This is a genomic window from Kitasatospora sp. CM 4170 (assembly GCF_032110285.1).
Lineage (GTDB): Bacteria > Actinomycetota > Actinomycetes > Streptomycetales > Streptomycetaceae > Kitasatospora > Kitasatospora aburaviensis.
In genome coordinates this window covers 115,344-169,735 of sequence record NZ_CP134877.1, presented here as the reverse complement: position 1 = coordinate 169,735, position 54,392 = coordinate 115,344, and the positions used below count along the sequence as shown (strand labels likewise).

At 73.7% G+C, this 54,392-nt stretch carries 56 protein-coding genes (1 of these 56 only partly in view); 30 read left to right on the top strand and 26 right to left on the bottom strand.

Annotated features, from left to right (window positions below; translation table 11 throughout):
• Nucleotides 1–135, top strand: the final stretch of a protein-coding gene (locus RMN57_RS00765; RefSeq protein WP_313761375.1) for a DUF1048 domain-containing protein. 237 nt of this gene lie to the left of the window's left edge; the window shows 135 of its 372 coding nt (coding positions 238–372); its start codon lies beyond the left edge, outside the window; the stop codon is at nt 133–135.
• 168 nt (nt 136–303) lie between these two features.
• Entirely contained in the window at nt 304–1,539 is a 1,236-nt protein-coding gene (locus tag RMN57_RS00760; protein ID WP_313761374.1) for a serine hydrolase domain-containing protein, read from the top strand.
• Nucleotides 1,540–1,757: 218 nt separating this feature from the next.
• Here RMN57_RS00760 and RMN57_RS00755 read toward each other — a convergent pair whose 3' ends face one another.
• Nucleotides 1,758–2,717, bottom strand: coding sequence for a pirin family protein (locus tag RMN57_RS00755; RefSeq protein ID WP_313761373.1), 960 nt, complete (start codon nt 2,715–2,717; stop codon nt 1,758–1,760).
• A 109-nt stretch (nt 2,718–2,826) separates the two neighbouring features.
• Here RMN57_RS00755 and RMN57_RS00750 point away from each other — a divergent pair, with 109 nt between their 5' ends.
• Nucleotides 2,827–3,303 carry a carboxymuconolactone decarboxylase family protein gene (locus tag RMN57_RS00750; protein WP_313761372.1) on the top strand — a complete coding sequence of 159 codons (477 nt, stop codon included), beginning with the start codon at nt 2,827–2,829 and terminating at the stop codon, nt 3,301–3,303.
• Nucleotides 3,304–3,459: 156 nt separating this feature from the next.
• Here the strand turns inward: RMN57_RS00750 and RMN57_RS00745 are convergent, their stop codons facing one another.
• The 3 genes from RMN57_RS00745 to RMN57_RS00735 form a co-directional block, all read right to left on the bottom strand.
• On the bottom strand, nt 3,460–3,654 hold the full coding sequence (locus tag RMN57_RS00745) for a hypothetical protein (RefSeq protein WP_313761371.1): 195 nt from the start codon (nt 3,652–3,654) through the stop codon (nt 3,460–3,462).
• A 97-nt stretch (nt 3,655–3,751) separates the two neighbouring features.
• Entirely contained in the window at nt 3,752–4,444 is a 693-nt protein-coding gene (locus tag RMN57_RS00740; RefSeq protein ID WP_313761370.1) for a restriction endonuclease, read from the bottom strand.
• 257 nt (nt 4,445–4,701) lie between these two features.
• Entirely contained in the window at nt 4,702–5,577 is an 876-nt protein-coding gene (locus RMN57_RS00735) for an aminoglycoside phosphotransferase family protein (RefSeq protein WP_313761369.1), read from the bottom strand.
• A gap of 314 nt (nt 5,578–5,891) precedes the next feature.
• Between RMN57_RS00735 and RMN57_RS00730 the strand changes: the two genes are divergently transcribed.
• Nucleotides 5,892–6,479, top strand: a complete 588-nt coding sequence (locus RMN57_RS00730) for a lytic polysaccharide monooxygenase (protein ID WP_313761368.1) — start codon at nt 5,892–5,894, stop codon at nt 6,477–6,479.
• Nucleotides 6,480–6,625: 146 nt separating this feature from the next.
• On the opposite strand, the gene fdhD is transcribed toward RMN57_RS00730, so the two are convergent.
• Nucleotides 6,626–7,465: a formate dehydrogenase accessory sulfurtransferase FdhD gene (gene fdhD, locus RMN57_RS00725; RefSeq protein WP_313761367.1), complete on the bottom strand. Its 840-nt coding sequence runs from the start codon at nt 7,463–7,465 to the stop codon at nt 6,626–6,628.
• A gap of 454 nt (nt 7,466–7,919) precedes the next feature.
• Between fdhD and RMN57_RS00720 the strand changes: the two genes are divergently transcribed.
• The 5 genes from RMN57_RS00720 to RMN57_RS00700 all read left to right on the top strand — a co-directional run bounded on the left by RMN57_RS00720 (nt 7,920) and on the right by RMN57_RS00700 (nt 12,138).
• Nucleotides 7,920–8,255 carry a DUF6457 domain-containing protein gene (locus tag RMN57_RS00720; protein WP_313761366.1) on the top strand — a complete coding sequence of 112 codons (336 nt, stop codon included), beginning with the start codon at nt 7,920–7,922 and terminating at the stop codon, nt 8,253–8,255.
• Nucleotides 8,252–9,529, top strand: coding sequence for a molybdopterin molybdotransferase MoeA (locus tag RMN57_RS00715; RefSeq protein ID WP_313761365.1), 1,278 nt, complete (start codon nt 8,252–8,254; stop codon nt 9,527–9,529). The genes RMN57_RS00720 and RMN57_RS00715 overlap by 4 nt, the downstream gene beginning before the upstream one ends.
• Nucleotides 9,530–9,574: 45 nt before the next feature.
• The gene (locus tag RMN57_RS00710) at nt 9,575–10,003 is read left to right on the top strand and encodes a contact-dependent growth inhibition system immunity protein (protein ID WP_313761364.1); all 429 of its coding nucleotides are present in this window, start codon (nt 9,575–9,577) and stop codon (nt 10,001–10,003) included.
• A 148-nt stretch (nt 10,004–10,151) separates the two neighbouring features.
• The gene (locus tag RMN57_RS00705; protein ID WP_313761363.1) at nt 10,152–11,183 is read left to right on the top strand and encodes a nitronate monooxygenase; all 1,032 of its coding nucleotides are present in this window, start codon (nt 10,152–10,154) and stop codon (nt 11,181–11,183) included.
• Between the two features lie 175 nt (nt 11,184–11,358).
• Nucleotides 11,359–12,138, top strand: coding sequence for an HAD-IIA family hydrolase (locus tag RMN57_RS00700; RefSeq protein ID WP_313761362.1), 780 nt, complete (start codon nt 11,359–11,361; stop codon nt 12,136–12,138).
• Nucleotides 12,139–12,210: 72 nt separating this feature from the next.
• On the opposite strand, the gene RMN57_RS00695 is transcribed toward RMN57_RS00700, so the two are convergent.
• From RMN57_RS00695 to RMN57_RS00685, 3 genes are all read right to left on the bottom strand, one after another.
• Entirely contained in the window at nt 12,211–13,371 is a 1,161-nt protein-coding gene (locus RMN57_RS00695) for a hypothetical protein (protein WP_313761361.1), read from the bottom strand.
• Between the two features lie 104 nt (nt 13,372–13,475).
• Nucleotides 13,476–13,859, bottom strand: a complete 384-nt coding sequence (locus RMN57_RS00690; protein ID WP_313767677.1) for a VOC family protein — start codon at nt 13,857–13,859, stop codon at nt 13,476–13,478.
• A 112-nt stretch (nt 13,860–13,971) separates the two neighbouring features.
• Complete coding sequence (locus RMN57_RS00685) at nt 13,972–14,793, bottom strand: class I SAM-dependent methyltransferase (protein ID WP_313761360.1); 822 nt, start codon at nt 14,791–14,793, stop codon at nt 13,972–13,974.
• 351 nt (nt 14,794–15,144) lie between these two features.
• Here RMN57_RS00685 and RMN57_RS00680 point away from each other — a divergent pair, with 351 nt between their 5' ends.
• Complete coding sequence (locus tag RMN57_RS00680) at nt 15,145–17,217, top strand: SpoIIE family protein phosphatase (protein ID WP_313761359.1); 2,073 nt, start codon at nt 15,145–15,147, stop codon at nt 17,215–17,217.
• Nucleotides 17,218–17,333: 116 nt separating this feature from the next.
• On the opposite strand, the gene RMN57_RS00675 is transcribed toward RMN57_RS00680, so the two are convergent.
• Nucleotides 17,334–17,729 (bottom strand): hypothetical protein, encoded by a 396-nt coding sequence (locus RMN57_RS00675; protein ID WP_313761358.1) that lies wholly within the window; start codon nt 17,727–17,729, stop codon nt 17,334–17,336.
• Between the two features lie 259 nt (nt 17,730–17,988).
• Entirely contained in the window at nt 17,989–19,134 is a 1,146-nt protein-coding gene (locus RMN57_RS00670) for a beta-propeller fold lactonase family protein (RefSeq protein WP_313761357.1), read from the bottom strand.
• A gap of 283 nt (nt 19,135–19,417) precedes the next feature.
• Here RMN57_RS00670 and RMN57_RS00665 point away from each other — a divergent pair, with 283 nt between their 5' ends.
• Nucleotides 19,418–20,002: a TetR/AcrR family transcriptional regulator gene (locus RMN57_RS00665; protein WP_313761356.1), complete on the top strand. Its 585-nt coding sequence runs from the start codon at nt 19,418–19,420 to the stop codon at nt 20,000–20,002.
• An 84-nt stretch (nt 20,003–20,086) separates the two neighbouring features.
• Nucleotides 20,087–21,067 carry a zinc-binding dehydrogenase gene (locus tag RMN57_RS00660; protein ID WP_313761355.1) on the top strand — a complete coding sequence of 327 codons (981 nt, stop codon included), beginning with the start codon at nt 20,087–20,089 and terminating at the stop codon, nt 21,065–21,067.
• Nucleotides 21,068–21,182: 115 nt separating this feature from the next.
• Here RMN57_RS00660 and RMN57_RS00655 read toward each other — a convergent pair whose 3' ends face one another.
• A complete protein-coding gene (locus tag RMN57_RS00655; protein ID WP_313761354.1) occupies nt 21,183–22,484 on the bottom strand; it encodes a cytochrome P450 in 1,302 nt (433 codons plus the stop codon).
• A 121-nt stretch (nt 22,485–22,605) separates the two neighbouring features.
• Here RMN57_RS00655 and RMN57_RS00650 point away from each other — a divergent pair, with 121 nt between their 5' ends.
• Entirely contained in the window at nt 22,606–23,736 is a 1,131-nt protein-coding gene (locus RMN57_RS00650) for a hypothetical protein (protein WP_313761353.1), read from the top strand.
• A 76-nt stretch (nt 23,737–23,812) separates the two neighbouring features.
• A complete protein-coding gene (locus RMN57_RS00645) occupies nt 23,813–25,582 on the top strand; it encodes a cation:proton antiporter (RefSeq protein WP_313761352.1) in 1,770 nt (589 codons plus the stop codon).
• Between the two features lie 43 nt (nt 25,583–25,625).
• Here the strand turns inward: RMN57_RS00645 and RMN57_RS00640 are convergent, their stop codons facing one another.
• From RMN57_RS00640 to RMN57_RS00630, 3 genes are all read right to left on the bottom strand, one after another.
• Nucleotides 25,626–27,449 (bottom strand): glycoside hydrolase family 15 protein, encoded by a 1,824-nt coding sequence (locus RMN57_RS00640; RefSeq protein WP_313761351.1) that lies wholly within the window; start codon nt 27,447–27,449, stop codon nt 25,626–25,628.
• A 148-nt stretch (nt 27,450–27,597) separates the two neighbouring features.
• Nucleotides 27,598–29,277, bottom strand: a complete 1,680-nt coding sequence (locus RMN57_RS00635) for a peptide-N4-asparagine amidase (protein ID WP_313761350.1) — start codon at nt 29,275–29,277, stop codon at nt 27,598–27,600.
• Between the two features lie 113 nt (nt 29,278–29,390).
• Nucleotides 29,391–29,825 (bottom strand): hypothetical protein, encoded by a 435-nt coding sequence (locus RMN57_RS00630; protein WP_313761349.1) that lies wholly within the window; start codon nt 29,823–29,825, stop codon nt 29,391–29,393.
• A 225-nt stretch (nt 29,826–30,050) separates the two neighbouring features.
• On the opposite strand from RMN57_RS00630, the gene RMN57_RS00625 reads away from it, so the two are divergent.
• Nucleotides 30,051–30,782, top strand: a complete 732-nt coding sequence (locus tag RMN57_RS00625; RefSeq protein ID WP_313761348.1) for a class I SAM-dependent methyltransferase — start codon at nt 30,051–30,053, stop codon at nt 30,780–30,782.
• On the opposite strand, the gene RMN57_RS00620 is transcribed toward RMN57_RS00625, so the two are convergent.
• Together RMN57_RS00620 and RMN57_RS00615 are read right to left on the bottom strand one after the other, a co-directional pair.
• Entirely contained in the window at nt 30,783–31,886 is a 1,104-nt protein-coding gene (locus tag RMN57_RS00620) for a substrate-binding domain-containing protein (protein WP_313761347.1), read from the bottom strand.
• A gap of 136 nt (nt 31,887–32,022) precedes the next feature.
• On the bottom strand, nt 32,023–32,238 hold the full coding sequence (locus RMN57_RS00615; RefSeq protein WP_313761346.1) for a heavy-metal-associated domain-containing protein: 216 nt from the start codon (nt 32,236–32,238) through the stop codon (nt 32,023–32,025).
• Nucleotides 32,239–32,637: 399 nt separating this feature from the next.
• Here RMN57_RS00615 and RMN57_RS00610 point away from each other — a divergent pair, with 399 nt between their 5' ends.
• Nucleotides 32,638–33,561: an NADP-dependent oxidoreductase gene (locus tag RMN57_RS00610; protein WP_313761345.1), complete on the top strand. Its 924-nt coding sequence runs from the start codon at nt 32,638–32,640 to the stop codon at nt 33,559–33,561.
• Nucleotides 33,562–33,603: 42 nt separating this feature from the next.
• Nucleotides 33,604–33,891 carry an antibiotic biosynthesis monooxygenase family protein gene (locus RMN57_RS00605; RefSeq protein ID WP_313761344.1) on the top strand — a complete coding sequence of 96 codons (288 nt, stop codon included), beginning with the start codon at nt 33,604–33,606 and terminating at the stop codon, nt 33,889–33,891.
• A gap of 110 nt (nt 33,892–34,001) precedes the next feature.
• Here RMN57_RS00605 and RMN57_RS00600 read toward each other — a convergent pair whose 3' ends face one another.
• Nucleotides 34,002–34,925, bottom strand: a complete 924-nt coding sequence (locus RMN57_RS00600; RefSeq protein WP_313761343.1) for a LysR family transcriptional regulator — start codon at nt 34,923–34,925, stop codon at nt 34,002–34,004.
• A gap of 72 nt (nt 34,926–34,997) precedes the next feature.
• Here RMN57_RS00600 and RMN57_RS00595 point away from each other — a divergent pair, with 72 nt between their 5' ends.
• From RMN57_RS00595 to RMN57_RS00585, 3 genes are all read left to right on the top strand, one after another.
• Entirely contained in the window at nt 34,998–35,387 is a 390-nt protein-coding gene (locus RMN57_RS00595; protein ID WP_313761342.1) for a RidA family protein, read from the top strand.
• 249 nt (nt 35,388–35,636) lie between these two features.
• Nucleotides 35,637–36,110 (top strand): hypothetical protein, encoded by a 474-nt coding sequence (locus tag RMN57_RS00590; protein WP_313761341.1) that lies wholly within the window; start codon nt 35,637–35,639, stop codon nt 36,108–36,110.
• A gap of 158 nt (nt 36,111–36,268) precedes the next feature.
• Entirely contained in the window at nt 36,269–36,835 is a 567-nt protein-coding gene (locus RMN57_RS00585; protein ID WP_313761340.1) for a Uma2 family endonuclease, read from the top strand.
• 85 nt (nt 36,836–36,920) lie between these two features.
• Here the strand turns inward: RMN57_RS00585 and RMN57_RS00580 are convergent, their stop codons facing one another.
• Nucleotides 36,921–38,174, bottom strand: a complete 1,254-nt coding sequence (locus tag RMN57_RS00580) for an MFS transporter (RefSeq protein WP_313761339.1) — start codon at nt 38,172–38,174, stop codon at nt 36,921–36,923.
• Nucleotides 38,175–38,229: 55 nt separating this feature from the next.
• On the opposite strand from RMN57_RS00580, the gene RMN57_RS00575 reads away from it, so the two are divergent.
• A complete protein-coding gene (locus RMN57_RS00575; RefSeq protein WP_313761338.1) occupies nt 38,230–39,210 on the top strand; it encodes a winged helix-turn-helix domain-containing protein in 981 nt (326 codons plus the stop codon).
• A 173-nt stretch (nt 39,211–39,383) separates the two neighbouring features.
• Here the strand turns inward: RMN57_RS00575 and RMN57_RS00570 are convergent, their stop codons facing one another.
• The gene (locus RMN57_RS00570; RefSeq protein WP_313761337.1) at nt 39,384–40,034 is read right to left on the bottom strand and encodes a LysE family translocator; all 651 of its coding nucleotides are present in this window, start codon (nt 40,032–40,034) and stop codon (nt 39,384–39,386) included.
• Nucleotides 40,035–40,341: 307 nt separating this feature from the next.
• On the opposite strand from RMN57_RS00570, the gene RMN57_RS00565 reads away from it, so the two are divergent.
• Complete coding sequence (locus RMN57_RS00565) at nt 40,342–40,767, top strand: hypothetical protein (RefSeq protein ID WP_313761336.1); 426 nt, start codon at nt 40,342–40,344, stop codon at nt 40,765–40,767.
• A gap of 39 nt (nt 40,768–40,806) precedes the next feature.
• Here RMN57_RS00565 and RMN57_RS00560 read toward each other — a convergent pair whose 3' ends face one another.
• Both RMN57_RS00560 and ddaH read right to left on the bottom strand, forming a co-directional pair.
• A complete protein-coding gene (locus RMN57_RS00560) occupies nt 40,807–41,370 on the bottom strand; it encodes a hypothetical protein (protein WP_313761335.1) in 564 nt (187 codons plus the stop codon).
• Between the two features lie 131 nt (nt 41,371–41,501).
• Complete coding sequence (gene ddaH / locus RMN57_RS00555; protein WP_313761334.1) at nt 41,502–42,329, bottom strand: dimethylargininase; 828 nt, start codon at nt 42,327–42,329, stop codon at nt 41,502–41,504.
• A gap of 330 nt (nt 42,330–42,659) precedes the next feature.
• Between ddaH and RMN57_RS00550 the strand changes: the two genes are divergently transcribed.
• The gene (locus tag RMN57_RS00550; protein WP_313761333.1) at nt 42,660–43,283 is read left to right on the top strand and encodes an NUDIX hydrolase; all 624 of its coding nucleotides are present in this window, start codon (nt 42,660–42,662) and stop codon (nt 43,281–43,283) included.
• A gap of 198 nt (nt 43,284–43,481) precedes the next feature.
• Nucleotides 43,482–44,033 (top strand): YceI family protein, encoded by a 552-nt coding sequence (locus tag RMN57_RS00545; RefSeq protein ID WP_313761332.1) that lies wholly within the window; start codon nt 43,482–43,484, stop codon nt 44,031–44,033.
• Between the two features lie 110 nt (nt 44,034–44,143).
• Here the strand turns inward: RMN57_RS00545 and RMN57_RS00540 are convergent, their stop codons facing one another.
• Nucleotides 44,144–45,043, bottom strand: a complete 900-nt coding sequence (locus tag RMN57_RS00540; RefSeq protein WP_313761331.1) for a hypothetical protein — start codon at nt 45,041–45,043, stop codon at nt 44,144–44,146.
• 186 nt (nt 45,044–45,229) lie between these two features.
• On the opposite strand from RMN57_RS00540, the gene RMN57_RS00535 reads away from it, so the two are divergent.
• The 3 genes from RMN57_RS00535 to RMN57_RS00525 all read left to right on the top strand — a co-directional run bounded on the left by RMN57_RS00535 (nt 45,230) and on the right by RMN57_RS00525 (nt 47,586).
• A complete protein-coding gene (locus tag RMN57_RS00535) occupies nt 45,230–45,397 on the top strand; it encodes a hypothetical protein (protein WP_313761330.1) in 168 nt (55 codons plus the stop codon).
• A gap of 144 nt (nt 45,398–45,541) precedes the next feature.
• The gene (locus RMN57_RS00530; protein ID WP_313761329.1) at nt 45,542–46,408 is read left to right on the top strand and encodes a glutathione S-transferase C-terminal domain-containing protein; all 867 of its coding nucleotides are present in this window, start codon (nt 45,542–45,544) and stop codon (nt 46,406–46,408) included.
• A gap of 158 nt (nt 46,409–46,566) precedes the next feature.
• Nucleotides 46,567–47,586, top strand: a complete 1,020-nt coding sequence (locus tag RMN57_RS00525) for an LLM class flavin-dependent oxidoreductase (RefSeq protein ID WP_313761328.1) — start codon at nt 46,567–46,569, stop codon at nt 47,584–47,586.
• Between the two features lie 86 nt (nt 47,587–47,672).
• Here RMN57_RS00525 and RMN57_RS00520 read toward each other — a convergent pair whose 3' ends face one another.
• Nucleotides 47,673–48,218: a nuclear transport factor 2 family protein gene (locus tag RMN57_RS00520; protein ID WP_313761327.1), complete on the bottom strand. Its 546-nt coding sequence runs from the start codon at nt 48,216–48,218 to the stop codon at nt 47,673–47,675.
• A gap of 134 nt (nt 48,219–48,352) precedes the next feature.
• Between RMN57_RS00520 and RMN57_RS00515 the strand changes: the two genes are divergently transcribed.
• The gene (locus tag RMN57_RS00515; protein ID WP_313761326.1) at nt 48,353–49,303 is read left to right on the top strand and encodes a LysR family transcriptional regulator; all 951 of its coding nucleotides are present in this window, start codon (nt 48,353–48,355) and stop codon (nt 49,301–49,303) included.
• Nucleotides 49,304–49,374: 71 nt separating this feature from the next.
• On the opposite strand, the gene RMN57_RS00510 is transcribed toward RMN57_RS00515, so the two are convergent.
• The 3 genes from RMN57_RS00510 to RMN57_RS00500 form a co-directional block, all read right to left on the bottom strand.
• On the bottom strand, nt 49,375–50,328 hold the full coding sequence (locus tag RMN57_RS00510; RefSeq protein ID WP_313761325.1) for a GNAT family N-acetyltransferase: 954 nt from the start codon (nt 50,326–50,328) through the stop codon (nt 49,375–49,377).
• Between the two features lie 214 nt (nt 50,329–50,542).
• Nucleotides 50,543–51,283 carry an SDR family oxidoreductase gene (locus tag RMN57_RS00505; RefSeq protein ID WP_313761324.1) on the bottom strand — a complete coding sequence of 247 codons (741 nt, stop codon included), beginning with the start codon at nt 51,281–51,283 and terminating at the stop codon, nt 50,543–50,545.
• A gap of 163 nt (nt 51,284–51,446) precedes the next feature.
• Nucleotides 51,447–51,974, bottom strand: a complete 528-nt coding sequence (locus tag RMN57_RS00500; protein ID WP_313761323.1) for a GNAT family N-acetyltransferase — start codon at nt 51,972–51,974, stop codon at nt 51,447–51,449.
• Between the two features lie 250 nt (nt 51,975–52,224).
• Here RMN57_RS00500 and RMN57_RS00495 point away from each other — a divergent pair, with 250 nt between their 5' ends.
• Nucleotides 52,225–53,484: an SLC13 family permease gene (locus RMN57_RS00495; protein ID WP_313761322.1), complete on the top strand. Its 1,260-nt coding sequence runs from the start codon at nt 52,225–52,227 to the stop codon at nt 53,482–53,484.
• 135 nt (nt 53,485–53,619) lie between these two features.
• Nucleotides 53,620–54,357, top strand: coding sequence for a phosphotransferase (locus RMN57_RS00490; RefSeq protein WP_313761321.1), 738 nt, complete (start codon nt 53,620–53,622; stop codon nt 54,355–54,357).
• Nucleotides 54,358–54,392: the final 35 nt, after the last annotated feature.

Here is a 54,392-nt window from a genome sequence, read left to right as displayed (position 1 = left end):
GTCGTCGGGCAGGACCCGGTGGAGTTCGCCGAGACGTTCGTCCAGAACTACACCGATGGTGGCTACGTCCCCGCCCGCGCACGGAAGCGGCTGGCCGACGACATCGAGCGCGCCGCCGGCGACGAGGCGGGGTAAGAGGGCCGGGCGGTCTGATCGCGCCTCGGCGCATCGCTCCCAGGAGCCGAGCACCACCTTCATTGCTTGTCTGCACCACGCGACCGCGGGGCCACACCCGGCCGGCCGCCTCTCGCCGCATGCCCGCGGCACCGTCGACACCGACCACTGCGTGCAAGGAGATTCATGATGGGAAACGGCAACAACGGCTTGTCCGAAGCGGGCTTACGCCGACTGCGCGAGGTACTGGAATCGCATGTCGAGTCCAAGAAGATCCCCGGACTCGTCGCCCTGGTCGGCTGGGGCGAGGAGACTCACGTCGAGGCGATCGGGACGATGCGCCACGACGGCGGCGCGCCGATGTGCCGGGACACCATCTTCCGGATGGCCTCGACGACCAAGCCCGTCGCGGCCGCCGCGACCATGGTCCTGTTGGACGAGTGCCGGCTGCGACTTGACGACCCGGTAGATCAGTGGCTGCCGGAGCTGGCCGAGCGGCGTGTGCTCAGGCGGCCCGACGGCCCGCTGGACGACACCGTGCCCGCGCGGCGTCCGATCACCGTGCGGGACCTCCTCACCTCCACCTGTGGCCTCGGGCTGGACACCACGGCGATGGGCTCCCCGATGATGAGCGCGTACTTCGAGCGGAAGGTCTACGGCGAGAACGGATGGATGCTTCCGGCTGTGGAGCCGGACGAGTGGATGCGCCGCCTGGGCGCGCTTCCGCTGATGCACCAGCCCGGAGAGCGGTGGATGTACAACGTCAGCGACGACGTGCTCGGGGTGCTGGTGGCCAGGGTGACCGGGCAGTCGTTCGAGGCGTTCCTGCGCGAGCGCATCTTCGACCCGCTGGGGATGAGGGACACCGGCTTCCACGTACCCGCCGACAGGATCGACCGGCTGCCGCCCCTGTACGCCCCCGATCCGCACACCGGAGAGTTCACCGTGGAGGACCCGGCCGAACGGGGACACCACAGCAAGCCTCCGGCGTTCCAGTCCGCCGGCGGCGGACTCGACTCCACCGCCGACGACTACCACGCCTACTTCCGGATGCTGCTCAACCGCGGGATGCACGGGACCGAGCGGATCCTGTCCCGGCCCGCCGTCGAGCTGATGACCACCAACCGCCTCACGCCCGAGCAGACGGCAGACCTCCAGGCCTGGGCACGCAGCATCGTCCACCTGTCGTACGGTCAGGGGCAGACCGGTGGCTGGGGCTTCGGAATGACGGTGCGCACCTACCGGGGCGACTACGCGCCCATCGGCCAGTTCGGCTGGGACGGCGGAGCCGGCACCACGGCCTACGCCGACCCGCACAACCAGCTCGTCGGCATCCTGCTCACCCAGACCGGGATGTCCACCCCGGACTCGGCGCGGGTCATGCAGGACTTCTGGACGACCCTCTACCAGGCAATCGACAGCTGACCTGATCGAAGAGGGTGATCTACCTGATGGTGCGTCAGGAAAGTCAGCATTGAGTCAGCATTGGTCCGACAAGACCCGCACAGAGACTGCCGTACCCGGGAATCGGCAGTTGGTCGAGCCGGGGCTTCTGGAGGTCTGAACCACTTCCTCGCGAGCGGCGGCTTCGAGCGGGGGTGACCCCGGTCGAAGCCGTTCCGCCCGTTACGTGAAGACCCAGGTCAGCGCACGCGTCCGCGCGGTTTCAACGGGGTGGCGGGGAGTTCGGGGGCGGGCAGGCGGTCGCCCGGGTAGCCCTTCACCTCGCCGAATCGGTCGCCGGTCATCCAGTCCTCGCGGGCTCGGGTAATGTCGTCCATCGACCGTCCGATGAAGTTCCACCACATCACGATCTGTTCCTCGAACGGCGTCCCGCCGAGCAGGATCAGGCGGGCGGGGGTGTCCGAGGTGTTGGTGATGGTGAGGGTCCCGGCGCCGGGAGCTAGGTAGCCGAGGTCGGCGGGGCGCAGCGGGGTGCCCTCCAGGAGGACGTCGCCGCGGTCGACGAGCAGGCCGTGCTCGAAGGCGGGGTCGACGGCGAGGGTGGTGGTGGCGCCGGGGGCGAGCGTCAGTTCGGCGCCGAGGAGCGGGGTGAAGGTGGGGACGGGCGAGGTGTCGCCGGCGAGGGAGCCGAGGAAGACCCTGGCCTCACCGCCGGGGACGGGCACCGGGCTCGGGGTGTGGTGGTGGAAGTCGCGGCCGGTGTTCCGGTGCTCCTCGGGCAGTGCCACCCAGAGCTGGACGCCGTGCAGTACGGTGGTCGCGGGGGTCGAGAGCTCGGAATGGCTGATGCCGTGCCCGCTGGTCATGAGGTTGAGCTCGCCCGGGCGCACGAACGCGTGGATGCCGAGGCTGTCCCGGTGCTCGATCTCGCCGGTGAACAGCCAGCTCACCGTCTGCAGGCCGGTGTGGGGGTGCGGTGCGACGTCCATGCCGCCGGTGTCGGCGACGTCGTCCGGCCCGTAGTGGTCGGCGAAGCACCAGGCGCCGATCAGGGAGCGGTTCCGCTGCGGCAGGGTGCGCCGCACCGTCATTGCCCGGGGTCCGCCGAGGGGTACGTCCCGCGGGGGGAGGACCTCCACGCGCGGTGCGGACGGTCGGGCGGCAGCCTCTGGCGCTTTTGTTTCGGATTCAACTACCATGGAGTCGATCATAGCCGCCGAGGTCGATCGGCGCACCCATGCCCGAGCAGCCGATCCCGGCCCGCTCGCCCGAAGGGCCGTCAGTGGCCCGCCCACCGAAGGAGTCCAGGTGACCACGGCAGCTCAGACCCGCGTCTTCGTCGACAAGCAGAGCCCGAAGGCCTTCCACGCGCTGGTCGCCACCTCGGAGGCCGTCCGTACCGTCGCCGCCGAGGCCGGACTGGACCGCAGGCTCGTGGAGCTGGTCAACCTGCGCGTCTCCCAGATCAACGGCTGCGCCTACTGCCTGGACGTCCACACCCGGGCCGCCCAGCGCGCGGGGGAGACCGCCCAGCGGCTCGGCGTGCTGCCGGCCTGGCGCGACACCGAGGTCTTCACCCCGCGCGAACGTGCTGCGCTCGCCCTTGCCGAGGCGACCACCAGCCCCGCCGACCGCGCCGCGCAGGACAGCGCCTACGCGCTCGCGCGCGAGGTGCTGACGGAGGACGAGATCTCGGCGGTGGTCTGGGTGTCGATCACCATCAACGCCTTCAACCGCGTCTCCATTCTGAGCAAGCACCCCGTGCACCCGTCCCCGGCGTCCTGAGGAGGGGCCGGCCGCCGGTCCACTCCTAGACCGGGAGCCCGACCCCGTCGCGCCGCCATCGGGAGCGATCCTGGGCGCCCTGGCGGGAGCCGGTTGCCTGCCAGTGCCGCGGTTCTGGCGCCGGAGAGCCCTGTGGCGCTCGCCCGGGGCCGGTTCTCACAAGGTCGCGCGGGTGACGACGCCGACGAGGCGGAGGATGGCCTGACCCCAGGGGGTCGCGGCGATGAGGACGCCGAAGACGGTGCAGAGGACGACGGTCAGCCGCTCGTCGGAGCGGCTGCGGGACTCCGTTCGGCGGGCCAGGCGGATGAAGATGATGACGGCGAGCGCCGCGGATGCGCTGATGGTCACTTCGGAGTCCTCGTCTCTCGGAGGGCGGCGACGGTGGCCGGAACGGCGGTCGGGAGGGCGGTCGGGGCGGCGGGGCCGGCTCGCCGGGCTCACCGGTTCAGTGGCCGCGGCCGCTGCGCGGTGCGGGGACCCGGGGGAGCAGCTCCCAGAGCGGCAGGCCGCTGGAGGCCCAGCGGCCGAGCAGCGCACGGTCGACCAGGGCGACGTTCTGGTCGAGGCCCCACCTCACCGCGGGGGCCGAGAACCTGCCGTTGGTGACGACGACGGGCACCTGGGCCCGGTGCACCCGCTCGTTGGTGCCGACCAGTGCGTACAGCACTCCGACGCCGACCGCCGCGCCGCCGACCGGGTCCTGCTTGTGCTTGCACTGCAGGACCCAGCGCCGCCCCATCGGGTCCGTGGCGAGGACGTCCGCGCTCTGGTCGCCGCCACCGCCGACCTGCTCCGCGCGGCAGCCGTCGCGGCGCATGAGGTCCCGTACCGCGAACTCGAAGGCGCGGTGGCCCATGTGGTCCAGGCCGCCGGGGCCGGTGAGGGCGAGCCGCAGGCGGCGCTGCCGTTCCAGGGCCGCGGCCCGCTCGGCCAGGCGGGCCCGGACCACGGCCGCGGCGACGGCTCCGCCCACCACCAGCAGCAGGACCGGGATCCACCAGTGGGCGAGCAGCCAGCGGACCAGCGCGAGTGCGAGGCTGACGGCGAGTGCGGCGCCAAACAGCAGTGCGACGGCGGACTCTCCGCCGCCGTTCCTCCCCGGACGTCGACGACGCGCCGGTGGTCTGCGCGATCCCACCCGTACCCCCACGATTCAGCCGGCCGACGAACGATTCATGACACCAGCCGCCACGGGTGGCGCAGGAAGCGCGCACGGGCGCACGGGGGCGGCGTCCGGTAGGCGCGTCGATCGAACGGCCGACGTTCGGTTTCGACTTCGGCTCGGTTGGGTTCGGGTTGGCCCGGTTCGGTTCGGTCTGGGTGGTCGGTTCGGCTCCGGCCCGGGGCGGCCGCCGCCGGTCACCGACCGGCCGCCGCCCCGGACGTCCCGCCCGCTCAGCCGTCGTGGTCGGCGAGGACCTCGGCGACGGCGCGCAGCCCCAGCTCCGCCATGGGGGGATTGGTGTCGCGGTAGTAGTCGATCCCGCTGACGAAGGTGAGCGCCCAGCCCCGGCCGCGAGCCCAGCTCGCGTCGTCGAATCCGGCCGCCGTGCGGAAGGTCCGGCGCGTGTCGGCGGTCAGCAGCGTCCAGGCGGCGATGGCGTCGCAGGACGGGTCGCCCACGCCGGCCGTCCCGAAGTCGATCACCGCCTGCAACCGGCCGCCGTCGGCGAGGACGTTGCCGGGGATGAGGTCGCCGTGCGCCCAGACCGGCGGCCCGTCCCACTCCGGCTGGGCGAGTGCGTGCTCCCAGGCCGCGAGCACGGCGGGAGCGTCGATCACGTCCGCGGCCTTCGCCGTCCATGCGCGCACGGAGGCGTCGCGGCTGCGCAGCGGCACGCCGCGGTAGCCGGGCGGCGCCCCGGTGGGATCGGCTGCGCGCAGCGCCGTGACGAACTCGCCGAGGTCCCGGGCGAACCGGTGGTCGGCGCGGTCCTCCTCCGTCAGGTGGACGCCGTCGATCCAGCGGCTGACCGCCCAGGGGAAGGGGTAGCCGAGTCCCGGCTGTCCGACGGCGATCCGCTCCGGCACGGCGACGGGCAGCAGCGGGGCCAGCCGCGGGAGCCAGGCCTGTTCGAACTCCACTTGCTCTACGGCTGCTTCGAGTCGGGGCAGCCGGACGGCCAGGTCGTCGCCGAGGCGGTAGATCGCGTTGTCGGTGCCGGCCGACCGGATCACCCGGACGGGCAGGTGCGCCCACTGGGGGAACTGCTGGGCGAGCAGGCGCGTCACCAGTGCCGGGTCGGTGGGGGTCTCGTTCGCATGCATCATAGGTCGGCGATGGTAGTCGGGCGGCGGGCCGTGCGACATCGATTATTCGCTGGTCTCCGAACGCCTGCTCGCCGCCTTCCCGGCTTGCCAGCACTTCCCATCTCCCTTGCCCGGCAAGTGATCTGACGCCCTGAGTGTACGTGGTCCAGACCATTGACGACGCTCGCGGGCGGAGCCTAGGGTTTGGGGCACCGTCCTGGCGCAGACACGCCAAGATTTCCGTGGCAGGCGCACCCCCACGCGCTACCCGTGCCGGGCGTACTCGCACTCGCACTCGCACTCGCACTCTCCATCCACCCCCACGGAGGAGCACCATGCGCAGGCGTCACATCGTCGGTGCCGTTCTGGCGGCCGCGGCCGTCCCGCTCGCGACGGCCTTGCCGGCCCAGTCGCACGGCTTCATCAACCTCCCGCCCAGCCGCTCCGCGCTCTGCGGCGCGGGCGTCGTCACCAACTGCGGCGACATTCAATGGGAGCCGCAGAGCGTCGAGGGTCCGAAGGGCTTCCCCGGCAGGGGCCCCGCCGACGGGACCATCTGCGCGGGAGCCGACGTCCGCTGGGCGCCGCTCGACAACCCGCGCAACGGCACCTGGCCGACCACCAAGGTGACGGCCGGCCAGCAGCTGAAGTTCACCTGGGAGATCGAGGCCAGGCACGCGACCACGAACTTCAAGTACTACCTGACCAAGCCCGGTTACGACGCGACCCAGAAGATCACCCGGGCCAGCCTCGACCTCACCCCGTTCCTGACCGTCCCTTACAACGGCCGCCAGCCCGCCGCCACGACCACCCACACCGCGACGCTCCCCGCGGGCCGCACCGGGCACCACGTGGTGGTCGCGGTCTGGGAGATCGCCGACACCGCCAACGCCTTCTACTCCTGCACGGACGTCCTGTTCTGAGCCGCGCAGGAGGGGTGGAGCCGGTGCGGACTGCCCCCGCACCGGCTCCACCCTGCATCGCCCTGTGCCGCTCTGTGTCACCCTGTGCAGCTCTGCGCCGCCCGCGCCCGTCCGCCCCACGCCGTCCGCCCCGGGATCGGGGCGGGTCAGGACCCGACCGGTGCCGGTTCCAGCCGCTCGGCGCCGGTGTAGACGTTCATCGACGCGCCGCGCAGGAAGCCGACCAGCGTGAGCCCGCTCTCGGCGGCGAGGTCGACGGCGAGCGAGGAGGGCGCGGAGACGGCCGCCAGCATCGGGATCCCGGCCATCACGGCCTTCTGCACCAGCTCGAACGAGGCCCGGCCGCTCACCATCAGCACCGTCCCGCGCAGCGGCAGCATGCCCTCGCGCAGCGCGTGGCCGACCACCTTGTCCACCGCGTTGTGCCGGCCCACGTCCTCCCGCAGGCAGAGCAGCTCGCCGTCGGCGGAGAACAGCCCGGCCGCGTGCAGACCGCCGGTGGTGTCGAAGACCCGCTGGGCCGCCCGCAGCCGGTCGGGCAGGGAGGCGAGTACGGCGGGTGTGGTGCGCAGCGGGTCCTCGTCGACGGACCAGGCCGCCGTGGTGCGGACGGCGTCGAGGCTGGCCTTTCCGCAGAGCCCGCAGGACGAGGTGGTGTAGAAGTTGCGCTCCAGCGAGGCGTCGGGGGCGGGCACGCCCGGGGCGAGGGCGATGTCCACGACGTTGTAGGTGTTGCTGCCGTCGGCGGTGGCGCCCGCGCAGTACCGGATCGCCGCCAGGTCGTCGGCGGAGTGCAGGGCGCCCTCGCTCACCAGGAAGCCGGCCGCGAGGTCGAAGTCGTCGCCGGGGGTGCGCATGGTCACCGTGAGGGGGCGCCCGTTGACGCGGATCTCCATCGGCTCCTCGGCCGCCAGGGTGTCGGGGCGGTGGGAGTGCACTCCGTCCCGGATGCGCAGCACCCGCCGTCGCACGGTCACTCGCCCCATGGTCTCGCTCCTTCGTCTACTGCTGGCGCGCCCCTCGGCGGCCGCACCGGGCCGTGATCGCCAGGCACAGCAAGCCTACGGCCGCCGGCGTGTCGCGCCGACATGCGGGTGCGGCGAGCCGTTCCGCGTTCCCGTTGTCGGCCTTTGCCGGGAGGGCTTTCGAATTCCTCCCCGGAACCCGGGCGGGAGATTCCAGACCGGCGATCGGCATGAATCCATCGGGCAATTCGGGAATCGTGGTCGGCGGGCTTCAATACGCCAAATCCACTCAATCAAGCGGTGGTTGGGGAATCCGGGAGCCTGCGGTCCTGGTCATGGGCCTGGCCGGTCATGCGTTCTTGACGAGTCTGGTCGGATATGCCGATGATGGTCGCCGTGCGGAATTCCTGGAGCGCGGGAGGAGTGCGGGAAAGCGCCGTCCTGGACGACCGATGAACGCAGAAGGGTGCACCGGATGAAGGACTGGCTCGACGCGGTCAAGGCGGAGCTGGGCGTCGACCTCGACATCGACGTCGCCGGGCTGCTCGACATGACCAAGGTCGTCGCCCACGGCGTGGCCCGCCCCGCAGCCCCGCTCACCGCCTTCCTGGTCGGCTACGCCGCCGCGCAGGCGGGCGGCGGCCCGGCCGCGGTCGCCGAGGCCAATCGCAAGGCCGCGGCTCTCGCCGAGCAGTGGACCACAGGGCACCGGCCGGCCGAGCCCGCTGCCGCCGGGCCCGGTCCCGCCGAGCCCATTGCCGCCGGGCCCGAGGCTCCCGAGCCCGTTGCCGCCGGGAACGAGCCGGCATGACCAACGCGACCAGAGCCGACACCCGAACCACCGCCGCGCCGCCCAGACCCGGACCGCACCCAGCCACCCCGACCCGGCACCCCGCCGTCCCGTGGGAGGAGGCGCGGGAGACCGCCCGAGAGAGCGCAGGCCACCCCCTGCCCGCCGTCTCCCGCGCGCTCCCCGACGCGCTCGGCCACGTCCTCGCCGAACCGTTGACCGCCCTCACCGACCTGCCACCCTTCGACACCTCCGCGATGGACGGCTGGGCCGTCTGCGGCCCGGGCCCGTGGCGGCTGCTGGCCGGCCGCACCGTCCTGGCCGGCGTCCGCCCCGAGCCGCTGCCCGACGGAACCGCCGTCCCCATCGCCACCGGCGCCCAACTCCCGTGCGGCGCCACGGCCGTGCTGCGCCGCGAACACGGCGGCCCGCACCCGGCCGACGGCCTGCTGCACCACCTCGCGCCCGACCCGTTGCCGCTGCGCCGCGACGTCCGGCCGCGCGGCCAGGAGTGCCGCTGCGGCGAGCCGCTCCTTCCCGCGGGTACCGCCGTCACCCCCGCCGTCCTCGGCCTGGCCGCGGCCGCCGGTTACGACACGCTCGCCGTCCACCGCCGCCCGACGGTCGAACTGCTCGTTCTCGGCGACGAGTTGCTGGACTCCGGCCGGCCCGCCGACGGCCGGATCCGCGACGCGCTCGGACCGCTGCTGCCGCCGTGGCTACGGGCCGTCGGCGCCGACGTGATCGCCGTCCGGCGCGTGGCCGACGACCTCACCGCGCTGTGCGAGGCGATCCGCAGCTCCCCGGCCACCGTGCTGGTCACCACCGGCAGCACCGCCGCCGGACCGGTCGACTTCCTCCACCGCGCCCTCGCCGAGGCCGGCGCCACCGTGCGGGTCGGTTCCGTCGCCGTTCGCCCCGGCCACCCGATGCTCCTGGCCGAGCTGCCGCCGGCCACCGGCGCGGGGCGCCCCCGCCACCTGGTCGGCCTCCCCGGCAACCCCCTGGCCGCGGTCGCCGGTACCGTCACCCTGGCCGCGCCGCTCTTCGAGCGCCTGGGCGGCCGAACCGACCCGCCGGCCCGCCTGCTCCACGCCGCGACCGACCTCCCCGGGCACCCGCACGACACCCGCCTGCTGCCCGTCCGCCTCACGGACGGGACGGTCACCCCGCTCACCTTCAGCGGCCCGGCGATGCTCCGCGGGCTCGCCGGTGCCGACGCGCTCGCCGCCGTCCCGCCGCGCGGCCTGCCCCCGGGCGCCCCCGTGGAGGTCCTCACCGTCCCCGACCGCTGAGCCTGCCCGCCGGGCGGCTGCCCGCGCCGTGGAATGATCGCGGCCATGACTCCTGTGCCTCCCGTGAACCGCGGCCGTTCCCCGGAGGAGCTCGAACGCGATGCCTGGCCGGACCCGCCGGCCGACGCGACCCGGCTCGTCACCACCGTCCACGCACTCCGACGCAGGCCGATCGGCACGCTGACCGTCGAGGACCTGCGCCGCCTGCTCGGCCAGCAGGTGGGCGTGCCGTTCGTCCTGCCGCTCGCGCTGGAGATCCTGCGCCGGAACCCGATGGCCGAGGGCGACCTGTACGAGGGCGACCTCCTGGCCGCCGTGCTCGCGTTGCCCCCGGAGGTCTGGCACGCTTCACCGCACCTCGCGCGCGAGGCCCGGGCCGTCCTGGCGGCCCTGCCCGCCCCGCCCCCCGGCCGCCCACCTGCGGTAGGAGCGGTCGGGCAGCGTGGGCTGTCCTCCTCGCGGGGCCCACGGTGACGCCCTTGCGGGAAGGGCTTCACGGGCAGTCCTTCGCGGGCACTGCTTCGGGGCAGTGCTGCGAGGGGGGAGGGCCGTCCCGGCCGACGGGGTGCCGTTGCAGGTCGGCGTGGTTTCGGCGGCATGATGGGGGACAGGAGTTTCCGGCATGCCCCGCGATCTGACATCCCTCCCCACCGACCTGCCCGTCTGGGCCGCCCCGATGGCCGGCGGCGCCGGCACCCCCGCGCTCGTCGCGGCCGCAGCCCGCGTCGGAGGTCTCGGCTTCCTGGCCGGCGGCTACAAGACCCCCGCCGACCTCGTCGCCCAGATCGCCCGAGTCCGCGCCACCGGAGTGGTGTTCGGGGTCAACCTCTTCGCCCCCAACCCGGTCCCCGTCGCACCGGACGCGTACCGCACCTACGCCCGCGTTCTGCAGCGGGAGGCCGACCGCTACCACCTCACCCTCCCCGCCGAGGACGTGACCGAGGACGACGACGCCTGGGCGGAGAAGCTCGCCCTCCTCCTCAAGGCGCCCGTTCCCCTCGTCTCCTTCACCTTCGGGCTGCCCCACCCCGACACCGTCCGGGCGCTGCAGAGCGTGGGCAGCCTCGTCGCCCAGACCGTCACCACCCCGGCCGAGGCGCTCGCGGCCGCCGAGACCGGAGCGGACCTGCTGATCGTCCAGTCCGCCGCCGCCGGCGGACACTCCGCAACCCTCACCCCCGCTCGGCCCCTCGCCCCGACCCCGCTGCCCGATCTGGTCAGCGACGTCCGGCACGCCGTCCCGCTGCCCGTGATCGCGGCAGGCGGTATCGCCACCCCCGCCGGGGCCGCCGCGGCCCTGAACGCCGGCGCCCACGCCGTGATGGTCGGAACCGTGCTGCTCCGCACCCATGAGAGCGGAGCCTCCGCACCGTACAAGGCCGCCCTGGCCGACCCGGCGTTCACGGACACCACGCTGACCCGCGCCTTCACCGGCCGCCCCGCCCGCGCTCTGCGCAACCGCTTCACCGACACCTACGAAACGGTCGCGCCGCTCGGCTACCCGGCCGTCCACCACCTCACCAGCCCCTTGCGCAAGGCGGCCACCGCCGCGAACGACACCGAGCTGATCCACCTGTGGGCGGGCACCGGCCACCGCCGGGCCCGGGCCGAACCCGCCGCCGACACCCTCACCCGCCTCGCCACCGGCGGGTGAGCCCTGCGGAGACCCGGAGGTGGCCGCACAAGTCGCACGAGAACGCGGACGGGGCGCTCGACGTCCCGTTGCGCGCCCTCGGCCTGGGCCGCGACGCGGTGGTGTTCCCCGGGGGCGGAGACCCGTGCCGCGCGCCGGACGGTCGGCCGACGAGCGGCGACGCTAGGGTCGGGGCATGCGACGGGGCGAAGCGGTTCTGCTCGACATCGACGGCGTGCTCACGGTCGACTGGGAGCCGCTGCCCGGCGCCGTGTCGGCCGTGCAGGAACTGCGCACCGACGGCGTGCCGTTCGTCCTGCTGACCAACACCACCTCCCGCACCAGGCGCTCGATCGCCGCCACCCTGGCGGAGGCGGGCTTCCCGGTCGGCATCGAATCGGTGCTCACCGCGCCCGCCGCGAGCGCCGCGAGGCTCGCGGGCTCCCGGTGCCTGCTGCTCAACAGCGGCGACATCCGCGAGGACCTGGCCGCCGTGGAGCTCGTGGAGCGGCCGGAGGACGCCGAAGTGGTGCTGATCGGCGGACCCGGCCCCGAGTTCGGGTACGAGGCGCTCAACCGGGCGTTCGCCGCGCTTCAGGGCGGTGCGCGGCTGGTGGCGATGCACCGCAGCGCCTACTGGCGCACCGGTGCGGGACTGCAGCTCGACAGCGGCGCCTTCGTCGCCGGGCTGGAGTTCGCGGCCGACGTCCGGGCCGAGGTGCTGGGCAAGCCGGCCGAGGCGTTCTTCGCCGGCGCCCTCGCGCATCTCGGCGTCGCCGGGGACGAGGCGATCATGGTCGGCGACGACATCGAGTCCGACGTGCTCGCCGCGCAGCGGTGCGGAATCACCGGCGTGCTCGTCCGTACCGGCAAGGCGGCGTCGGGCGGGCCCCGGCGGGGCAGCGGCCGGCCGGACCACGTCCTCGACTCGGTGGCCGACCTCCCCGACCTGCTGTCACGGCTCCGCCGGGGCTGAGCCGGGTGGGCCGGTTCGCTCCCGTGCTTCGGACGGTGATCCACCGTCCGCCCGCGAGGAAGGCGTCCCCGGCTACTGCCACGCGACCAGACGTACATCGCCCCCGGCTCCGCCCGAGCCGGTGCGAGCGTCGGTCGCGAGGGACGCGATCCGGACCGGCGTGGCACCGGCGGACAGGTCGAGTCGGTAGAGGTCCAGGGCGCCGGCCCATTCCCGCAGGAACGCCAGGGAGCGACCGTCCGGGGACAGCACCGCGCCCGGGATGAGGGCCTGCTCCTGGGGCAGCAGGGGCTCGATCTTCTCGACCCGGCTGTGGTCCGCGGCGAACGTCACCCGCAGAAGGGTGCTCCGGGCGTTGCACAGCAGCGAACGGTCGTCGAACCAGAGACGCGCCGCGCACACCGGCATCGCCTCCGAACCGGGCAGCGCCGTCCGGCCGTTGAGGGACGGGCCGAGCACGGCCGGCTCGACGTACTGCTCGGCGAAGGACGCCGCCGGATCGGTGCGGTGCCAGAGCAGGTTGCCGCCGACGGCGACGGTGCCGCCGGGTGCCACCGCTGCCTGGTCGGGCTTCACCTCGAGCGGCGTGCGCACCCAGGCCTGGTCGCCGGCCAGTACGAAGCTCTGACCGGGAGCGGTACCGCGGTCGGTCGGCGCGGCGGAGGGGTGCTTGAGATCGCGGCTGGTGAGGTGGCGGTCGCCGGTGACGTACCAGAGCGTCGACGTACCGCTCTGGAACACGGGTACGCGGTCGTCCGGTGCCGCCCCCGACCCGGCGGACACCGGCGCGCCACCGGACACGGAGAAGGCCGTGGCGACCTTGCCCTTGTTGCCCGGCCCGGGAACGGTCCCGGCGAGCAGGGTGAAGTCGTCGTTGAAGGCCTGTCGTTCCCCCTCGGCGGAGAGCCAGGAGTGCGTCGGATCGCAGAGAGCGTCCGACGAGCCGCCGTCGGGCAGGGTGGCGACCTGACGGGCGACCTCGGCTCCGTCCGTCACCGAGTACGCGGTCACGGTGACCACGTGCACCCGGGCGTCGGGCGTGGTCGGCGACTGCGCGGCGAACCTGTCGCACCGGGCGATCACCACCCGCCCCGGTCCGGCGATCTGCGGCCCGGTCCAGGTGGGGGCGGCGCGCTCCTCCGGCTGCTCCCGGCCACCCTGGCTGTCGCAGCCGGCCAGCGCGGCAGCGACCAGCAGAAGAGCAGTGCCCCGAAGCCCGAGACCGATTCGCACCCGTACCCCCATGATCAGATGATCGTCCGATCATAAGGCCCGGCTGTTAACTGACCGTGCGTCACCAGCCGTCGTGCGGAGCGGCGCCAGGGCGGTGCGCGACCTCAGGAGCTCGTCGCCGCCCGGTCGGAATCGCTGCGAAGAACGCAGAACTCGTTGCCTTCGGGGTCGGCCAGCACCGCCCAGCCGGAGCCGTCGGGATTGCGGTGATCGGCGACGAAGGTGGCACCGAGGCCCAGCAGCCGTTCCACCTCCTGGTCGCGCGAGGTCTCGGGGCGCAGGCACAGATGGATCCGGTTCTTGATCCTCTTGGGCTCGGGCACCTGGTTGAAGTACAGCACCGGGCCCTCCGCCAGCAGTACCTGAGTCTCCCGGTCGCCCGGCTTGTCCTCCGGATCCAGCGGACGGCCGGTCACCCTGCTCCAGAACCGGGCCAGCTCATAGGCATCCGCACAGTCGATCGCCACGTTCTGCACCACCGAAACCATGCCGCCATCCTTCCGGACGCCGATGTCGAACGCCACCGACGGTCCTCTCGGGGCCGGATGACCACGTGTGCGGTGGCGGGTGAACAGAGAGCCACCTCCGGGGCGTCCGGAGTCACAGCGGCGTGGCGCGGTCCGCATCGAGGTGGTCAGGCTTGTGGCCCCTGACCGCCCAGGCGCGGCAGGTGAACCCGGTGGAGCCGTCCTCTCCCCGCTCGACAGCGGTGCTCAACACGTCACGCAGCCGGTCCCGGTCGATCGGGCGGAGCGAGGCGACGTAGGCCGGAGCGGGGCCCTGCCCGGCCAGGAAGGGCTCCCACAGGTCGTCGAAGTCCGCGAACACGACGGGCACGTCGATGGCGACGGTCGACACGTCGGTGAGTCCGGCGCCGGCCCACTGCGCGCGCAGCGCGTCGGGCCGGCACTCGGGGAACCGGCGCCCTTCGTCCAGTTCCGCTGCGGACGGGTCCGCCCTGACGGCGGCGTCCCAGAAGCGGCGCAGGAACCCCATCCCGTGCGCGTAGTCCCACACGTACGCCGCGACCGTTCCGCCCGGCCGGACGGCCGCAGCCATCCCGGTCACGGCCGCCGCCGGATCGCCGAGGAAGTTCAGCGTCAGAGCGCTGACCGCGACATCGCACGACCCGGCACGCAGCGGAAGCGCCATCGCGTCTCCCACCACGAAGCCCCACGTCGACGTGGTGGCCGACCGCACGAACGCCTCCGACCGGTCGACGCCCGTCACCGTCCGCGGGCGGCAGCGGGCGGCCAGCACCGCCGAGAGCACCCCGGTCCCGCATCCCACGTCGAGCCAGCGCAGACCGTCCCCGCATCCGAGCCACGCCACGAACTCCTCCGCGACGAGCCGGCTCCACCGGCCCATGTACCGGTCGTACGAGGAACCGGCCGCCCACACGTCGAACCCCTCACGTTCCACACCCCCACGATCCCGCATCCACCAGCACCTCACGACTTGCCGGCGCACCCCCGCGGTCCGGCGCCCGCGCTGCCCAGCCCGCCGCCCTGTCCGCCCCGCGCGTGCCACGGCCCTGCGCGTGCCACGGCCCTGCGCGTGCCACGGCCCAGGTCCGAGGCCTTCTCGCAGTGCGGCGAGGCGGCCGGAGGCGGCCGGCCCCCGGCCGCATGGTCCGACGCTGTGACCGGCCGGGGCTCCCTCCGTCGAGAAAACGCCCGCCGGGCGGGACGATGGAGCAGAGAGCCCCCGCCGAGAACGGGAAACGGTCGTGGTCGGCCCTGCGGCACCGGTCTCGGGGACAGGAGGAACCGCATGCACGCGTTCGAGCCGGGCGGGCGTGGTCCCGCCGGGTCCGCATCGGCGGAGCCCGGGGGACTGCTGGACCTGCTGGGGGTGGCGGCGGTGCTGCTGGACGCGCGGGGGCGGATCGTGCTGTGGAGTCCGCAGGCCGAGGTGCTGTTCGGCTGGAGCGCCGAGGAGGCGGTGGGCCGGCACGCGGCCGGTCTGCTGGTCGCCGAGGACCACCGGGGGCTGGTGCTGGAGCTGTTCGCCAAGGTGATGGGGGGCTCGGGGCCGTGGGCCGGGGTGTTCCCGGTGCGCCGCAAGGACGGCAGCACGCGGCTGGTGGAGTTCCGCAACATGCGCCTGGGTGACGAGCACGACACCCGGTTCGCGCTGGGGATCGCGGCGGACGAGATCACCCTGCGCGGGGCGGAACGGGACCTCGCCCTGTCGGCGCGGCTGGTGGAGCAGTCCCCGATCGGGCTCGCGGTCCTGGACACCGAGCTGCGGTACGTGCTGGTCAACCCGGCCCTCGCCGAGATCAACCTCCTGTCCGCGGAGCGGCACCTGGGGCTGACCGTCCGCGAGGCGCTCCCCTTCCTGGACGCCGGGCCCGTCGAAGCCGCGATGCGCAGGGTCCTGGAGAGCGGTGAGCCCGTGCTGCGCCAGCTGGTGACCGGCTCGAACCCGGCCGGCGGGGACGACGAGAGCGCCTGGTCGGTGTCGTACTTCCGGTTGGAGGACTCGACGGGCCGGGTGATCGGACTGGCCACCTCGGTCCTCGACGTCACCGGCCAGCACCGGGCCCGGCTGGAGACCTCCCAGGCCCGCCGCCGGCTCGCCGTGATCGCCCAGGCGTCACTGCGCATCGGCACCACCCTCGACCTGGGGCAGACGGCTCGGGAGCTCGCGGACTTCGTCGTGCCGGAGGTCGCGGACATCGCCGCCGTCGACCTGCTCGACTCCGTCGTGGAGGGTCGCCCCGGCCCTGCCGCACCGACGGGTGACGACCCGGTGGTGTTCCGCGCCCTGGCCGTGGCCTCCACCGAGGAGGGCCCGGCCGTGCGCGCGGCCGACCCGCCCGGCGAGATCGCCGCCTACAGCGCCGACCGCCTGGTCACCCGGTGCGTCACCAGCGCCCGTCCGGTCCTCGTGCCCCGGGTGGAGCGGCGCGACCTGCCGAGCATCGCCCGCAGCGCCGAGGCCGCCGATCTGCTCGCCGAAGCAGGCCTGCGCAGCTACCTCGCCGTGCCGCTCGTCGCCCGCGGTGAGGTGCTGGGTGCTCTGGATCTCAAGCGCACCCGCAACCCGGCGCCGTTCACCGACGACGACCTCGCCCTCGCGACCGAACTCGGCGCCCGCGCAGCCGTGTGCATCGACAACGCCCGCTGGTACCGGATGCAGCGCCATGCCGCCCTCGCCCTCCAGCGCCATCTGCTGCCCCGGCAGCCGCCCCGTACACCGGGCCTGCGCGTCGCGTCCCGGTACCAGCCCGCCAGCGCCGCCGCGGAGGTCGGCGGCGACTGGTTCGACGCCATCCCCCTCGGCGGCCACCGCACCGCCCTGGTCGTCGGCGACGTCATGGGCAACGGGATCAACGCCGCCGCCACCATGGGCCAGCTGCACACCACCACCCGGGCCCTGGCCCAGCTCGGCCTGGAACCCGCCGAGGTCCTGCGCCAGCTCGACCGTCTCACCGCCCAGCTGGAGGAGACCATCGCCACCTGCGTGTACGCCCTCTTCGACGCGACCACCGGGCGGTGCAGCATCGCGCTGGCGGGCCATCTGCCGCCCGTCCTCGTCCACGTCGGCGGTACCTCGGAGCTGCTGCGCCTGCCGCCCGGAGCGCCACTGGGCCTCGGCGACACCGACTTCCACGCCGTCGACGCCGAGCTTCGGCCGGGTGACCGCCTGGTGCTGTACACCGACGGCCTGGTCGAGCGGCGCGACCAGTCGCTCGACGACCGCCTGGAGCAGCTGCTGCGGCTCCTCTCCGGCCCCCGGATCCCGCTCGAAGCCACCTGCGACCGGCTCCTGGAATCCCTGCGTGCCCCCGACGGACACGACGACGTCGCGCTGCTCATCGCCGAGGCCGAACCGTAGCCGGCCATCCCCGGGCGGCTACCCGTGCCGGAGGCCGGCGGGGGTGGCCGCAAGGTCCGTCAGTGCCTACGGCAAGTCGGCCCTGCCGCTGTGACGGCTACCGCGGCGCCGGCTGCTCAGTCCTGGGTGAGGGCGTCGGCGGTGGGCCAGGTACCGTCTGCGGGCATTTCGAGGCTTTCCGCCAGCGTCTGCCGCCAGACGGGTGGGGTGAACGGCTCGCCCCAGTAGTCGGTCACCCGGACCGCCGTTCCGTTGTCGAGCTCGGCGATGGAGACGTTCCGGTACACCCGGCCGTCGCCGTAGTCGGTGCTCCACTCGACGACGACGGTGTTGCCGCAGGAATGCCGCCTCCCCACCCCGAGCCTCAATCCGACGAAATGGGACTCCACGTCGGCGATCCGTGACCTCCCCCTGATGAGTTCGCCGCTCTGCGGCCACTGGCGCACGGCGTCCTCCGAAAGCCGAACGCCGAGGATCCGCTCAAGGCGGGTCGAGTGCGCGGGTTCTCCCATGGAGCGCACAGTAGATCCGATCGTCCCGACGTCCGCGGAGGCTCGCGCTGTCCGCGCAAGAGCGGTTCCGGGAGTCCCGTCGTGGTGGATCGCCGTCCGGGCTTCTGCCGGAGTAGGTCAGGGTGGCAGGCCCGGTTCGGCCAAGGCCCGGATCGGAGTGGGCGCGGCCGGCCATGGGGAGGGCCAATGGCCGCGGACGGGAGTCGGCCCGATTTCGAACGCCGAGGTGTGGGCCTCGGGCCGACTGCCGTGTGCGGGGTCAGAAGGCGACGATGCCTTCGCCACCGGCGGCTCCGGGGACGGTCTGGGAGCCCAGCGCGGCGAGGGAGCCGTCCTTGTTGATGGCGAACTCGTCGACAATGCCGTTGATCCCGGTCTGGGCGTAGAGGTAGCGCCCGTTGGAGGAGACGGCGGCGTCGACGGTGCCGGGGTCGGTGGGCGTGTTGCCCAGAACGGCCAGCCGGCGGCCGCGGTCGGCGGTGCGCAGGCCGGTGAGGGTGGAGCTGCCCGCGTTGGAGGCGTAGAGCAGGTCGCGCACGCCGACGATCCAGCAGGTGGCCGCCTGGCCGGTGGCCGCGAACGCCTCCTGCGTGGCGGTGCCGTCGCGGTGGACCGTGAACGTGGCCACGGCGTTGGTGCCGGCCTCGGCCAGGAAGAGGCCGTGTCGGCCGTTGGGGACGAAGGCGAAGGGCACGGCGCCCGGCAGACTCGTGACGACGGGGGTGTCGGCGGGGGCGCCGGAGCGGTTGAGGTTGAACACCAGGAGGCTGCTGCCGTTCGCCTTGGTGGTGACCACGAGCTGTGAGCCGTCGCCGGTGAAGCCCACCTGCCCCGGAGTGTTGGTGAACTGGGGCGTGGCGTTCGGGTCGAGCCCCAGCGGTCGGTTCCGGCCGGCCTCCTCGTGGAGGCGCCCGTTGCGGACGGTGTAGCCCTGGATCGAACCGCCGTTCAGGGCGTTGAGCACGAACACGGTGTCGTCGTGCACCGCAATGCTCACCGGGAAGCGGCCCCCCGAGTTGATGACCTGCCGCAGCGCGAGGTGGTCGCCGTCCACGGAGAACACGGAGACGGTGTCACTTCCGGCATTCACCGCGTACAGCAGCGCGTGGTCGGGGTCGTAGGTGAGGGAGCCCTGGGATGCGAGGTGGTCGGCAACCGACCCGTCCAGCACGCCGCCGAGCCCGTTCGTGTCGTAGGTACCGGCCGGGGTTAGCCGTCCGTCGTCGGCCCGTCGGTAGGCGACGATCTGATTGCCCGCCGGGTTGTCGGTCTGTACGAACACGGCGTGGCTCCCGCCACGTGGGTGGCCGTCACCGCCGTAGGCGGCTGCGGTCGACGGGGCGCCCGCGGCCGCCGCCGTGAGCGCGGTCGCGACGGCCAGGGCGAGCCGAGTGGTCTTCTGCATGAGGTTCTGCCTTCCGGAGGGTCCGGGACCGATCCCACCCCGGTCCTGGGCGCCGTGGTCGGGAGTCGGAACGACGTGGGCGAGGGCCGTGGCGGGAACCCGTCGACGGTGACCGGCGAGAGAGCTCGCCACATTCCCTTTTGACACGGTATCTGACGTTCTGTCGGAAGGCGTCGAAGGGTGCGGTCTCTCCGGCATGGCGGCGCTGCTCGCGAGAGGCTTGAAGGTCCGTCGGGTCCGGCAGCCCATTGTTCTTGAATGGTCGCTCATGTATATTTCTGCCATGCCCAGACCGCGCGAATTCGACCCCGACGCCGTGTTGAACCAGGCCATGCTTCGGTTCTGGGAGCGCGGATACCGGGCCACGTCGATCGAGGACCTGGTGAAGGCCACCGGGGTCAAGCCCGGCAGCATCTACAGCGCGTTCCCCGGGGGCAAGCATGCGCTCTTCGTGAAGTCGCTGGAGCGCTACTCGAAGTTGGTCGTGCCTCAGAAGCTCGGCGAGTTGGAGGCGCCGGGCGCGTCGTTGGCGGAGGTCCGCGGCTACTTCGACGGGCTGGTGCGCGACCTGCTCAGCCCCGAAGGGCGCCAGGGCTGCCTCCTGGTCAACACGGCGATCGAGAACGCCGCGGAGGACGACGCGGCGGCGGCTGTCGTGCGCGGCCACCTGGCGCGCCTGGAGCGGTGCATGACCCATGCCCTGGAGAACGCCGCCCGCCGGGGTGAGGTGCGGGGCTCGCTCGACGCGGGTGGCAGTGCCAAGTTGCTGGTCGCGACCTGTCAGGGGCTGATGGTCGTCGGCAAGGCCAATCCCGACGAGGCGGTTCTGCGGGCCGTCGTCGACAACGCCTTCGCCGCGCTCGCCTGACGGCGCGACATATCGGGCCACCGTGCGCGGTGGCCCTTTCGTCGGCCCAATAGTTGAATGACTACTCAAGAACGAGGTTCGGACATGAAGGCCATTGTCATATCCGCCCACGGCGGCCCCGAGGTGCTCACCGTCGATGAGCTGCCCGACCCGGTGCCCGTCGATGGTGAAGTGCTCATCAGGGTCAAGGCGTTCGGCCTCAACCATGCCGAGGCGTACATGCGAAGCGGCGCCTGGGGTCAGGTGGCCGCCGTCCCCGGGATCGAGTGCGCCGGCCTCGTCGAGGCCGACCCCTCGGGTGCACTCCCCGTCGGGACGAAGGTGGTGGCGATCCTGGGCGGCATGGGGAGGACCCGCAACGGCAGCTACGCGGAACTGGTCACCGTCCCCGCGACCAACGTCGTGGCTGTGAACTCGCCTCTGCCCTGGGCCGCCCTGGCTGCGGTGCCCGAGGTCTACGCCACGGCGTACAGCGCCCTGTACGGCAACCTCGCCCTCAAGGTGGGGGAGACGCTGCTGGTCAGGGGCGCGACCTCCTCCCTCGGGCAGGCCGCCGTCAACCTCGCCGTCCACCATGGTGCAACGGTGCTCGCCACCACCCGCAACCCGGAGCACGCGCCCCTGCTCAAGGAACTCGGGGCCTCTGACGTGCTCATCGACGACGGACGCCTGGCCGCTGAGGTCGCACACAGGGGCGTCGCCGTCGACGCGCTGCTCGACATCGTCGGCAACACGGTGCTCCGCGACTCACTGGGCACGGTCGGGCCGCGCGGGCGGGTCTGCCAGGTCGGCTTCCTCGGTGGATTCGCACCGGTGGTGGACTTCGACCCGCTCGCCGATCTGCCCAGCGGCGTCCAACTCAGCTTCTTCGGCAGCGCGTTCGTCCTGGGGACCCCGGCCTTTCCGCTCGCAGACGTCCCGCTCGACGAGATCTACGCCCAGGTCGAGGCCGGCGCCCTTCGGGCCCGCCCCACCCGGATCTTCCGCTTCGACGAGATCGTCGAAGCCCACCGGGTGATGGAGGCCGGCCAGGCCCTGGGGAAGATGGTCGTCGTTCTCGACTGACTCGTCCGCGGCCCCTGCGGCGCCCGCCGGGCGCCGCAGGCGCAACCTCCGATTGGGCCCCGCCGGAGTCATGGGGTGGGCGTGTGCCTGCTGACCTCGGCCAGTGGGCGTCGACCTATGTCCAGCGGATGTGCAGCTCTTTCAGCCCGTTCTGGAAGTTGGAGACCAGCCGCTTCGGCGGCGCGTCCGACGCCAGCTCCAGGCCGGGAAGCTCGGCGACGACCCGGCGGATCAGGGCCGACATCTGGACCCTGGCGAGCCTCGCCCCCACGCAGAAGTGGGGGCCGAAGCCGAAGCTGACGTGGTCGTTCGGGGTGCGGGCGACGTCCAGACGGTCCGGTTCGGGGAAGACCGACTCGTCCCGGTTCGCGGAGGCGTGGTAGACGACCACCTTGTCGCCCCTGCGGATCCGCATCCCGGCCAGCACCACGTCCCGAGTCGCGGTGCGACGGAACTGCAGAACGGGCGGCCAGAACCGGAGCAACTCCTCCACGGCCGAATCGATCAGGTCGTGCCGCAAGGACAGCGTGCGGTACTGGTCGGCATGGGTGAGCAGGGAATACAGGCCACCAGGGAGGCCGTTTCGCAGGGTCTCGTTTCCAGCGATTCCGAAGAGAAAGAACATCGTCTCGAACTCGGTGGCGCTCAGGCCGGCGTCCCGCATACGGGCGACGATGCTGCCGGACGGTGGATCCACGGCGACTGCGTGGGCGTACGCGAACATGTCGGCGAGGGCCGCGCGGGAGCGCGGGTTGAGCGGGCGGCCGTCGGGGGCGGTATGGACGGTCGGGCGGTGGTCGAGCGCGGCACGGCCCATGGCGGTGAGCCGGGACGGGTCGGCGGTGCTGGACCGGGCGTAGTCCGGGTCCTGGTAGCCGATCACGCGGTTCGACCAGTCGACCAACAGTTGCCGGTCCTGCTCCGGCACGCCCAGGATCAGGGCCAGCGTCCACACGGGCAGCTCGGCGGCGACGGGCACGAAGTCGGCTTCGCCGAGCGGGTGGATCCCGGCGACGAGTTCGGCGGCGCGGCTCTCGATGGCGGTGGCCAGCTCGTGCAGCGCCCGCGGGGTGAAGGCGGCCGCGACGGCCCGGCGCAGCCGGGAGTGGTCGGGCGGGTCCTGGTTGAGCATCATCGTCCGGGCGAAGTCCAGGTCGGCAGGGGAGTCCGGGTCCCGGATCTGGGTCGCGCCCAGGTGGGAGGAGAACAGCTCCGGGCTGCGGAGGACGTGCTTGACGTCGGCGTGCCGCAGCACCGCCCAGTACCCGGGCCCGGCCGGCCACGGACCCACCGCCGGCTCCTCCACCCACCACACCGGGGCCGCGCTCCGCAGCTCCCGGAAGAGCTCGTAGGGCACGCCTTCGGCGTAGGTCCCGGGCAGGAAGACCCGGTTCACGTGTGCCTGGTCGAGGGTCACAGCGCCCGACGGTACGACAGACCGGGGTGGCGCGCCAGGATGCCGGCGGCGGCGGCGACCGCCCGCCCCGCCCACCGGCCGTCCGACCGTGGTGTCGGTGCAGGTCAGTAGAGTCCCGGGCATGACGATGACCACTCCGCCGCGCCCTTTCGACGCCGAGGCGCTCTTCCTGGGGCTGGCCGCGCACCGGGGCACCACCACCCGGCTCCACCCGCGCCCGGGGACACCCGGCGTGGCCGACAGTTCCGTGGGCGGGCCGCTGCTCTGGCCCGCGGACGAACCGTGGCCGGTGTGCCGCGAGGGCCACGGGCGGGGGCGGGGCCGGCGGATCGCGGACATCCACCGGGAGCGGCAGCTCCTCGCCGAAGTGTGGGCGCGGAACCCGGACTCGGGCCCCACGGAGGCGGAGCGGGGCCTGCTGACGGAGCTGCGCCGCCGCCACCGGGTCCCCGGGATCGCGGACACCGACCCGCTCCCCATGATCGGCGTCGCGCAGCTGTACCGGCGCGACCTTCCCGACCTGCCGGCCGGGCCGGACGGCTGCGACCTGCTCCAGGTGTTCTGGTGCCCCTTCGACGCCCACGGCCCGACGGGGTACGGGATGTCGCTGGACCTGCGCTGGCGCCGGTCGTGGGAGGTCGCCGACGTGCTCGCGGAGCCGCCGCAGCCGGTCGTGGTCGGCTTCGACGGCTACATGGCGGAGCCGTGCGTGCTGACCCCGGAGCAGGTGGTCACCTACCCGTTCGCGGGTCTCCTCCCGGAGGACCTCTGCGCGAGGATCGGCGCCTGGGACGAGGCCATGGAGGAGGCCGCGGAGAAGGCCGAGGAGGAGCGCTGGGCGGCGCGCATGGCCGCGGCCGCCGAGCGCGGGGGCCTGGACGGCTCCGAGGACGGAGGCGACGGTCCGGAGGAGGCCGTGAGCTACCAGTGCGACCTGTCCATCCCGCCCGGCTGGCGCGTCGGCGGGTTCGCGTCCTGGCATTCCACCGACCCCGCGCCGATGGACTGCCCGGCCTGCGCGGCACCGATGGAGCTGCTGCTCACCGTCGACAGCTCGGAGTGGGACGGCGGAACCGGGAGCTGGATACCGGTCGAGGACCGAAGCCTGCCCGGTGGTCCCGGCGGTCCTGGTGGTCCCGGCGGTCCCGGGGGTTCGACGCCCACCGAGGTCACCGTGGGCCGCTGGGGCGAGCTGAACGTCTTCGCCTGCCCCGCCGACCCCGGGCACCCGCACCGCTGGAGCATCCAGTAGGTCGCGGGCTCGTTCCCGCCCGCCCGCGCTGTGTCGTGCTTGACTCGCCGTGACGACACCAGCACAGTGCGAATCCATGACCACCGACCAGATCCTCCTGGGCCTGGGGCTGATCGCCGTGCTCGCGGTCGGCTCCCAGGTGCTGGCGAGGTGGCTGCGCATCCCCGCCCTGATCGTCCTCCTCCCGGTCGGCTTCACGGCCGGCGTGCTCACCGACGACATCGACCCCGACAACCTCCTGGGCCCGGCGTTCTCCCCGCTGGTGTCGCTCTCGGTGGCGCTGATCCTCTACGACGCCGGACTCGGCCTGGACCTGAAGCACCTCCAGGGGCACAACCGCAGGGTGGTGGTGCGGCTGCTCCTGCTCGGTACGGTCGTCACCTTCTTCTCCGCTGCCCTGCTCGCGGCGGGGTTGCTCGGGATGTCCGCCAGGGCGGCGCTGATGCTCGGGGCGATCCTCGTGGTCAGCGGTCCGACGGTCGTGGGGCCGCTGCTCGGCTTCGTGCGCCCGGTGGAGCGGCTCCAGTGGATCCTCACCTGGGAGGGGTCGCTGATCGACCCGATCGGCGCCATCCTGGGTGCCCTGGTCTTCCACTCGGTCGTCGCGAGCACCCACCCCGTCTTCGGTGAGCGGATCGGCGAGCTGCTGCTGAGCGTCGTGGCGGGGCTGGCCGGGGGCCTGGTGGGAACGGTGGTGCTGTGGCTGCTGCTGAACAGGTTCCGGATCCCCGAGCCGCTGGGCACCTCGGTGCAGCTCGCCACGGTGATCGGCACCGCGGCGGTCTGTGACGTGCTGCGCGACGACACCGGGCTGATCGCGGCGGTGGCGATGGGGGTGGCCGTCGCCAACCTTCCGGCCTTCGACGTCCCCTCGCGCAACCCGTTCTTCGAGACGCTGGTGCAGCTGATCATCGGGCTGCTCTTCATCTCCATCTCGGCGACGATCGATCCGGACTCGCTCAAGGGCGTGGTGCTCCCGAGCCTCGGTCTGGTCGCGGTCCTGGTCCTCGTGGTCAGGCCGCTGGTGGCGGCGCTCGCCACGGTGCGCACGGACCTCGGCCGTGGCGAACGCGGCTTCGTCGGGTGGATGGCACCGCGCGGCATCGTCGCGGCCGCCACCGCGTCGACGTTCTCCACCGCGCTGGTCCAGAAGGGAATCGCCGGGGCTTCGAAGATCCTCCCCGCCACCTTCCTGGTCATCGTCGCAACGGTGGCGGTCTACGGCTTCACCTCGGTGCCCGCGGCGAGGCTGCTCGGCGTCAGACGTCGCGCCCGTTCGCGGCCGTTGCTGGTCGGTGGCGCCCACTGGGTGGTGGAGCTCGGCCGGGCGCTGCGGTCGGCAGGCCTGGACGTGCTGATGTGGGCGGGCCACGAACCGGAGCGCGAGCTGATCAGGCAGTCCGACCTCGAGCTGGCGCCCGGCGAGCTGTTGGCGGCGGCGACCGGGCAGGGCGCCGAGCTGGAGGGCATCACGGCCGTGCTGCTGCTCACCGACGAGGACGACTTCAACGCGCTCGCCTCGACGATCCTTCAGGGCAGCATCGAGGGCCCGGTCTTCCGGCTGGGGCCGCCCCACGGCAGTCACGGGGTGGTGGCGCCGTACACGGGTGGGGAGATCCTCTTCGGCACCTCGCTGACCAGGCCCGCGCTGGCCCGGCGCTACGCGCAGGGGGCGCCCGTCGTGACGCGGCCGGGCGCGGAGGGCGTCCCGGCCGGGCACGACCTGCTGTTCCTGGTGCGGGCCGACGGTTCGCTGGCCCCGGTGACCGAGGGCGGCCCGCCCGAGAAGAGGGCCGGGGACGTCCTGGTCCTGCTCGGTCCGGACCGGCGGCCAGCACCGGACTGAGCGGACGCTCCGCCGGGGACCGCCGGGCTTCGCGTCATCCGCGTCATCCGCGGCGCTGCTGCTCGTCGAGCGCCTCGTCGAGCGTGGTGGCCGCCATGATCAGCGCGAGATGGGTGAACGCCTGGGGGAAGTTGCCGAGTTGCTCGCCACTGGGTCCGATCTCCTCGGCGAACAGGCCGACGTGGTTGGCGTAGGTGTGCATCTTCTCGAAGGTGTAGCGCGCCTGGCGCAGCCGTCCGGCCCTGGCCAGCGCGTCCACGTAGAGGAACGTGCACAGGCTGAAGGTGCCTTCCGAGCCGCGCAGGCCGTCGGGCGAGGCCGCCGGGTCGTAGCGGTAGACCAGGCTGTCGGAGACCAGCTTGCGCTCCATGGCGTCCAGGGTGTCCAGCCAGCCCGGACTCCTCGGGGCGATGAACCGGACCCGGGGGATGATCAGCAGCGAGGCGTCCAGGACGTCGCCGTCGTAGTGCTGGACGAGTGCCTGCTCGGTCTGGCTCCACCCCCGTTCCATGACCTGTTCGAGGATGGCGTCGCGGGCCGCCGTCCAGCGCGCGGTGTCCGCGGGCCTGCGGTACCTCTCGGCGAGGTGCAGGGCGCGGTCGAGGGCGACCCAGCACATCACCCGGCTGTAGGTGAAGTTCTGGCGCCCGCCGCGGGTCTCCCAGATGCCCTCGTCGGGCCGGTCCCACGTCTCGGCCAGCCAGTCCACGGTGCGGGCGAGCCCCTTCCAGCCGTGGTAGCCCGCCTGTTCGCCGAGCTCCTGACCCTCGGCCAGGGCGTACATCACCTCGCCGTAGATGTCGAGCTGCAACTGGTCGGCGGCGGCGTTCCCGGCGCGCACCGGGTAGGAGCCGCGGTAGCCCTCCAGGTGGCCCAGGACCTCCTCGGTGAGGTTCGGGTCCCCGTCGACCCGGTACATGATCTGCAGCCGCTCGCCGGGGGAGTGCGCCCGGTCGCGCATCCGGTCGCCGAGCCAGCGCGAGAACCTGGCCGCCTCCTCGACGAACCCGAGGTCCAGCATCGCGCGGACGGAGAGCGAGCCGTCGCGGATCCACGAGTAGCGGTAGTCCCAGTTGCGCTCGCCGCCGACCTGCTCGGGCAGGCCCATGGTGGCGGCGGCGATCGGGGCGCCGGTGGGCGAGTAGGTGAGCAGTTTGAGTGTGATGACCGAGCGGTTCACCATGTCCGGCCAGCGGCCCCGGTAGCGGGAGCTCCGCAACCAGGTCTGCCAGAAGTCGACGACCTCCCACATCTGCTCGTTCAGCACGTCGGTGTCGGCCGGCGCGGGTGCCTCGCCGTCGGGCCCGCAGACGGTGAACACCGCCCCGGCGGACTCGCCCGTGTTGAGGACCACCTCGCCGCGGACGTCGTCGCCCTCCCGCTCCAGGGGGAAGGTGGTCCGCAGGTGCGCGGTGACGCCCGGCGCGTGGAACGAGGCGCCCCCGGGGCCCAGCCGGAGCTCGTGGGTGGCCCGCCCGTAGTCGAACCGCGGCCGGCACTCCATGGTGAAACGGACGCTGCCGCGCACGGCCCGTACCAGCCTGGTCAGGGTGTGCCGGTCGGTGGGGCGGTCGGTGCGGTCGGGTGGCATCCAGTCCACCACCTCGCCGACCCCGTCCGGTGACATGAAGCGGGTGACCAGCACCGCGGTGTCCGGGTAGTAGAGCTGGCGGCGGATGTCCTCGGGGTGCTCCGGAGACAGCCGGAAGTAGCCGCCCCGGTCGTGGTCCAGTAACGCGGCGAACACGCTCGGTGAGTCGAACCTCGGGGCCGCGAACCAGTCGACGACCCCTTCCGCGGACACCAGGGCCGTGGTCTGCAGGTCTCCCACGAGGCCGTGGTCGGCAATGAGTGGGTAGCGCTCCATGGCGGTTCTCCGAAGGTCTGCCGGACTCCGTCCGATGAAAGTCCTTCTGCTGCCCACTGTCCGACATCTCCGGCCCGTGCGCGCGACGAGAGCGGGGCCGCCGCCCGACGGCGGCGGCCCCGCTCACACCGAGCTCCTCACCGGCGTTCTACCGGCCGACCGGCCAGCCGTCCGCGGTGGTGATGGTGCGGTGGTACGGCCCCTCCGGGCCGGTGGTGCGGTAGTCCTCGACCGAGCCGCCGGTACGGACGGTGGTGTCGCCGTCGTGCCGGTGGGCGGTCGGGCGCAGTGTGTGGTCGACGGTGGTGCGGTCGGTCACCCGGGCGCCGGTCGCGGTCGTGGCCTCGCGGTGGTAGCCGAGGTCCATGGTGGTGCGCTGGTCGGTGTTGCCGGCCGCGTCCTTGGCGTACCGGTACCCGACGTCGAGCGGCTGTCCCTCGTGGACGGTGGTGGTGCGGCGCGGACCGGAGCCCCAGGTGGCGGTGGTGCGGGTGAGGTCGCTCCGGTTGTGCACGGTCAGGTCGTTGCCGCTGTCGCGGAACTGCTGGGCGGAGTCGAAGGCGAGGTCGTCGCGGACCTCGGTGGTGACCCGCCCGTGCGAGGTCTGCACCCAGCCGCGCGCCAGGTCGTGCCGGCCCGCCGTGACGGTCCAGTCGCCGCTGCCGCCGCCGTGGTCGGCGAGGGCGGTGGCGATCGCGGCCTCGGGGGCGACCCGGTACTCGGTGAGCTGCCCGGTGGTGCGGGCGGCGCCGTGGTCGACGTCGGCGAAGAGGTTGACCTGGCCGCTCCAGAGGTCGTTGCTCTGGGCCTCGGCGGCGTTGACGGCGACGGCGACGGTGTGCGGCCGCCCGTCGACCAGGAGCCCGACGTAGGGGGTCAGGTCGAGCCGGTAGGCGGGCAGGTCGAAGGCGAAGATGCCGGGGGTGGGCCGCCAGAGCAGCGGGTCCCACCCGCCGGTGTAGATCACGGGGTACGGCCAGACCGCGCCGGCCACCCGGCCGTCGATGCTGAGCCTCAGCTCGCGGAACGGACCCTTGCCGCAGACGCCGGTGCCGGAGTTGGCGCGGGCGAAGTCGTCCGGCGCGGAGGCGTACGCGAACTCCTCGCAGGCGCCGCCGCCGCGCGCGTACACCTCGGCGGTGAGGCGTTCGAGGTTCGGCGGGAAGGTCAGCTCGCGGCCGGCGGAGGGGGCGGCCTGGGTGAGCCCGAACGCCCCGGTGGTCAGCAGCCGGTCGGCGGTGCGGGCGGCGGGCCACCGCGCGGAGGTGGTGTAGAAGGTGAGGCTCGCCGAGATCCGGAACACGCCGGTGTAGGTGTCGTCGGTGACGTTGGCGAGGTCGAACTCGAAGGGCTGCTGCCCGGCCGCGAACAGCGGGGCGTAGCGGGTGACGTCCCGTTCGAGCGACCACTCGATGCCGTCCTTGGACGGCTCGGGCGTGGAGGAGAGCAGCACCTGGACGCCGCCGACGCGGACGGTGAACAGCCGGTCGAACTGCCGGCCGGCGACCTGGCCGTGCAGGTCCAGCACGACCGCCGACCAGGGCCCGGCACAGGCGGCGGGCGGGGTGGCGGTGGCCGTGTACGGGGTGTCGGGCGGGCTGCCGTAGCCGTTGCGGAACGGCTGGTCGTGCATCACCTCGACGGTGCAGGAACGGGTGTCCGGCCGGGTGAGCGGCTTCATGGCGGTGAGCGGGTCGTGGTAGTCGGTGCCGAAGTCGGCGTGCGCGGGCCCGGCGGCGGCCAGCGCCCCGGTGAGGGCGAGGACGACGGCGCCGGCCAGACGGCCGACGCGGCGGCCGGCTCGGCGGATCAGCGGGTGGGCGGCCAACGGTGTCCCTCTCGGTCGGGGCGGAAGCGGACGGTCGGGCACGGGCATCCTTCCGGTGGTGGCATGCGCGCGTCAAGCACTCCCGTGCCCCGTGACCGGCCCGCCCCGAGCGCCTACGGCCAGCCCGTCGGCTTCGAGGTGGCGCTCGCCCCGGCCGCGATGATCGCCGCACAGGCTCGCCGGACCTCCGTGGCGACCCAGCCGGACGGCAGCGGGCCCCGCGCCCCGAGGGCGGCGGCCTGCCGCTGGAGCTCGCGCAGTGCGCCGCCCTGCGCGCTGGAGAGGCCCATCTCCTGGTAGTCGCCGAGGTCCGTACCACCGTCGAGGGACGTCTGCAGCCAGGGCGTGATGCTCAGCACGCAGTCCGCGAGTCGGTCGGCGGACGGCGGGTCGGCGGACGGCGGGCTGACGGACTGCGAGCCGGCGGACGGTGGGGGCGGCACCGTCGGTCCGGCCTCGCGGGGCGCCGCGGCGTGCCCGCCGCACCCCGACGCCGCCGCCGCGGCGGCGACGGCCAGCCCGACCGCGAGCGCGAACCGTTTCCGCATGCCCGCATTCTGGTCGCCGCCGGGCCACCGCACCAGAGTCCGGACCGCCCGAGCGGTCGGCGCGGTCCCGGCCGGCGCGGTCCCGGGCGGTCGGTGCAGTCCCGGCCGGTCGGCGTAGTCCTGGGCGGGCGGTCGGTCGGACAGGCCGACGAGCCGTCACACGGAGCAGGGCGCCGAGGGCGAAGTGCCGGTGGGCCGGACCGGACCGCACGTATGGTCGGGTGCATGGCCGACGAGATCTTCACCCACCCCCGACTCGCCGCGATCTACGACGCGTTGGAGCCCGACCGCAGTGATCTGGACCCCTACCTGGAGCTGGCCCGGCAGCTCGGGGCCCGGAAGGTGCTGGACATCGGCTGCGGCACCGGCGTGTTCGCACAGCGGCTGGCGGAGGAGGGGATCGAGGTCGTCGGCCTGGACCCGGCGGAGGCGCTGATCGAGGTGGCACGGGCGAAGCCGGGCGGCGACCGGGTCGCGTGGATCCGCGGCGACGCGACGGCACTGCCGCCGTTGCGGGTCGACCTGGCGACCATGACCGCCAACGTGGCGCAGGCCATCGCCGCGCCGGCGGCCTGGCGGACGACGCTCGCCCGGGCGCACCGGGCGCTGCGCCCGGGCGGCCACCTGGTGTTCGAGACCCGGGTCCCGGCCGCGCGCGCCTGGGAGCGGTGGAACCGCGCGGACTCGTACGCGGTGACGGCGGTCCCCGGCGCCGGCGCGGTGGAGAGCTGGGTCGAACTGGTCGCGATCGACGGCCCGTTGGTGACGTTCCGGTGGACGTACGTGTTCGCCGCGGACGGGGAGGTGATGACCTCGGACTCCACGCTGCGCTTCCGCGAACGCGACGAGGTGGAGGCCGACTTGGCGGCGAACGGGTTCGTCGTCCAGGAGGTCCGCGACGCCCCCGACCGGCCGGGCCGGGAGTTCGTCTTCCTCGCCCGACGACCTGAGGAGTGATCAGGAGGCGGGCGTCCCGGAGCCCTTCCCGGCGCCACCGCCACCTCCACCCCCGCCGCCTTTGCCGCCCCCGCCGCCCTGGCCCGGGCGGGTGGTGGGCTGGCCGGGCTCCGGGGGGAGGTGTTCCTTGGCGTTGTGACGGCCGGCGGGGGAGAAGACCGGCCCGTCCAGGCCGGGGACGCGGTGGGCGGCGATCCTGGCCTGCGTCTCAGGCTGCAGCAGGTAGTCCTGGAACGCCTTCGCCCCGGCCTCGTTGACCCCCGGGACCTTCGCCGGGCTGACCACCGCCGTGGCCATGACCCGCTGCAGCAACGGGTCACCGAGCACGAGCGGTTCGAGGTCGAGCGGGTGGGTTCGCAGGTACTCGCGGAAGGGCGTCAGGCCCCAGAGGGTGTAGCCGCGGGCGGCGGCGGCCGCGTCCATGGCCGCGCCGGTGGCCAGGCCCTGGTCGGTGAAGGCCGACCAGGGGAGGTGGGCCTCGGCGGCCACGGTGCGCATCAGGTAGCGGACGCCGTCGATGTTGTTGACGATCAGCGGCCGGCCGGCGGCGGTGATGCGGCGGAAGGCCTCGGCGAGGTCGGTGAGCCCGCGCACCCCGGCCGGGTCGTCGTGCGGACCGGCCAGGCACATCAGGTTGGCGAGGACGGTGTGGGGCCACTGCACGTAGCCGTCCGTGACCAGCCCGGTGACGTCCCGGTGGCCGAGGTGGGAGAGCGCGACGTCCGCCTCACCCGCCCGGACGGCGGCGCCGACCTCCTCGCCGACCGTCAGCTGGACCTTGAGCCCGCTGGCGGCCTCGAACTCCGGCAGCAGGACGTCGTACAGGCCGCCGTCGCGCACGGTGGTGACGCTCATCAGCCGGACGACGCCGGGGTCGGCGGCGCGCGGCGCCGCGGCCGACGGGCGCGCCGGGGCGGCCGACGGCGGTGGTGCGTCGGCCGTCGCCGGGCCCGCGGGCCGGCCGTCCGCCGAGCACCCCGCCAGCGCGGGCAGCGCCGGCAGTGCGAGTGCCGCCCCCGCCAGCAGGAAGCCGCGTCTGCCGCTCGTGCCGCTCGTGCCGCTCGCGCCGCCACTGCCGCCGTCCGTGCCCTGAGTGCCGCCCATGCCGCCCCGCCTCCGCGGCACCGGAACGTGCGGCCGTCCGGCGCGCGCCGCCGTTCGGCCGGGACCGCCCGCAAGTCTGGCAGCCGCCCGCGGGCCGCGGAACTGGTTGATCACCCAGTTCGCCGCCCGCCCGGCGTCAGCTCCGGCCGACGAAAGTGAAGCCGGCCTCGCCGACCGCGCTGCGGAGCAGCGCCTCGTCGAGCGGCTGGGCGGAGGCCACCGTGACCCGTCCGGTCGGCGCGTCGGCCGTGACCTCGGTGACGCCGGGGAGCGCGGACAGGCCGGCGCTGACCGTCCGCTCGCAGTGGCCGCAGCTCATGCCGTCGACGCTGAGGACCGTGGTGATGGACATGGGGATGCCTCCGTTGCCGTGCGCGTGTGACTGGGGCGCCGGTCACCGCCCGTGCGGGGCGGCGGCCGGCGAACGACGAGTCCAACCACAGCGCAGGATCGGGCGGCGGCCCAGGGACACGCCGCGCGGGTGGCACGTTCGAGTGGACCGTGGAACCGATCGGGCCGCCCGCCCGACGGGGCCGCCGGTCGCCGCCGGTCGCCGCCGGTCGCCGCCGGTCGCCGCCGGTCGCCGCCGGTCGCCGCCGGTACGCGGCGGCCCGGGGGCTGGTCGTGCGACCGGTCCGGGCCGCATTGCTTGACATCCTCAAGTATTCAGGTCTAGCGTTCAGGTATTGCTTGAGTAGATAAACCATCAAGCACATCAACACTTCTTGTCCAGCAGCACAGGAGCACTCCCATGAAGGCCATCACCTACCGCGGCTACGGCGGACCGGACGTCCTGGAGTACGGCGACGTGCCCGAGCCCAAGCTCGGCCCGGACTCCGTCCTGGTCCGGGTCGCCGCCGCCTCGGTGAACCCGGTCGACTGGAAGATCCAGGCCGGCTACCTGGACGGCGTGCTGGACGTCGTCTTCCCGGTCATCCCCGGCTGGGACGTCGCCGGTGTCGTCGAACAGGTCGGCGTCGGGGTCACCGAGTTCGCCCCGGGCGACGAGGTGATGGGTTACGTCCGCGAGGACATGGTCCGTCGCGGCACCTTCGCCGAGTACGTCGCCGCGCCCGTGCGCACCCTGGCCCGCAAGCCGGCCGCCCTCGACTTCGCCCAGGCCGCCGGCCTGCCGCTGGCCGGCCTCACCGCCTACCAGGCGCTGACCCGCGCCCTGGAGGTCAAGCCCGGCGAGACCGTCCTCGTCCACGCCGCCGCCGGCGGCGTCGGCTCGCTCGCCGTCCAGATCGCCGTCGCGCTCGGTGCGCGGGTGATCGGCACCGCCAGCGAGCGCAACCACGACTTCCTGCGCGGCCTGGGCGCCGAGCCGGTCGTCTACGGCGACGGCCTGGCCGACCGGGTCCGCGCGCTCGCCCCGGAGGGCGTCGACGCCGTGCTCGACCTCATCGGCGGCGAAGCGCTCCAGCTGTCGCCCGCGCTGCTCGCCGAGGGCGGCCGCTTGGCCTCCATCGCCGACGGCTCCGTGCTCGCCCTCGGCGGCCGGTACGTGTTCGTCCGCCCCGACACCGCCGACCTCACGGCGCTCGCCGAGCTCGCGGACGGCGGCCGCCTCACCGTCGAGGTCGCCGCGACCTTCCCGTTGGAGCAGACCGCCGAGGCCCACCGCCTCAACGCCGCCGGCCACACCCGCGGCAAGATCGTCGTCATTCCCTGACCCCCACCGGTCGACCCCCGTACCACCCGGAAGGAACCCGTCGTGTCCCTCGTCGTCATCGCCGACTGGCTTGCCGACACCGGCGCCGAGCAGCGCGTCGCCGACCTGCTGCCCGCCGTCACCGAAGCCGCCCTCGCCGAACCGGGCGTGCTGTCCTTCCGGGTGGTCCGCTCCCTGCGCGACCGGGCCGCGTTCGTCGTCTTCGCCGAGTACGAGGACGAGGCCGCCCTGGTCTCCCACCGCGAGAGCGGCCCCTACCAGGACCTCATCCTGGACGGGATCACCCCGCTGCTCATCGACCGCCAGGCCGAGGCCTACGCCCTGGTGTGAGGGTGCGGGGCAGCGGCTCCGACACCGCCCCGAGCCGCCCCGCCGGGAAGCGATGCCGAAGGCCCGGGTGCCGGTCGGTGCCGGCCGCCACCCGGGCCCGCGGCGTGCCGTCATCCGTCAGCGCCGGACCCCGGCTCCGGCGGGTCCTGGTCGACGGCGGCGAGCAGGTTCGCGATCAGAGGGTTCTGCTCGTGCCTGCGCCAGGCGACGGCGACCCGGGTGCGGGCGTCGCCGGGGGCCGTGCGGCGGAAGACGACCCCGTCGAGGCGGATCCGGCGGATGCTCGCCGGGGCCAGGGTGACGCCCAGACCGGCCTGCACGAGGGCGCAGAGGGTCTGCCACTCCACGGCGCGCTGCGCGACGTGCGGGGTGAAGCCCGCTGTTGCGCACAAGGCGATGATCCGATCGTGCAGCCGTGGACCGACCTCGCGCGGGAGCAGGACGAACGGTGACTCCGCCAAGTCCGCGAGCCGGACCGTTCGTCGGGGGGCCAGCGGGTGGCCGGCCGGGAGCACGGCCACGAACGGCTCGCGGAGGATCGTCCGGAAGCCGAGCTCCGGGTCGTCGGCGGGGGGTTCGCGCAGCAGCCCGACGTCGATACTCCGGTCCTGCAGGGCGGCGAGCTGGGGGGCCGTCGTCATCTCGCGGACGTCCAGTTGCACGTCGGGGAACCGCTGCCGGAACGTCCGGAGCAGGCCGGGCAGGACGGTCAGGGCGAGCGAGGCGGCGAAGCCGATCCGCAGGCGGCCCGCCCGGCCGCTGCCGACCGTCCGGGCCGCGGCGAGGCCGTCCGCGACGTCGGCGAGGGCCCGCTGGGCGGCGGGCAACAGTTCCCGGCCCGCGGGGGTGAGCGTGACGCGCCCCGGCTCGCGGTGGAACAGCGGGTGGCCGACCTTCTCCTCCAGCCGGCGGATCTGCTGGCTCAGCGGAGGCTGGGCGATGCCCAGCCGTTCGGCCGCGTGTCCGAAGTGGAGTTCCTCGGCGAGCACGACGAACGCGTGCAGCTGGAGGAAGGGGAGTTCCGGTCGCGTCATACCTCCAGTGATATCAGCCGACACCCGAGGGCGTATTGGACGTATCACGGCCGCCCGCCTAGCGTGCGGGCCATGACAGAGCGACGTTCGATTCTCAGCGGTTCGACCTTCGAGGAGCAGATCGGCTACGCACGCGCCGTGGTCGACGGGGACCGGGTGCACGTGTCCGGGACGACCGGCTTCGACTACGCCACCATGACGATCTCCGACGACGTGGTGGAGCAGGCCGAGCAGTGCCTGCGGAACATCGGGGCGGCCCTGGCCGAGGCCGGCTGCACCTTCGCGGACGTCGTGCGGGTGCGCTACCTGCTGCCGGACCGCGCCGACTTCGAACCGTGCTGGCCCGCCCTGCGCCGTTGCTTCGGCGAGGTCAGGCCGGCCGCCACCATGCTCGTGTGCGGCCTGGCCGACCCGCGGATGAAGATCGAGATCGAGGTGGACGCGCGGCGGGCCGCCGCGTAGGCGGGGGGCGGCGATCCGGCCCCGGCCGCGCGGGCGCGCGGGCGCGCGTCCGGACGGACCAGGGGGCGGGCGGGGCTCGGTTTCGGTCGTGTCGGGTCGGTTTACGGACCGTTCCGGGGCCGGTCGCCTCGATGTGCACGGATGGTTCCGCGGCCATGGCAACATCGATGTCAGATGTGACATATCACATTGCCTAAGAAGAGTGTCGGCCCCACACGGCATGCCTCGCCGACCATCAGGAGAACTCCCGTGCACCGAAGCGCCCTGACCTTCACCTCCCTCACCTTCACTTCCCTGGCCGTCCTCGGCGCCACGGCCGCGGCCACCCCGGCCGTGGCCGTCCCGGCGGCCGCCGTCCCCGACGCGGCTGCCGCCGCCTCCGCCGCCACGACGACCTGCGGCGCCCCCGTCCAGATGATCAACAGGAGGAACACCGTCTGCGTCACGGTCGACGGCGACTCCGTGCGCGTCTTCGGGACCAGCGCGCAGCTGTTCGCCGGAAGCCGCGGCCGGAGCTTCATCTACGACGTGTCAGCCTCCGTCGTCGGCGGCGCGTCCCTCGGCCGGGAGACCGGATCGGTGTACCTCGGCACCGGCACCGGCTACGTCAACGGCCCGAGCGCCGTCGCCCCCTGCGGTTCGACGGTCCGTGCGTCGTTCTCGCTGAGCGACTTCGGTACGCCCCCGCCCGCCTCCGTCGTGGAGGTGCCGGTCACCTGCTGACCCGCCGTCCGCTGCCGCCGGCCGGCCGGGCCCCCGCCCGGCCGGCCGGCGGTAGGCTACGGCGTGTGGCGGAGCCGGGTGCGGACCGTGGTCACCTGCCGGTGGTTCGACCCGCCACGACGCCACCTGGTCTGTGGCTGCACCGGAAGGAGAGCAGGTTGAGTACCGTCCCCGCCGGCCCGGGCGACTACCGCCAGGTCCCCAACCCGGAGCAGGCCCTCAAGTACGCGATCCAGCACATCGCGGGTGACCGTGTCGAGATCGTCGAGGGAGTGATCACCCCGGTGTCACCGTCCTGGGCCCACGAGACCGCCGTCGACCTGATCCGGGAGCAGATCGGGCCGCGGATGCGTGAGCTCGGCCTTCGGGCCGGCTCGGGCAACCTCGACCTGCCCGGGACGGAGAACTTCTACGTCCCGGACCTGGCGGTGGTGCCGGCCGAGCTGGCCAAGACCGAGGGCGCTCTGCTGCCCCACCAGACGCTGCTGGTGGTGGAGGTGACGTCACCGTCGAACGGCGACACGGACCGGACGGCGAAGCGGCGCCGGTACTCGCAGTTCGGCGCACCGGTCTACCTCCTGGTGGACCGTCAGGAGCGCACCTGCACCCTGTTCTCCCAACCCGGTCAGCTCGGGTACACCCTGGTCGAGGGGCCGCACCCCTTCGGCGCGGCGATCCGACTGCCCGAACCCTTCGATCTGGACCTGGACACCGGCGGGTTCTGAACGACGCCGCGCGCTCCACTGCCCCTGCCGTCCGGCGTCCGGACCGTTGCGGGGGACTCGCGGCCCCGGCTGGTCCCGGGTCCCGTCACCGGGCCGCCGGGCCCGGCCGGCCGAGGAGGTGGTGGGCCAGGGCGACGGTGGCCAGGAGGGCGAGGAGGGTGCAGACCGCCCACCAGCCGGCCTGCGTCCAGATGCGGGTGCCCACCCAGGATCCCGCGCTGCCGCCCAGGTAGGCGCAGGTCATGTAGGCGGTCCGGAGCCGGCCGTGGGCCTCGGGGTCCAGGGCCTGGACCCGGGCCTGGTTGGCGACCATGCCGCACTGCATCGCCACGTCCAGCAGCAGCGTCCCGAGGGTGAGGGCGGCCAGGCCCAGCGGGCCGCCGAGGGCGCCCGGGGCGAGGAGGACGGCCGAGGCCAGGACGCCGACCAGGCAGACGAGGTTGACCGGGCCGGGCCCGTGACGGTCCACGAGGCGGCCGGCGACCGGGGTGCATACCATGGTCGCGGCGCCGACGAGGGCGAGCAGGCCCACGGCCTGGGCGCCCAGCCCGTACGCCGGGCCGGTGAGCAGGAAGGCCAGGCACGTCCACACGGCGGAGAACCCGGCGAAGACGGTGGCCTGGTAGAGGCAGGAACGGCGCAACTGCGGCTCGGCCCGCAGCAGTCGCAGGGGTTCGGCCAGCAGCGCCGCATAGCGTTCGCGCGAGGCCGCCGGGGTGGTGGCGGGGAGGGAGCGAGCCAGGACGGCGACCAGGAGCAGGGCCAGGGCGGCCGCGGCCAGGTAGGGCGCGCGCCAGCCGAGCCGTTCGCCGAGGGCGCCGCTGAAGGCTCGGGCGAGGAGCATGCCGCCGGTCGAGCCGCTGAGCAGGGCCCCGATCACCGCGCCCCGGCGTCCGGCGGGCGCCAGGGCGGCGGCCAGGATGCCGACGATCTGTGCGCCGATCGTGGTCAGGCCGACGAGGGCGCTCGCGGCGACCAGCAGCGGCAGGGTCGGCGCGCAGCCGGCGGCCAGCAGGGCGAGACCGGAGAGGGAGAGCAGGGTGAGGAGGTAGGGGCGGTGCGGGAGCCGGTCACCGAGGGGCACCAGCAGGACGATCCCGGCGGTGTAGCCGACCTGGGTCGCGGTGACCACGGTGGCGGCCGCGTCGGGGGAGACGTGCAGCCCGGCGGCGATCAGCGGCCCGACGGCCTGCGGGAAGTAGAGGTTGCCGACCGCCACGGCGCAGGTGGCGGCGAGGACCGGGACCAGGCGGCGGACCGTCACGTCGCGGCCCGCTCCCTCCGGTTCCCCCGCGCTGTCGGCGCGCTGCGCGCCCTGGAGGTCCTGAACGGATGTCATGCGGCGAGTCCACGGCATCGGCGTCAGTGCGCCAATGGATGTAGCGTGGTGCTTAATGATCAGTTTCGTGCTCGGCGTCGAGGACCTTGCGGACACCCGGTTCGCGCTGTCGCCGTTGCACGAGACCCTGTTCAGCCTCCGGGTGCTGCAGGACCCGGGCCTGTCCGCGCTGCACCTGCCCTGGCGGCGGTCGGTGCTCGGCGGGCTGGGCGAACTCGACACCGGGCTGCTGATGGCCCTGGTCGCCCGGCGGCGGACCCTCCCCGACTTCCTGACCCCGACGCCCACGGTCTTCGCGCCGACCTTCGACGAGGAGCTCGCCGTCGTCCGGAAGGTCCACCCGGACCGTGTTCGCCACGACCTGCTGCTCGCGCACGCGCCGGACCCGCTCCCGGCGGCCCTGCACGCCGCCGCCGCGGACGACGCCGCGGCGGTGGCCGCGCTCAGCGGCGCCATCTGCGAACTCCTGCGCCGGTACTGGGAGGTGGCCCTGGCACCGCACTGGCCGCAGATGCGCCTCGTGCTGGAGGCGGACATGACCTACCGCGCCCGGCAGCTCGCCGTCGGGGGCGCCCGGCTGCTGTTCGCCGACATGCACCCCAACCTGCGCTGGGAGGGCGGCGTGCTGCACATCGACCGGATGATCGGCCGGCACCGCGTCGAGGCCTCCGGGCGCGGGCTGCTGCTCCTGCCGTCGGTGTTCGCGCACAAGCCGGCGCCGCCGGTCAGCCCGGACGAGGCGCCCAGGCTGGTGTACCCGAGCCGGGGCGTTGCCACGCTGTGGGAGGCGGCGCCGACCGCCGACCCGGCCGCACTGGTGGCCCTGCTGGGCGCGGCCCGGGCCCGGCTGCTCGGCCTGCTGGAGGCGCCGCTGCCCACGGTGGAGATCGCCCGCCGCCTGCGGGTCACCCCGAGTGCCGTCTCGCAGCACCTGCAGGTCCTGCACGCCGCGGGCCTGGTCACCCGGGCGCGGGACGGTCGGCATGTGCTGTACCGGCGCAGCGCGCTGGGCGACCTGCTGGCGGGCGGGGGCTGACTCCCCGTGGCCCGGTCCGGGGAGCGCGTCCTGAGGGACGCTCACCCGGGCGAGCCCCGGGGTGCCGGGTCGGGGGGCGCCGGGACCCGGGGTGCCGGGTCGGGTGCCAGGACCGGGGTGCCGGGACCGAGGTGCCGTGGTCGCCCCCGGTTCCCGGGCCCCGCTGTGCGCCGTCAGCGCAGGGCGACCGCCGCGCCCGATCGTTCGGTGGCGATCCTGACGGCGAAGCCCGCCAGCGCGGTGCCCATCACGTAGCGGTGCACGCGCTGCCAGAGCGGGTGCCGGCCGAAGAACCCGGCGACGGAGCCGGCCGTCACGATGAAGAACGCGTTGCCCGCGACCCCCACCGCGATCTGGGTCAGCCCCAGCAGCACTCCCTGCAGCCCGACATGGCCGCGCGTCGGGTCGACGAACTGGGGCAGCAGCGAGATGTAGAGGATGGCCACCTTGGGATTGAGCAGGCAGGTGAGCAGGCCCATCAGGAAGAGCTTGCCGGTCCCGTCCGGCGTCAACTCCTGGGGCGAGAGCGGGGATCGGCCACCCGGCCGGACGGCCTTCCAGGCCAGCCAGAGCAGGTAGGCCGCCCCGGCCAGCTTGACCGCCAGGTAGATCTCCGGCACCAGCGCGAAGACGGTGGCGATGCCGGCGGACACCGCGAAGAGGTAGACCAGGAAGCCGAGGGCGACCCCGGCCAGCGAGACCAGCCCCGCCCGGCGGCCCTGGGAGATCGAGCGGGAGACCAGGTAGATCATGTTCGGCCCTGGTGTCAGCACCATGCCGAGCTCCACCAGTGCGATCCCCGCTATTGCACCCAGCCCGATCACAGCACTACCTCCGTACGCGCGTTCGCCTGGACGCAACCTAGCAGCTCACGGCCACCGGAGGCTCAGAGTGTGAGATGGAACGCGATGGTTGCCACTTGAGCACGCCAGTCGTCAGCAGCGCCCGAGCGTCCGGTCTTCGCGCGTCGAAGGTCTATGGGTCAGCGGTATGACGGACCATCACGTACTGCAGCTCGCCGACCGCTGCGGTGTTCCGGCGACGACGCTGCGCTTCCGTACGAGCGATGGCCTGCCGCTGGCTGAACGAACCCAGGCCGGGTACCGTCGTTCGATTTGAGGGGGCAGGCTCGTGATTCAACTTCCAGAGGGCTCATGGTGGGACTGGGACGTTGTCGCCTGGGACGCCGCTCGGCTGCGGCTGGGCGCCGGCCACGATCTGTCGTACCACCACGGCCTGGAACTGGTCTTCGGCGACCCGCTCTTCGTCATGTGTCCGGCCACGTTCCAAGACCCGGTGTTCCGTGAACCGAGGCCGGACGAGATCCGGCTGGTCTCCGGGCAGGTCGGCGAGATGCCTGCGGTACTGGTCGCGTTCGAGGCCGATGCGGGTGGCTCCGAGCTCGCCTCCGGGCTGATCGGAGCCGGGCGGCTCGACGTCGTCCAGGGGATCGTCTTCCGGTACTGGCGGCAGAACCTGGCGGCCGGGGAGCGCCTGGCTCCGTGGGTGCGGCCCCCGGAGCCAGGCGTTCCCCGGCCCGTGCAGTCGCCGCGCTGAGCTTTCCCGCTTGCGAGCGGTCGTCGGCTCCGGTGGGGATCAGCGCGGCAGGGGCGGCGCGGTCGTACCGAAGGCGCGCTCGGCGGTGGTCACCACCCAGAGGGGGAACTGCTCGACGGGTATCGCCGGCGAGGCCGGGAAGTCGGGGCGGAGCGACGCCGCGGGGAAGAACGCGACCTGGCAGCGCCGGCACAGCCACGCCGCGCGCCAGACGCGGCGGTGCTGCTCCCACTGCGCCCTGGTCGGCGCCGCCCCCTGACCCTGCTGCGCCGCGCGGCGCCGGCGCCGGGTGACGGCGTTCGCGGCCAGGGCCGCGCCCGCCAGGATCGCGGCGAAGAGGAACGGGCCCAGGGTGCGGCCGGCCTGGTAGGCGGCGTCGGAGCTGCCGCCGTCGTCGGCGAGCAGTCCGCGGACCCCTCCCAGGGCGAAGAGGCCGGCCAGGCAGAAGAGGGCGATCGCGGCGCCGCTCATGCCCGGCGGCTCGGGCGGCGAGGACAGCAGGGCGCGCGTCGCCTCGTCCAGCGGCCGGTCGATGTCCACCAGGGACTGCGCCACGGTGGCGGACTCGTCCGAGGCGGTGCACTGCGGGCAGGGGGCATTCATGGGCGGGGTGGCTCCTGGGGAGAACTGTGGATCTTCAGTGAACGCGTAGTACACCACAGGGAGCTGACCACCCGTTCCACCGGACGGCCTCCGGCGCCGGCCCCCGACGTCGGCCCCCGGCGCCGCGGCCGCTACTCCGCCGCGGCGCGCAGCTCCAGGGTGCAGCACTTGACGCTGCCGCCGGCCTTCAGCAACTCGGTGAGGTCGATGGCGATGGTCTCGAAGCCCCGCGCGCGCAGCTGCCCGGCCAGCCCGACCGCCGCCTCGGGCAGGACCACACGGCGGCCGTCCGAGACGGCGTTCAGCCCGAACACGGCCGCGTCCTCGGCGGAGGCCAGCACGGCGTCCGGGTAGAGCTCCTGCAGGGTCTTGAGGCTCGCGGGCGAGAAGGCGGCCGGGTAGTACATGATCTCGGTGTCGCTGAGCACCGAGAGCGCGGTGTCCAGGTGGTAGTAGCGCGGGTCCACCAGCTCCAGGGTGACGACCGGGCGGCCGAGCACGCGCTCCGCCTCGGCGTGCGCCCGGCGGTCCGTGCGGAAGCCGGTCCCGGCCAGCAGGCGCCCGCCGACCAGCAGGTAGTCTCCCTCGCCCTCGTTGGTGAACTCGGCCTGCTGCACCCGGTAGCCGCGGGCGCGGAACCACTCGACGTACGCCGGGGCCTCGTCGGCGCGCTCCTCGTGCCGGAAGCGGGCCACCAGCGCCGTGCCGTCGACCACGGTGGCGCCGTTGGCCGCGAAGACCATGTCCGGCAGGCCCGGGGTCGGCTCGATCAGCTCGACGGTGTGGCCGAGGTCGAGGAAGAGCGCGTGCAGCCGCTCCCACTGGGCGATCGCCCGGTCCCCGTCGGTGGGCTTGGCCGGGTTCATCCAGGGGTTGATCGAGTAGTCGACGGTGAAGTGCGTCGGGCGGCACATCAGGTAGTGGCGCGGCCGGGCGGTGCGGGGGGTGTCCGCGGACATGGGCGGGTCTTCCTTCCGACGGGGTGAGCGGACGGGCGCCGGGCGGGTGACGGGGTGGGGTTCCGTCCGGCGGCATCGGTCGGCCCCCCGCAGGCTCCGGCACACGCTCGGAGGTTCACCGCGGGAGGTCGGTCGCGGAGAGCCTCCCGCCCGCGGCGATCAGGCACATGACCGGGGTGTGTACGGCGGTCGGACGGAAGTGATCCACCTCGGACCGGCCGCCGGGCGGGGGTGATGTTCGTCGGGTGGGGGGAGACGTTCGCCTCCTGGTCCCGTGACGGCCGCCTCGGCGCCCTCCCGGGCGGGGGCGAGGGCCGTAGAGTCCCGAGCGTGACCGACACAGCCGGCCTCGCCGCCGCCGACCTCGCCCCCACGACCGATCCGGCCGACGCCGACGCCGGTTTCGGCGCCACCACCGACGCCACCACCGCGTCGTGGCGCGAGACTTCGCGCACCACCGTCTTCTCGAGGTTCGGCCGGGCCGTCGACCGTGTCGACTTCCGCCTCCCCGACGGGGCGGAGGAGGTCTTCTACCTCAAGCGCGAGCGCCCGGCCGGTGCCGTGCTCGCCCTCACCCCGGACCGGCGCGTCGTCCTCGCCCGGCAGTACCGGCCGGGCCCCGGGCGCGTCCTGTGGGACCTCCCCGGCGGCTACCTGGACCCCGGTGAGCAGGCGGCCGACGCCGTCGCCCGTGAACTGCTGGAGGAGACCGGGTACCGGGGTGAGGTCGAGGCGGTCGGGGCCTACTGGCTCGACGCCTACACCGACGCCCGCCGGTACGCCTTCGTCGCCACCGGCTGCGTCCGGGTGGCCGAACCGCAGCTGGAGCAGACCGAGTTCATCGATGTCGTCACGCTCTCCCTGGACGAGTTCCGCTCCCGGGTGCTCCGCGCGGGACTGATGAGCGACACCGCCGCCGCCTACCTCGCCCTGGACCACCTCCGGCTGCTGTAGGGCGTGTCGGCCCCGCCTCGCAGCCCCCGCCTCGGACCCTCCTCGCCGCGGTCCGGGGCCCGGAATCGCCGGTCAGGGTGCACTTTGCCGTCGCCCCGTGTGTCCGGCCGGGTCGGTGGTCGGTCGCGTCCTAGCGTGGCCCGGAATGATCCGGGCGTTCCGCCGCCGGGATCCCGGTCCTACGGAGGCATACCAACCATGACCGTCAGCCTGCCCGAGCTCACCGGGGAGTACGTCCTCGACCCCGTCCACAGCCGGATCGGTTTCGTCGCCCGCCACGCCATGGTGACCAAGGTCCGCGGCGCCTTCCACAAGTTCGACGGCACCGCCCACCTCGACGGCGCCGACCCGGGCCGTTCCACCGGCCAGGTGGTGATCAAGGCGGAGAGCATCGACAGCGGTGTCGAGCAGCGCGACCAGCACTTGCGCACCAACGACTTCCTGGACGCTCCCAACTTCCCCGACATCACCTTCCGCACCACGTCGGTCGAGCCGCGCTCCGACACCGACTTCCGTGTGACGGGTGATCTGACCATCAAGGACACCACCCGCCCGATCAGTATCGACTTCGAGTACACGGGCAACGCCGTCGACCCCTACGGCAACCTGCGGGTCGGCCTGGAGGGGTCGGTGACCATCTCCCGCAAGGACTTCGGCGTGACCTGGAACGCGGCCCTGGAGGGCGGCGGCGTGCTGGTGGGCGACAAGGTCGTCCTGGAGTTCGACCTCTCCGCGATCAAGCAGGGCTAGCCCTTCGCTCGATCATCCGGCCTTGAAGACGGGCCTCGCGGTGTCGCGCCGACAATCCCATGAACCACCCCCGTGGTTCGCGTGGTGTCGCGGGGGCCTTCGGGCACCCCTCACTGGATCAGGGAGGTGTGGGGATGATCCGGTGATTCCGGGCAGACGTACAACTGCAGATTGTTGGTCCTGGAGATGTGAACCCGGGGCGGGTTCGCCACATCGGGTTTGTCGAGCGGGAGGGACTGATCCTCGTACGGGACCCAGCTGTGACCGCTGCCGTCCCATTCGTGCGAGGCGATCGTCAGCAGCGGGCTCATTCCGGCGCCGCAGACGGTGCAGAACCGAGCGATGGGATCGGTGAGGCCCCAGGGGGGCCAGCCACCGACCTTCCAGCCGGGGGCCATGGACAGGTCGTTCCCGTAGGAATCGTTCGGGGCAAGGGCGCAGACGTCGTCCGCCCCGGGTGCCTGCCAGCTGCGCACGCCCTCCAGCTGCTGGCGCAACTCCCTGTCCAGGTCCAGGGGGTTGGGGTACTCGGTGATGCGCTCCGGCGCGACGGTGCACGGCTCCGGCTCGTAACCGTCGTACTCCACCGCAGCCGGTTCCGGGGGTGCGGCGAGGACGTCGGTGACCTCGGCGGCGGTTCGCCAGAACAGCGCGGTCGGAGGCTTGTAGTCCGGCTCGTGTTCGAAGGGACACCACAGGACCTGGAGTACGTCGGCCTGTCCGGGCGCTCGCAGCAGGGGCACGTCGCGCACGTACAGCTGGGCCACGGGCACCATGGCGATCGGACCCTCGTGCCATTCGTCGGCCACGGGCCCGTGCGACTCGTCGTGGCAGTGGGGCCACGGTTCGTCGGTGGGCCACAGCAGGGGCCCGCCGACCGAGCTGTCGTGCGGTGACGGAGCCCCGGGGCGGGGATGCAGTCGGATCGCCGGGCGTGCCAGCGGAGCCAGTTGGGGGAAGACGGCGGTGACGTCGACCGGCCGGGGCGGGGTGGTGCGGATGTGGTTCACAGCGGCGATGCTGCCAGCAGCCTCTGACAATCGGCATGCCGATCCACGGACGGCTCTCGCGTGGTCGCGCCGCTCGTCCCCGATCTTCCGGTTCGGCCGCCGCTCCGGTGCGCACACCCTTGACGGGGTGGGGGATGCGGCGTGAGACTCCGGAGCGGGACTTTCTCGAACGCAGGTGGGAGCACGGTGAGGAACGCGGAACCGGTCGCCCAGGGCGCGGCTCACGCCGTCCGCCTGCTGCCGGTGCTGACCTGCCGTCGCCACATCGACCTGCTTCGCGTGTGCAGCAGCATGGCACGGCCGGTGCGCCGTTCCGAGGGCGGTCGCCGCCCGGTGGCCGCCCACCTCGGCTGAGCCCGACCCCCCCTCGCAGCCGCCGCCCGCCGCCGCTTCCGCCGACGGTTCCGCCCTGCCGGCGCGCGCCCCCTGTACCTTCCCCGCCGTCTCCGCCGACCCGTGGCGCGCCCTCGCGCGCGCCTCCGCAGCCAGGGAGATCTCATGTCCGCCTCGTACCCCTCCGCCGCCCTGCCCGCCTTCCGGGGCCGGATCGGCGGCGACGCCCGCAGTGGCCACCCCGCCGTGCCGCACCGCTACCGGCTCCACCTGACGCTCTCCTGTCCGGACGGACTCCGGCTCGCGGTGGCCCACAGCCTGCTCGGCCTCGACGACGTCCTCCCGGTGAGCGTGCTGCCGGCCCTGCCCGACGCCGAGGACGGCGGCTACCTGGCCCTTCGCCCGCTGTTCGAGGCCGCCTCGCACCACTACCGGGGCCCCGCGTCGGCACCAGCGCTCAGCGACGACTGGAGCGGACGGATCGTCAGTACCGACCCCCGCGGGATCCTCACCGACCTGGCGAGGCGGTTCGACCGCTACGGCGCCGACCTCCAGCCGTACGACGCCGGGACCGCGATCGAGGCGGTGGAGGCGCTGTGCGCGTGGAGCATCGGCGCGCCCGCCCAGCACGCGGGCCGGGCCGACGCCGATCCGGCGTCCCGCTCGGCGGCCCTGGACCGTCTGCTGGGTGGGCTGGACGTGGTCGAGCGCCGCCTGGCCGCGCGGGAGTACCTGCTGGGCGACGGCCTGACCGTCGCGGACGTGCAGCTCTGGGTGACCCTGGTGCAGCTGGACACCGTGCACCGGTGGCACCTGGACGCCGCCGCGGTGGACCGGATCGCCGACCACCCCCGCCTGTGGGCCTACGCCCGCCGACTGGCCGGCCACCCGGCGTTCGGGCACCACCTCGACCTGGACGGCATCGCCCGCCGCCACCACGCCGACTGCCGCGGCCGCGAGGGCGCCGGAGCGGCGATGCCGATCGTGGACTGGGCCGAGTACGCGCGGGGACGGGTGCGGCAGTCCCGCTGAGCGGGTGCGGAACCGGCGGGCAACCCGGGCAGCCGGGCCGCGGGACCGGCCTGAGCAGGCGGTCCGGCCGCTACGAGCGGCGCCCGCTGACGGAACGACACAACTGACGACGACATCGGCGTGCAGAGCCTGCACGTCGCGGATGATGGAGCCTTCTCATGCCGCCGACCTCACAGCCCCTGCGGACGCTGGGCTTCCTGACGATCGGGTTGTTCGACGAGGCCGACCCCGGCCGCGGTCACACGTCGACGCTCGAACTCATCGAGCTGGGCGAGCAACTGGGCTTCGACAGCGCCTGGGTGCGCCACCGCCACCTGCAGTACGGCATCTCCTCGCCGATCGCCGTCCTCGCCGCGGCCTCCCAGCGCACCAGCCGGATCGCCCTGGGCACCGCGGTCATCCCGCTGGGCTGGGAGAACCCGTTGCGGTTGGCCGAGGACCTTGCCACCGTCGACATCCTCTCCGGCGGCCGCCTCAACCCGGGCGTCAGCGTCGGGCCGCCGATGCACTACGACCAGGTGAAGTCCGCGCTCTACCCCGACACGGACGACCGGGAGGACTTCGGGTACGAGCGCGTGCGGCGGCTCCTGGACTTCGTGCGGGGTGAACCGGCCACCGGCTTCTCCGGAACCGAGGGCTTCGAGGTCTTCTCCGACCGGGTGCAGCCGCACGCCCCCGGTCTCGGCCGGCGGATGTGGTACGGCGGCGGCAGCCTCCGGTCGGCCCGCTGGGCCGCCGAGCACGGGATGAACCTGCTGACGAGCAGTGTGGTGAAGGCCGAGGAGTCCGAGGACTTCGCGCAGATCCAGCTCTCGCACATCCGGACCTTCCGCGACCACCACCCCGACGGCGAGCGGGCCCGGGTCTCCCAGGGGCTGGTGGTCATCCCGACCGACACCGCGACGCCCGAGCAGCGCGCGAAGTACCTGGCGTACGCCGACAAGCGGCTGCCGCGCACCAGGGCACCGCAGGGAGCGGGTCGCCTGATGTTCGCGCCCGACCTGGTCGGAACCTCGGCCGAGATCGCCGAACGGCTGTCCGCCGACGCAGCGTTCCGCGAGGTGGACGAGGTCGCGTTCGCGCTGCCCTTCACCTTCGAGCACGACGACTACGTCCAGATCCTCACTGACATCGCCACCCATCTCGGCCCGGCCCTGGGCTGGCGACCGGCCTCCTGAACGCCGACCGACGGGTGCCCGGGCCCCGTTGGCCCGTTCGCCGTGGGCCTGGTCGCCGGCGCTCCCCGGCGGCGCACCGCGCGGGCTCAGCCGCCGAAGACGGCGACCGGGTCCCCGGTGAGCCAGGTGTTGTCGATGCGCAGCCGCCGGATGAGCCAGCGGCGGCCGTCCCGCACCAGATCGACGGTGTAGGGGTTCTTCAGGAGGGCGTGGGTGCTCGGGTCGGCGCTGAGCAGGTGCTGGGCCTCGACGAGTGCCGTGAGGCGGGCGGTGTCCCCGTCGACGGCGATGCGCGGGTTGGTGACCTGGTGGGTGGTCTCCACCCTGCCGGTGAACATCGCCAGGATCGTGTCGACGATGGTGTCCCGTCCGGTCATCACCGGCGGCTCGCCGCCCCAACGCGCGGCGGCGGGGCGGAAGTCCAGCTCCGCGTCCTCGGCGAAGGCCGACGCGAACAGCTCGCGGTCCCTGAGGTCCTGGCCGAGCGCGAAGCGGTGGAGGGCATCGGTGATCTCGGCGCGGTCGCGCAGCTCGGCGATGACCGCGGCGGTGTCGCCGGGCAGTGCGGTGAGCGCGAAGTGGGCTGTGGTGGTGGGGGTTGCGGCGGCCGCGGTGGTGGCGACGGTGCCCATGGTGTCCTCCGGCTGTCGAGCGACGAGTGGTGCCGTGTTCCGGCTTCACCCGCCACTCTGCCGCTGCAGCCGCTGGCGACCAACGGCCTTCTGCGCAATGATCGTTAACCCAGGGTTGACGATCGGAGGAGTGCATGATCGAGCGGTACGAGGCGGAGGCGTTCCTGACTCTTGCGGACGAACTGCACTTCGGGCGCACCGCCGAACGGCTGCACGTCTCCACCGCCCACGTCAGCCAGACCATCCGGAAGCTGGAGCGGAGGGTCGGCGTGCCGCTGTTCCACCGGACCAGCCGGCGCGTCGAACTCACCCCGGTCGGGCGGCAGTTGCTCGACGAGTTGCGGCCCGCCTGGGAGAGCGTGGGGGCCGCGCTGCAGCGGGCGGTCGAGGCGGGGCGGGGCCTGTCCGGCACGCTGAACGTCGCCTTCGTCGGCGCCGCCGCCGCCCAACTCCTGGTCGGTGCGGCCCAGGTGTTCCGCGACCGGGCGCCCGACTGCGAGGTGCGGCTCCGGGAGGCGCAGCCCGGGCAGGTGGTGCCGTGGCTGCGCTCGGGCGAGGTGGACCTGGCGCTGGGCGCCCTTCCCGTCGACGCGCCCGGCCTCGTCACCGGCCCCGTCCTGGTGCGGGAGCCGCGGATGCTCGCCGTCCCCGCCGATCACCCCTTCGCCCGCCGGGGCGGCGGTGTCACGGTCGACGACCTGGTCGGCGTGCCCGTGGTGCGACTGCGGGGCCACATCGCCGCCATGCCGCCGGGGCGGGCGGACCGCGAGCCCGGCACTCGCGGCCCCGGCACCCGCGAGCCCGGCACCCGCGAGCCCCTCCCCGGGCCGACGGCCGACACCTTCCAGGAGGCGCTCACCCTGGTCGGAGCCGGGCAGGGCGTCCTCCCCGTCGGTGCGCACGCCCGTCGCTACTACGCGCGCCCGGACGTGAGCTACGTCCCGGTCGGCGCTGCCCCCCTGCTGGAGTGGGGCCTGATCCGGCCGGTCGACCGGACCTCCGCCCGCGTCCGCGCGTTCGCCGAGGCGGCGGCCGGCCTGGTGGACGCCGATCTGGTGGACACCGATCTGGTGGGGCCGGCCTGATGGAGGCCGGCCGGCGCTGCGTGAGGCAGGGTACGGCCGGGTGCGGCTCGGCAGGCCCGGCACCGCCCGCGTCAGACGGAGGGCCGGGCCGCGCCCAGGCCCTTCCGGTGGACGGTGGAGCTGTGCCGGACCGTCATACCCACCCGCAGGTAGAGGTCCAGCGCGCCGGTGTTCGAATGCGTCCAGAGGGTGCCGCTGCGCCGGCCCCGCTGCTGGAAGGTGCGGAACGCGTGCCGCAGGAGCAGGCGGGCGATGCCCCGGTTGCGGTGGTCACGGCGGACGGCGACCTGTTCGAGGTACCCCTCGCCGGTGTCGGGAAGGTCCAACGCGATCGCCGCGCCCACCAGTTGGTCTCCGGCGAAGGCCAGCACCGACATCGCCGGGGCGAAGGCGGGCCGCTCGACGGTGTGCCGGGCCCACTCCTCGTAGTCCATGCGCCGGGGCTGCCACTCGTCGAACGCGTCCTGGACGAGCCGGTGGGCGGCGCGCGCGTCACGCTCGGCGGCCGTGCCGCCGGGACGGAACGGCCGGACGGTGATGCCCTCGGGCGGTTCCGGCACCGCGGGCGCCGCCCCCTCGGCCAGGCCGAACTCCAGCAGCCACTCCGTCACCATCGGCTGGTAGCCGCGCGACCGCAGCAGGGCCACGGCGGCGGTGTCGCCGTCCGGGACGGTCTGGACGATCTGCCCGCCGTCCGCCTGTCGTGCCCGCGCCTCGGCCCAGTCCAGGAGTGCGGCGCCCAAACCGCGGCCCCGGTGCCCGGGATGGACGTCCACCTTGGACCGGCGGTTCACCCAGGCATGCGCGGCCAGGCGCCCGTCCGGGTCGTGGACGAGCAGGGTGTCCGACGCCGGGACCAGGCCCGGCCGGGCGAAGTCGGCGGCGACGCCGCCGGCGTCGGTCTGGGGCCGGCCGTAGAGCTCGTGCTCGCAGGCCGCGACCAGCCGGTGGACGGCGCCCAGGTCCTCGGCGCTCGCCGGGCGGGCCCGGTAGCCGGTCGGCAGTGCGGGTAGGAGCTCGGACATCGGCGGACACCCCCGGGGTCGCGGACGGCTACGGCCGTGCGGCGCCCGGCCGTGGGCGCCCCTTCGGCCCCAGTCTCACGCCCGCCCCCGGTCCGATCAACCGTGCCCGCGGGCGGGGGCCTCGCCGGCTCCGGCTCCTTCGCCTCTATCGCCCGGTTCGCCTGCTTCACCTGCTTCGCCCGGTTCGGTGCCGGGCAGGGTGTCCGGTCCGTGCTCAGACCTGCTCGAAGTGGAACGCCTTGATGAAGCAGTCGCGCGGCTGCGTGATGGCGAAGAGGACGCAGTCGACGACCGACTGGGCCGTCAGCGGGTCGGTCGCCTCCCGGGGGGTGTTCTCCCACTCGTCGGAGAGCGGGTCCGCGTTGTCGAAGTCCGGTGGATACAGCGAGATCACCCGGACGCCCTGTCCGCGCAGGCGCTTGGAGAGGATCTCGCCGAATCCGGCCTGTGCGCTCTTGGCCGCGTAGAAGGCGTCGTGGGCGTTCGACCGGTCGTGCCCGGCCGTTCCGCAGGCCGACACCATGGTCACCACGTCCGGACGGTCGGAGGCCAGCAGCAGCGGCAGGAAGTTCCGCACCGTCAGGATGGTGCCCGTCGCGCCGGAGGCGATGGTGTCGACGACGTCGTCGTCCGAGCCGGCGAGGAGATCCGGCCCGGTCAGCCAACGCGCACCGTTGTTGATCAGCACGTCGACGTGGTCGGTGCGTTCCGCGACGGCGGCGGCGAAGGCCCGGATCGAGGCCGGGTCGCTCAGATCGCAGACGAACGCGTGGACGGCCTCGTGGCCGAGTGCGCGGATCTCGGCCCGGACCGCCTCCGCCGCGGCGAGGGTCCGCGCCGAGAGGAAGACCTCCGCGCCGCTCGCGGCCAGGCGGACGGCCAGCGTCCGCCCGAAGTCCCGGCCGGCCCCGGTCACCACGATCCGTCGACCCGCCAGTGCCGTCGCTGTGGACATGCGTCACCACTCCTTGTGCCGGGCGCTCCAAGGGAGGGCCCGGCTGTCATGTTCCCGTTTGTCGATGAGTGCGGCCGGCGGCCAGTGGCCGCCCCGCTCGTTCGTTGTGGCCGTTCGCCAGGACCGCGGGCGATTCGCCCGGCAAGGATCCAAGAGACAGGGCTTACACCACAGGGCCGCGGAAACCCGCGTAGCCCAGGATGTGGAGCTTCTCGGACGGATCGAGCATGTACGGGATCACCTTGCCGGTGTCCGTGAACCCGAGCCGCCGGTAGAACGCCTGCGCCCGCGGGTTGTCCTCGTGGACGCCCAGGGTCAGCCACGCGGCCCCGGTGTGCTCCCGGGCGAAGTCGATCGCCGCGTCCATCAGGGCGACGGCGGGCCCGTCCGGGCCGCGGTGCGCAGGCGAGACATACACGCCGTGGACGTGGGCGTGGTCGGGGATGCCCGGGATCGGTGCGGCTCCGGCCGTCCCCACCCAGGCGCCGGACCGGTCCCGGGCGACGAACAGCGCCGCTTCCGCGGACGTCGCTTCCGTGGCCGCCTTCGCCTGCCAGAAGGCGTCGTCGCGGGCGGCGGCCTCGGCGAAGGACTCGCTGAACGCCTTCGGTGAGTCCCGCAGCGCCTCCAGCCGGATCGCGCGGAGCTCGCGCCACTCCCCGGCGGCCATCCGTCGTATGCGGTAGGTCATGGTCCTCGTTCCCTTGCGTGCTGCCGTCAGTTCTAGTGGATCAAGGTGGCACGGGCATCGGCCGGATGTCCTCGGCCACGGGAGGCGCGGGCCTACGACCACGGGCGTAGGACCGCGCCTCGGCGGCTCGACCAGCGCGCTCCGCCGAGGCGCGGGCCCCGGCCGGACCGGCTCCGGACCGGCTCCGGACCGGCTCAGGACCGGCTCCGGACCGAGGGGGGCGCCTGCCGGTCCCGGGAGCGGACCATGGATGATCTGCGCTGTGTTGTTCGAGTCCCTGTCCGTCGCCGCGCTGGTCGTGGTGCTGGTCTGCGCAGTCGTCCGTCCGTTCCGCTGGCCGGAGGCCGCCTTCGCGGTACCCGCCGCCGGCCTGGTCGTCGCGACCGGCGCGATCGGCCTGGAGGCCGCGGGGGAGGAGGCCGCCCGGCTGGGCCCGGTGATCGGCTTCCTCGCCGCCGCGCTGGTGCTGGCGAAGCTCTGCGACGACGAAGGGCTCTTCCACGCCTGCGGGACCTGGATGGCCCGCTGGGCCCGGCGGCGGCCGCGGCGGCTGCTCGGCGCGGTCTTCGCCCTGGCCTCGCTGATCACCGCGGCGCTCAGCCTCGACGCGACCGTCGTCCTGCTCACCCCGGTGGTGTTCGCCACCGCCGCCCGGATGGGTGCCCGGCCCGCCCCGCACGCCTACGCGGCCGCCCACCTGTCGAACACGGCCTCCCTGCTGCTGCCGGTGTCGAACCTGACCAACCTGCTCGCCTTCACCGCCACCGGCCTGACCTTCACCCGCTTCGCCCTGCTGATGACCCTGCCCTGGCTGGCCGCCATCGCGGTGGAGTACGCGGTCTTCCGCCGCTTCTTCGCCGCCGACCTCGACGCACCCGTCGAACCCGGCGACGGCCAGGACCCGCCCGAGCTGCCCCTGTTCGCGCTGGTGACCGTCGGTCTGACGCTGGGCGGCTTCGCGGTGGCCTCCGCCGTCGGCGTCGACCCGGCCTGGGTGGCCGCGACCGCCGCCGCCGTCATGGCCGTCCGCGCGCTGGCCCACCGCCGAACCACCCCGGTCGCGATCGTGCGCTCGGCGGCGCTGCCGTTCCTCGGCTTCGTCCTCGCCCTCGGCGTCGTCGTCCGCGCGGTCGTCGACAACGGCCTCGGCGACGCGCTCGGCGGCGTCCTCCCCGCGGGCACCTCGCTGCCCGCGCTGCTGGGCACGGCCGCCGTCGCCGCGCTGCTGGCCAACCTGATCAACAACCTGCCCGCGGTGCTCGCACTCGTCCCGCTGGTCGCGCCCTCCGGGGCCGGGGCCGTCCTGGCGGTGCTGCTCGGTGTCAACATCGGCCCGAACCTCACCTACGCCGGCTCGCTGGCCACCCTCCTGTGGCGGCGCATCGCCCACCACCACGAACACGACGTCCCGCTGCGGCAGTTCACCCTCCTCGGCATCCTCACCGTCCCCGCCGCCCTGCTCGCCGCCACCCTCGCCCTCTGGGCCGCCCTCACCGCCGTCGGCCCCTGACGGCAACCGCCCCGCCGGCGGTCGGGGCGCTCGTCCGGCCCCGCGCGCCGCTACCTCCGGCGGGTCCGACGCAGGTCGGCGGACGACCCCGGGAAACCCGGTGACGTTGACGGCCGGCCCGGGATACTGGTCGCCATGGATGAGGTCGCGGTCGTCGTCGCCCATTCCGAGCGCGCGACCCTGCGCGTCGGCGACGTGTTCCTGAAGGTGGACGCCGATCAGACGCGCATCGACGTCGAGGTCGAGGCGATGGCCCTGGCGCCGGTGCCGACCCCGGAGGTCCTCTGGCGCAGGCCGCCCGTGCTCGCCATCGCCGCGGTCCCCGGGACGGCGCTCGGCCGCCTGGGCGAGCCGTCGACCGCCTCCCCGGCGGCGTGGGCCGCGGCGGGCGCGGCCGTCCGGAAGCTGCACGATGCGCCGTTGCCGCCCTGGCCCGGCCGGGGCCTCGACGCGTTGACGGCGGAGCTCGACGGCGAGTGCGAGTGGCTCGTGGCGAACGGCGTCCTGCCCGCCGACCTGGTCGTCCGCAACCGCGAGGTCGCCGAGGCCGCTCTGCGGCCGTGGACTCCGGTCTTCACGCACGGCGACCTGCAGATCACGCACGTGTTCGTCGACGGCGACGAGATCACCGGCATCATCGACTGGTCCGAGGCGTGCCGGGGTGACGCCCTCTTCGACCTCGCCACCCTGACGCTCGGACACGAGGAGCGCCTCGACGACCTCGTCGCCGGCTACGGCGCCGACGTCGACCTCGACGTGATCCGGGGGTGGTGGTCGCTGCGGAGCCTGCTGGTGGTCCGCTGGCTGGTCGAGCACGGCTTCGACCCGTCGGCGCCGGGCTGTGAGGTCGACGTGCTGCGGTCCCGGCTGTGAGGCGGTCCCGGCGCCGCGGCCGGCGCGCGGCGTAG

Coding starts and splice junctions, on each gene's coding strand:
- RMN57_RS00505 (WP_313761324.1), bottom strand. CDS start 51,283: ATGTCCACAGCGACGGCACTGGCGGGTCGACGGATCGTGGTGACCGGG.
- RMN57_RS00545 (WP_313761332.1), top strand. CDS start 43,482: ATGACCGTCAGCCTGCCCGAGCTCACCGGGGAGTACGTCCTCGACCCC.
- RMN57_RS00560 (WP_313761335.1), bottom strand. CDS start 41,370: ATGAATGCCCCCTGCCCGCAGTGCACCGCCTCGGACGAGTCCGCCACC.
- RMN57_RS00690 (WP_313767677.1), bottom strand. CDS start 13,859: ATGGTTTCGGTGGTGCAGAACGTGGCGATCGACTGTGCGGATGCCTAT.
- RMN57_RS00490 (WP_313761321.1), top strand. CDS start 53,620: ATGGATGAGGTCGCGGTCGTCGTCGCCCATTCCGAGCGCGCGACCCTG.
- RMN57_RS00600 (WP_313761343.1), bottom strand. CDS start 34,925: ATGACGCGACCGGAACTCCCCTTCCTCCAGCTGCACGCGTTCGTCGTG.
- RMN57_RS00615 (WP_313761346.1), bottom strand. CDS start 32,238: ATGTCCATCACCACGGTCCTCAGCGTCGACGGCATGAGCTGCGGCCAC.
- RMN57_RS00705 (WP_313761363.1), top strand. CDS start 10,152: ATGCCCCGCGATCTGACATCCCTCCCCACCGACCTGCCCGTCTGGGCC.
- RMN57_RS00700 (WP_313761362.1), top strand. CDS start 11,359: ATGCGACGGGGCGAAGCGGTTCTGCTCGACATCGACGGCGTGCTCACG.
- RMN57_RS00520 (WP_313761327.1), bottom strand. CDS start 48,218: ATGGGCACCGTCGCCACCACCGCGGCCGCCGCAACCCCCACCACCACA.
- RMN57_RS00530 (WP_313761329.1), top strand. CDS start 45,542: ATGTCCGCCTCGTACCCCTCCGCCGCCCTGCCCGCCTTCCGGGGCCGG.
- RMN57_RS00755 (WP_313761373.1), bottom strand. CDS start 2,717: ATGGTAGTTGAATCCGAAACAAAAGCGCCAGAGGCTGCCGCCCGACCG.
- RMN57_RS00680 (WP_313761359.1), top strand. CDS start 15,145: ATGCACGCGTTCGAGCCGGGCGGGCGTGGTCCCGCCGGGTCCGCATCG.
- ddaH (WP_313761334.1), bottom strand. CDS start 42,329: ATGTCCGCGGACACCCCCCGCACCGCCCGGCCGCGCCACTACCTGATG.
- RMN57_RS00650 (WP_313761353.1), top strand. CDS start 22,606: ATGACGATGACCACTCCGCCGCGCCCTTTCGACGCCGAGGCGCTCTTC.
- RMN57_RS00640 (WP_313761351.1), bottom strand. CDS start 27,449: ATGGAGCGCTACCCACTCATTGCCGACCACGGCCTCGTGGGAGACCTG.
- RMN57_RS00525 (WP_313761328.1), top strand. CDS start 46,567: ATGCCGCCGACCTCACAGCCCCTGCGGACGCTGGGCTTCCTGACGATC.
- RMN57_RS00515 (WP_313761326.1), top strand. CDS start 48,353: ATGATCGAGCGGTACGAGGCGGAGGCGTTCCTGACTCTTGCGGACGAA.
- RMN57_RS00630 (WP_313761349.1), bottom strand. CDS start 29,825: ATGCGGAAACGGTTCGCGCTCGCGGTCGGGCTGGCCGTCGCCGCCGCG.
- RMN57_RS00510 (WP_313761325.1), bottom strand. CDS start 50,328: ATGTCCGAGCTCCTACCCGCACTGCCGACCGGCTACCGGGCCCGCCCG.
- RMN57_RS00495 (WP_313761322.1), top strand. CDS start 52,225: ATGATCTGCGCTGTGTTGTTCGAGTCCCTGTCCGTCGCCGCGCTGGTC.
- RMN57_RS00620 (WP_313761347.1), bottom strand. CDS start 31,886: ATGGGCGGCACTCAGGGCACGGACGGCGGCAGTGGCGGCGCGAGCGGC.
- fdhD (WP_313761367.1), bottom strand. CDS start 7,465: ATGGGGCGAGTGACCGTGCGACGGCGGGTGCTGCGCATCCGGGACGGA.
- RMN57_RS00720 (WP_313761366.1), top strand. CDS start 7,920: ATGAAGGACTGGCTCGACGCGGTCAAGGCGGAGCTGGGCGTCGACCTC.
- RMN57_RS00660 (WP_313761355.1), top strand. CDS start 20,087: ATGAAGGCCATTGTCATATCCGCCCACGGCGGCCCCGAGGTGCTCACC.
- RMN57_RS00730 (WP_313761368.1), top strand. CDS start 5,892: ATGCGCAGGCGTCACATCGTCGGTGCCGTTCTGGCGGCCGCGGCCGTC.
- RMN57_RS00580 (WP_313761339.1), bottom strand. CDS start 38,174: ATGACATCCGTTCAGGACCTCCAGGGCGCGCAGCGCGCCGACAGCGCG.
- RMN57_RS00625 (WP_313761348.1), top strand. CDS start 30,051: ATGGCCGACGAGATCTTCACCCACCCCCGACTCGCCGCGATCTACGAC.
- RMN57_RS00500 (WP_313761323.1), bottom strand. CDS start 51,974: ATGACCTACCGCATACGACGGATGGCCGCCGGGGAGTGGCGCGAGCTC.
- RMN57_RS00665 (WP_313761356.1), top strand. CDS start 19,418: ATGCCCAGACCGCGCGAATTCGACCCCGACGCCGTGTTGAACCAGGCC.
- RMN57_RS00575 (WP_313761338.1), top strand. CDS start 38,230: ATGATCAGTTTCGTGCTCGGCGTCGAGGACCTTGCGGACACCCGGTTC.
- RMN57_RS00710 (WP_313761364.1), top strand. CDS start 9,575: ATGACTCCTGTGCCTCCCGTGAACCGCGGCCGTTCCCCGGAGGAGCTC.
- RMN57_RS00645 (WP_313761352.1), top strand. CDS start 23,813: ATGACCACCGACCAGATCCTCCTGGGCCTGGGGCTGATCGCCGTGCTC.
- RMN57_RS00595 (WP_313761342.1), top strand. CDS start 34,998: ATGACAGAGCGACGTTCGATTCTCAGCGGTTCGACCTTCGAGGAGCAG.
- RMN57_RS00670 (WP_313761357.1), bottom strand. CDS start 19,134: ATGCAGAAGACCACTCGGCTCGCCCTGGCCGTCGCGACCGCGCTCACG.
- RMN57_RS00610 (WP_313761345.1), top strand. CDS start 32,638: ATGAAGGCCATCACCTACCGCGGCTACGGCGGACCGGACGTCCTGGAG.
- RMN57_RS00760 (WP_313761374.1), top strand. CDS start 304: ATGGGAAACGGCAACAACGGCTTGTCCGAAGCGGGCTTACGCCGACTG.
- RMN57_RS00715 (WP_313761365.1), top strand. CDS start 8,252: ATGACCAACGCGACCAGAGCCGACACCCGAACCACCGCCGCGCCGCCC.
- RMN57_RS00675 (WP_313761358.1), bottom strand. CDS start 17,729: ATGGGAGAACCCGCGCACTCGACCCGCCTTGAGCGGATCCTCGGCGTT.
- RMN57_RS00735 (WP_313761369.1), bottom strand. CDS start 5,577: ATGATGCATGCGAACGAGACCCCCACCGACCCGGCACTGGTGACGCGC.